General features: G+C 39.9%; 58 protein-coding genes and 1 riboswitch (2 of these 59 running past the window's edge). Of the genes, 44 read left to right on the top strand and 14 right to left on the bottom strand.

All coding sequences use genetic code 11. From position 1 onward, the window contains the following. The 7 genes from BLR53_RS11845 to BLR53_RS11875 form a co-directional block, all read left to right on the top strand. Nucleotides 1-890, top strand: partial view of a RagB/SusD family nutrient uptake outer membrane protein gene (locus tag BLR53_RS11845; RefSeq protein WP_074589933.1) — the 3' portion only. The gene continues 640 nt to the left of window position 1, outside the view; only the last 890 of its 1,530 coding nucleotides appear in the window; the start codon falls outside the window, past its left edge; it ends in the stop codon at nucleotides 888-890. 537 nt (nucleotides 891-1,427) lie between these two features. Further along, nucleotides 1,428-1,524: riboswitch (SAM riboswitch) on the top strand. 140 nt (nucleotides 1,525-1,664) lie between these two features. After that, nucleotides 1,665-2,966: a peroxiredoxin family protein gene (locus BLR53_RS11850; RefSeq protein WP_218122981.1), complete on the top strand. Its 1,302-nt coding sequence runs from the start codon at nucleotides 1,665-1,667 to the stop codon at nucleotides 2,964-2,966. A gap of 54 nt (nucleotides 2,967-3,020) precedes the next feature. Next, entirely contained in the window at nucleotides 3,021-4,340 is a 1,320-nt protein-coding gene (locus tag BLR53_RS11855; protein ID WP_074589935.1) for a peroxiredoxin family protein, read from the top strand. Nucleotides 4,341-4,371: 31 nt separating this feature from the next. Continuing rightward, complete coding sequence (locus BLR53_RS11860) at nucleotides 4,372-5,019, top strand: YceI family protein (RefSeq protein ID WP_074589937.1); 648 nt, start codon at nucleotides 4,372-4,374, stop codon at nucleotides 5,017-5,019. A 99-nt stretch (nucleotides 5,020-5,118) separates the two neighbouring features. Next, a complete protein-coding gene (locus BLR53_RS11865; protein ID WP_074589939.1) occupies nucleotides 5,119-6,072 on the top strand; it encodes a cytochrome-c peroxidase in 954 nt (317 codons plus the stop codon). 84 nt (nucleotides 6,073-6,156) lie between these two features. Beyond that, nucleotides 6,157-8,925 carry a TonB-dependent receptor gene (locus BLR53_RS11870; RefSeq protein WP_074589941.1) on the top strand — a complete coding sequence of 923 codons (2,769 nt, stop codon included), beginning with the start codon at nucleotides 6,157-6,159 and terminating at the stop codon, nucleotides 8,923-8,925. A 54-nt stretch (nucleotides 8,926-8,979) separates the two neighbouring features. Next, nucleotides 8,980-9,843, top strand: a complete 864-nt coding sequence (locus BLR53_RS11875; protein ID WP_037438679.1) for a DUF4397 domain-containing protein — start codon at nucleotides 8,980-8,982, stop codon at nucleotides 9,841-9,843. 73 nt (nucleotides 9,844-9,916) lie between these two features. Here the strand turns inward: BLR53_RS11875 and BLR53_RS11880 are convergent, their stop codons facing one another. Beyond that, a complete protein-coding gene (locus BLR53_RS11880) occupies nucleotides 9,917-10,456 on the bottom strand; it encodes a hypothetical protein (RefSeq protein WP_037438681.1) in 540 nt (179 codons plus the stop codon). A gap of 94 nt (nucleotides 10,457-10,550) precedes the next feature. Then, nucleotides 10,551-11,129, bottom strand: a complete 579-nt coding sequence (locus BLR53_RS11885) for a Crp/Fnr family transcriptional regulator (protein WP_074589943.1) — start codon at nucleotides 11,127-11,129, stop codon at nucleotides 10,551-10,553. 80 nt (nucleotides 11,130-11,209) lie between these two features. On the opposite strand from BLR53_RS11885, the gene BLR53_RS11890 reads away from it, so the two are divergent. Next, entirely contained in the window at nucleotides 11,210-11,893 is a 684-nt protein-coding gene (locus BLR53_RS11890) for a chloramphenicol acetyltransferase (protein ID WP_074589945.1), read from the top strand. On the opposite strand, the gene BLR53_RS11895 is transcribed toward BLR53_RS11890, so the two are convergent. Then, complete coding sequence (locus BLR53_RS11895; protein WP_037438748.1) at nucleotides 11,837-12,178, bottom strand: winged helix-turn-helix transcriptional regulator; 342 nt, start codon at nucleotides 12,176-12,178, stop codon at nucleotides 11,837-11,839. The genes BLR53_RS11890 and BLR53_RS11895 overlap by 57 nt on opposite strands. A gap of 98 nt (nucleotides 12,179-12,276) precedes the next feature. Between BLR53_RS11895 and BLR53_RS11900 the strand changes: the two genes are divergently transcribed. Further along, entirely contained in the window at nucleotides 12,277-13,074 is a 798-nt protein-coding gene (locus BLR53_RS11900) for a DNA alkylation repair protein (protein ID WP_074589947.1), read from the top strand. 182 nt (nucleotides 13,075-13,256) lie between these two features. Here BLR53_RS11900 and BLR53_RS11905 read toward each other — a convergent pair whose 3' ends face one another. Together BLR53_RS11905 and BLR53_RS11910 are read right to left on the bottom strand one after the other, a co-directional pair. Then, complete coding sequence (locus tag BLR53_RS11905) at nucleotides 13,257-14,024, bottom strand: DUF2625 domain-containing protein (protein ID WP_176763537.1); 768 nt, start codon at nucleotides 14,022-14,024, stop codon at nucleotides 13,257-13,259. A gap of 89 nt (nucleotides 14,025-14,113) precedes the next feature. Next, nucleotides 14,114-14,896: an AraC family transcriptional regulator gene (locus BLR53_RS11910; RefSeq protein WP_074589949.1), complete on the bottom strand. Its 783-nt coding sequence runs from the start codon at nucleotides 14,894-14,896 to the stop codon at nucleotides 14,114-14,116. A gap of 94 nt (nucleotides 14,897-14,990) precedes the next feature. On the opposite strand from BLR53_RS11910, the gene wrbA reads away from it, so the two are divergent. Next, entirely contained in the window at nucleotides 14,991-16,193 is a 1,203-nt protein-coding gene (gene wrbA, locus BLR53_RS11915; protein WP_074589952.1) for an NAD(P)H:quinone oxidoreductase, read from the top strand. Here the strand turns inward: wrbA and BLR53_RS11920 are convergent. Further along, entirely contained in the window at nucleotides 16,190-17,443 is a 1,254-nt protein-coding gene (locus BLR53_RS11920) for an MFS transporter (RefSeq protein WP_201771358.1), read from the bottom strand. The two genes, wrbA and BLR53_RS11920, sit on opposite strands and share 4 nt — an antisense overlap. A gap of 106 nt (nucleotides 17,444-17,549) precedes the next feature. Between BLR53_RS11920 and BLR53_RS11925 the strand changes: the two genes are divergently transcribed. From BLR53_RS11925 to BLR53_RS11950, 7 genes are all read left to right on the top strand, one after another. Then, nucleotides 17,550-18,143: a DUF1543 domain-containing protein gene (locus tag BLR53_RS11925; protein WP_074589954.1), complete on the top strand. Its 594-nt coding sequence runs from the start codon at nucleotides 17,550-17,552 to the stop codon at nucleotides 18,141-18,143. Nucleotides 18,144-18,672: 529 nt separating this feature from the next. Continuing rightward, nucleotides 18,673-19,296, top strand: a complete 624-nt coding sequence (locus BLR53_RS11930; RefSeq protein WP_037438708.1) for a DUF6266 family protein — start codon at nucleotides 18,673-18,675, stop codon at nucleotides 19,294-19,296. A 21-nt stretch (nucleotides 19,297-19,317) separates the two neighbouring features. After that, nucleotides 19,318-19,965 (top strand): DUF6266 family protein, encoded by a 648-nt coding sequence (locus tag BLR53_RS11935; RefSeq protein WP_074589956.1) that lies wholly within the window; start codon nucleotides 19,318-19,320, stop codon nucleotides 19,963-19,965. A gap of 71 nt (nucleotides 19,966-20,036) precedes the next feature. Then, nucleotides 20,037-20,525 (top strand): FKBP-type peptidyl-prolyl cis-trans isomerase, encoded by a 489-nt coding sequence (locus BLR53_RS11940; RefSeq protein ID WP_074590201.1) that lies wholly within the window; start codon nucleotides 20,037-20,039, stop codon nucleotides 20,523-20,525. 88 nt (nucleotides 20,526-20,613) lie between these two features. Beyond that, nucleotides 20,614-21,408, top strand: coding sequence for a serine hydrolase domain-containing protein (locus BLR53_RS20230; protein ID WP_280513384.1), 795 nt, complete (start codon nucleotides 20,614-20,616; stop codon nucleotides 21,406-21,408). Continuing rightward, on the top strand, nucleotides 21,405-21,758 hold the full coding sequence (locus tag BLR53_RS20235; protein WP_280513385.1) for a serine hydrolase domain-containing protein: 354 nt from the start codon (nucleotides 21,405-21,407) through the stop codon (nucleotides 21,756-21,758). Before BLR53_RS20230 ends, BLR53_RS20235 begins: the two co-directional genes overlap by 4 nt. A gap of 43 nt (nucleotides 21,759-21,801) precedes the next feature. Beyond that, nucleotides 21,802-22,551 carry a thioredoxin domain-containing protein gene (locus BLR53_RS11950; protein ID WP_083332068.1) on the top strand — a complete coding sequence of 250 codons (750 nt, stop codon included), beginning with the start codon at nucleotides 21,802-21,804 and terminating at the stop codon, nucleotides 22,549-22,551. A 35-nt stretch (nucleotides 22,552-22,586) separates the two neighbouring features. On the opposite strand, the gene BLR53_RS11955 is transcribed toward BLR53_RS11950, so the two are convergent. Then, complete coding sequence (locus BLR53_RS11955) at nucleotides 22,587-23,876, bottom strand: sugar MFS transporter (protein ID WP_074589958.1); 1,290 nt, start codon at nucleotides 23,874-23,876, stop codon at nucleotides 22,587-22,589. Nucleotides 23,877-23,886: 10 nt separating this feature from the next. After that, on the bottom strand, nucleotides 23,887-24,513 hold the full coding sequence (locus tag BLR53_RS11960; protein ID WP_074589961.1) for a carbohydrate-binding family 9-like protein: 627 nt from the start codon (nucleotides 24,511-24,513) through the stop codon (nucleotides 23,887-23,889). 226 nt (nucleotides 24,514-24,739) lie between these two features. On the opposite strand from BLR53_RS11960, the gene BLR53_RS11965 reads away from it, so the two are divergent. The 9 genes from BLR53_RS11965 (at nucleotide 24,740) to BLR53_RS12005 (ending at nucleotide 32,365) form a co-directional block, all read left to right on the top strand. Continuing rightward, entirely contained in the window at nucleotides 24,740-25,864 is a 1,125-nt protein-coding gene (locus BLR53_RS11965; RefSeq protein WP_074589964.1) for a sensor histidine kinase, read from the top strand. A 153-nt stretch (nucleotides 25,865-26,017) separates the two neighbouring features. After that, nucleotides 26,018-28,318, top strand: a complete 2,301-nt coding sequence (gene mbhE, locus BLR53_RS11970) for a hydrogen gas-evolving membrane-bound hydrogenase subunit E (protein WP_074589966.1) — start codon at nucleotides 26,018-26,020, stop codon at nucleotides 28,316-28,318. Between the two features lies 1 nt (nucleotide 28,319). Continuing rightward, nucleotides 28,320-28,730: a Na+/H+ antiporter subunit B gene (locus BLR53_RS11975; RefSeq protein ID WP_074589969.1), complete on the top strand. Its 411-nt coding sequence runs from the start codon at nucleotides 28,320-28,322 to the stop codon at nucleotides 28,728-28,730. 2 nt (nucleotides 28,731-28,732) lie between these two features. Beyond that, on the top strand, nucleotides 28,733-29,086 hold the full coding sequence (locus tag BLR53_RS11980) for a Na+/H+ antiporter subunit C (RefSeq protein WP_037438720.1): 354 nt from the start codon (nucleotides 28,733-28,735) through the stop codon (nucleotides 29,084-29,086). Continuing rightward, nucleotides 29,083-30,594 (top strand): proton-conducting transporter transmembrane domain-containing protein, encoded by a 1,512-nt coding sequence (locus tag BLR53_RS11985; protein WP_037438722.1) that lies wholly within the window; start codon nucleotides 29,083-29,085, stop codon nucleotides 30,592-30,594. The genes BLR53_RS11980 and BLR53_RS11985 overlap by 4 nt, the downstream gene beginning before the upstream one ends. A 19-nt stretch (nucleotides 30,595-30,613) precedes the next feature. After that, nucleotides 30,614-31,096 (top strand): Na+/H+ antiporter subunit E, encoded by a 483-nt coding sequence (locus BLR53_RS11990; protein ID WP_074589971.1) that lies wholly within the window; start codon nucleotides 30,614-30,616, stop codon nucleotides 31,094-31,096. Then, on the top strand, nucleotides 31,093-31,368 hold the full coding sequence (locus tag BLR53_RS11995) for a cation:proton antiporter (protein ID WP_037438726.1): 276 nt from the start codon (nucleotides 31,093-31,095) through the stop codon (nucleotides 31,366-31,368). Before BLR53_RS11990 ends, BLR53_RS11995 begins: the two co-directional genes overlap by 4 nt. Continuing rightward, nucleotides 31,361-31,741: a monovalent cation/H(+) antiporter subunit G gene (mnhG, locus tag BLR53_RS12000; protein ID WP_074589974.1), complete on the top strand. Its 381-nt coding sequence runs from the start codon at nucleotides 31,361-31,363 to the stop codon at nucleotides 31,739-31,741. The genes BLR53_RS11995 and mnhG overlap by 8 nt, the downstream gene beginning before the upstream one ends. A gap of 129 nt (nucleotides 31,742-31,870) precedes the next feature. Next, nucleotides 31,871-32,365 carry a TlpA family protein disulfide reductase gene (locus BLR53_RS12005; protein ID WP_074589976.1) on the top strand — a complete coding sequence of 165 codons (495 nt, stop codon included), beginning with the start codon at nucleotides 31,871-31,873 and terminating at the stop codon, nucleotides 32,363-32,365. Nucleotides 32,366-32,434: 69 nt separating this feature from the next. Here the strand turns inward: BLR53_RS12005 and BLR53_RS12010 are convergent, their stop codons facing one another. From BLR53_RS12010 to BLR53_RS12025, 4 genes are all read right to left on the bottom strand, one after another. Next, entirely contained in the window at nucleotides 32,435-32,725 is a 291-nt protein-coding gene (locus BLR53_RS12010) for a putative quinol monooxygenase (RefSeq protein WP_074589978.1), read from the bottom strand. Beyond that, a complete protein-coding gene (locus BLR53_RS12015) occupies nucleotides 32,697-33,335 on the bottom strand; it encodes an NAD(P)H-dependent oxidoreductase (RefSeq protein ID WP_037443228.1) in 639 nt (212 codons plus the stop codon). The genes BLR53_RS12010 and BLR53_RS12015 overlap by 29 nt, the downstream gene beginning before the upstream one ends. Nucleotides 33,336-33,479: 144 nt before the next feature. Beyond that, nucleotides 33,480-33,872, bottom strand: a complete 393-nt coding sequence (locus BLR53_RS12020; protein ID WP_037443230.1) for a GreA/GreB family elongation factor — start codon at nucleotides 33,870-33,872, stop codon at nucleotides 33,480-33,482. A 486-nt stretch (nucleotides 33,873-34,358) separates the two neighbouring features. After that, nucleotides 34,359-34,655 (bottom strand): Dabb family protein, encoded by a 297-nt coding sequence (locus BLR53_RS12025; RefSeq protein WP_037443231.1) that lies wholly within the window; start codon nucleotides 34,653-34,655, stop codon nucleotides 34,359-34,361. A gap of 80 nt (nucleotides 34,656-34,735) precedes the next feature. On the opposite strand from BLR53_RS12025, the gene BLR53_RS20175 reads away from it, so the two are divergent. The 3 genes from BLR53_RS20175 to BLR53_RS12035 all read left to right on the top strand — a co-directional run bounded on the left by BLR53_RS20175 (nucleotide 34,736) and on the right by BLR53_RS12035 (nucleotide 36,729). Then, on the top strand, nucleotides 34,736-34,873 hold the full coding sequence (locus tag BLR53_RS20175; RefSeq protein WP_244889500.1) for a hypothetical protein: 138 nt from the start codon (nucleotides 34,736-34,738) through the stop codon (nucleotides 34,871-34,873). A gap of 123 nt (nucleotides 34,874-34,996) precedes the next feature. After that, nucleotides 34,997-35,704, top strand: a complete 708-nt coding sequence (locus BLR53_RS12030) for a GlxA family transcriptional regulator (protein ID WP_342342069.1) — start codon at nucleotides 34,997-34,999, stop codon at nucleotides 35,702-35,704. Nucleotides 35,705-35,781: 77 nt separating this feature from the next. After that, entirely contained in the window at nucleotides 35,782-36,729 is a 948-nt protein-coding gene (locus BLR53_RS12035; protein WP_074589981.1) for a hypothetical protein, read from the top strand. 20 nt (nucleotides 36,730-36,749) lie between these two features. On the opposite strand, the gene BLR53_RS12040 is transcribed toward BLR53_RS12035, so the two are convergent. Beyond that, the gene (locus tag BLR53_RS12040) at nucleotides 36,750-37,967 is read right to left on the bottom strand and encodes a glycosyltransferase (RefSeq protein ID WP_074589983.1); all 1,218 of its coding nucleotides are present in this window, start codon (nucleotides 37,965-37,967) and stop codon (nucleotides 36,750-36,752) included. Between the two features lie 479 nt (nucleotides 37,968-38,446). On the opposite strand from BLR53_RS12040, the gene BLR53_RS12045 reads away from it, so the two are divergent. The 12 genes from BLR53_RS12045 (at nucleotide 38,447) to BLR53_RS12100 (ending at nucleotide 52,337) form a co-directional block, all read left to right on the top strand. Next, entirely contained in the window at nucleotides 38,447-38,833 is a 387-nt protein-coding gene (locus BLR53_RS12045; RefSeq protein ID WP_037443336.1) for a response regulator, read from the top strand. A 3-nt stretch (nucleotides 38,834-38,836) separates the two neighbouring features. Then, nucleotides 38,837-39,895, top strand: coding sequence for a sugar transferase (locus BLR53_RS12050; RefSeq protein ID WP_037443335.1), 1,059 nt, complete (start codon nucleotides 38,837-38,839; stop codon nucleotides 39,893-39,895). 30 nt (nucleotides 39,896-39,925) lie between these two features. Continuing rightward, entirely contained in the window at nucleotides 39,926-40,603 is a 678-nt protein-coding gene (locus tag BLR53_RS12055) for a TolC family protein (RefSeq protein WP_037443332.1), read from the top strand. A gap of 23 nt (nucleotides 40,604-40,626) precedes the next feature. Further along, nucleotides 40,627-42,777, top strand: a complete 2,151-nt coding sequence (locus tag BLR53_RS12060; RefSeq protein WP_037443330.1) for an exopolysaccharide transport family protein — start codon at nucleotides 40,627-40,629, stop codon at nucleotides 42,775-42,777. Between the two features lie 14 nt (nucleotides 42,778-42,791). Continuing rightward, on the top strand, nucleotides 42,792-44,249 hold the full coding sequence (locus BLR53_RS12065) for an O-antigen ligase family protein (protein ID WP_037443328.1): 1,458 nt from the start codon (nucleotides 42,792-42,794) through the stop codon (nucleotides 44,247-44,249). A 97-nt stretch (nucleotides 44,250-44,346) separates the two neighbouring features. Further along, nucleotides 44,347-44,961, top strand: a complete 615-nt coding sequence (locus BLR53_RS12070; RefSeq protein ID WP_037443325.1) for an acyltransferase — start codon at nucleotides 44,347-44,349, stop codon at nucleotides 44,959-44,961. A 46-nt stretch (nucleotides 44,962-45,007) separates the two neighbouring features. Beyond that, nucleotides 45,008-46,219 (top strand): glycosyltransferase, encoded by a 1,212-nt coding sequence (locus tag BLR53_RS12075; protein WP_074589985.1) that lies wholly within the window; start codon nucleotides 45,008-45,010, stop codon nucleotides 46,217-46,219. Between the two features lie 9 nt (nucleotides 46,220-46,228). Then, nucleotides 46,229-47,419 carry a glycosyltransferase gene (locus BLR53_RS12080; RefSeq protein WP_074589987.1) on the top strand — a complete coding sequence of 397 codons (1,191 nt, stop codon included), beginning with the start codon at nucleotides 46,229-46,231 and terminating at the stop codon, nucleotides 47,417-47,419. Between the two features lie 21 nt (nucleotides 47,420-47,440). After that, the gene (locus tag BLR53_RS12085) at nucleotides 47,441-48,562 is read left to right on the top strand and encodes a glycosyltransferase family 4 protein (RefSeq protein ID WP_074589990.1); all 1,122 of its coding nucleotides are present in this window, start codon (nucleotides 47,441-47,443) and stop codon (nucleotides 48,560-48,562) included. After that, nucleotides 48,562-49,134, top strand: coding sequence for a gluconate 2-dehydrogenase subunit 3 family protein (locus BLR53_RS12090; protein WP_037443319.1), 573 nt, complete (start codon nucleotides 48,562-48,564; stop codon nucleotides 49,132-49,134). The genes BLR53_RS12085 and BLR53_RS12090 overlap by 1 nt, the downstream gene beginning before the upstream one ends. A gap of 6 nt (nucleotides 49,135-49,140) precedes the next feature. Then, nucleotides 49,141-50,835 carry a GMC oxidoreductase gene (locus BLR53_RS12095; RefSeq protein WP_074589992.1) on the top strand — a complete coding sequence of 565 codons (1,695 nt, stop codon included), beginning with the start codon at nucleotides 49,141-49,143 and terminating at the stop codon, nucleotides 50,833-50,835. Between the two features lie 149 nt (nucleotides 50,836-50,984). Then, nucleotides 50,985-52,337 (top strand): lipopolysaccharide biosynthesis protein, encoded by a 1,353-nt coding sequence (locus BLR53_RS12100; RefSeq protein WP_051760133.1) that lies wholly within the window; start codon nucleotides 50,985-50,987, stop codon nucleotides 52,335-52,337. A gap of 89 nt (nucleotides 52,338-52,426) precedes the next feature. Here the strand turns inward: BLR53_RS12100 and BLR53_RS12105 are convergent, their stop codons facing one another. Next, the gene (locus BLR53_RS12105) at nucleotides 52,427-53,701 is read right to left on the bottom strand and encodes a right-handed parallel beta-helix repeat-containing protein (protein ID WP_037439458.1); all 1,275 of its coding nucleotides are present in this window, start codon (nucleotides 53,699-53,701) and stop codon (nucleotides 52,427-52,429) included. 368 nt (nucleotides 53,702-54,069) lie between these two features. On the opposite strand from BLR53_RS12105, the gene BLR53_RS12110 reads away from it, so the two are divergent. The 3 genes from BLR53_RS12110 to BLR53_RS12120 all read left to right on the top strand — a co-directional run. Beyond that, nucleotides 54,070-55,674, top strand: coding sequence for a hypothetical protein (locus tag BLR53_RS12110; protein ID WP_074589994.1), 1,605 nt, complete (start codon nucleotides 54,070-54,072; stop codon nucleotides 55,672-55,674). 75 nt (nucleotides 55,675-55,749) lie between these two features. Continuing rightward, complete coding sequence (locus tag BLR53_RS12115; protein WP_074589996.1) at nucleotides 55,750-56,661, top strand: glycosyltransferase family 2 protein; 912 nt, start codon at nucleotides 55,750-55,752, stop codon at nucleotides 56,659-56,661. A gap of 3 nt (nucleotides 56,662-56,664) precedes the next feature. Next, on the top strand, nucleotides 56,665-57,513 hold the 5' portion of the coding sequence (locus tag BLR53_RS12120; RefSeq protein WP_074589998.1) for a glycosyltransferase family 2 protein. It continues 318 nt past the right edge of the window; the window shows 849 of its 1,167 coding nt (coding positions 1-849); it begins with the start codon at nucleotides 56,665-56,667; its stop codon lies off the right edge, out of view.

Below are 57,513 nucleotides of genomic sequence, written 5' to 3' on the forward strand. Positions count from 1 at the left end.
AGACATTAAACAAAGCAAACTTTATCAGGCTGGCCAATTCCATGGCGGCACGTATTCTGTCCTCGGAGTCCAGGGATATAGAAGAATCTGAAAAACTCGGAAGCGCGCACTGGACGAAAGTTTTGCAATATGCGGAAAAAGGAATCACTCAGGATTATATGATAAGCACTGTTACGGGCGGTTATTATAATCAGCTGCTCACTAACTTGCTACAGCGTAATTCTGATGGCTCAGGCTGGCTTCCACCGGATCTGAAAGTTGCTTATCTTGCTGATAAGACAGGAAAAACACCTAAGATTTATCCGCAGACTGGTATTTTGCCCGCTATTGAGAGTGAAGATCAGCGGTTCTATAAGTATTTTGGATATTCGACCAGTTTCGGAATTCTGATTGAGTCCCGGGGACGTGGCTTGTTTACCAATTACACCCGTGTAAGATGGTTTAATGTAGCGAATACCTTAAATACCCCGGGTGCAGTAAATCCATACTTCCTTACTGAAGAGCTCAGACTGTTGAAATCTGAAGCTAAATTCTGGTTAAAGGATTATTCGGGAGCAGCGAACCTGTTGAATGAAGCTACGGCATCCAGAAAATCTGCCGGAGGTCTGCCTAATGTTGCTCCAGATGAAGACAGTTTGAGAAAGGCTCTGCATTACGAATATGCGATAGAAATCGATGGGGCAGGGGGGGCATTTATCCCTTTCACTTTTATGCGGCGTAATAACCTGCTGGTAGGCGGAACCCCCACTGAATATCCAATTCCTCAGTTACAGCTGGATCTTGTGAAACAACCGGTTTATACTTTTGGAGGTAAAGATTATTTTAATGAAAAAGGAAAATACGGGGAGACAGCGACTGCAGCGAATGTGGGTTGGAAACCCGCAGAATAAGGTAGCTTAAATGCAAAGTCATCTGCTATATTTAAAGATCAGATATAGCAGATGCCATTTGTCCGGACAACATCGCTAATTAAGCGTTAAGACATTAAGGTGAGCAGGCTGATTCTGGGCCTGAAAAGGATCGTGCAACATAATTTAAGACAGATTTGTAACATGTTTAAAATATTAATAACCTATATATCAGTGTTTTAATAATTAATACTACTATTTTGGTAGATTTAATTGTGTAAGTGATCTATACTCCCTATATTTATAAAAAATAATTAACAAAAACATAAAACTCTCATTATGATATCCAGTAGACCGCTCAAAGAAAATATGCTGAATTTGTGTTCAGAAGATCGTCTGCGCTGTTGTTTCTAATAAATTAAGATTTTGGCCTCCATTTAAAGGTAATTCTTTAATATTCTCATTTAAAATCCTGGTACCCCGGGGCATTTTGATAGAATATTATGGTGGTCATTTATTCTTTTAATAAGCTACCGGGGTATCAGGAAGTACCTAATTAATCACCACCATTAATTAGTTGATTTATACAGAAGAAGGGAGAGGCAGTCTCGTTGAACTTCTAGCAACTTTCCATAGGAAAAAGTGCTCAAACTGATCTAGAAATAGATTATAAATTAACCAATAACAAGTTACTCACCGTTTCATGTTAAGGAAATCCAGTTGAATACCTGCATCTGCAGAGGGTATTTGCGTGGACATGAAGGTCAGTACGATGTTATTAAACACTATGAAACTATAGTATTTAAATTAATAACGATGATGAAAACTACAATTTCAGCTAAAATTGCATGCCTGATGACCTCAGTAGTATTACTGGGGGGAACGGTATCTGCGAACGGTTCAAAGCCACTTCCCAGAGAGGGCATATGGCGTGGCGTATTTAATGTAAGTGAATCAAAAGTCCCGTTTAATTTTGAGTTTAAAGGTAAGGATCCTAAGACAGCCATCTTAACGCTGATTAACGGAGCCAGACGTGACGATTTTCATGTTGAACGCCTCGGAGCGGATTCAATTTATGTAAAGATGAACACTTATGACGCTGCGCTGGTGGCAAAACTCGAAGATAATGGTACGCTGACGGGCGAATATCGCAGCCTGGTTCCTGGATTCCGGGGTAATTCTTTACCCTTTGTGGCAGAATATGGTAAAGCCTACCGTTTTGTAGAACCCGGGAAAGATGTTGCACCGAAACATGACATTTCAGGTAAGTGGGAAATCAAAACCTATACTAAAGACGCAGTTCCTGCATCAATTGCCTTGCTTAAACAGACCGGAAATAAGTTAACCGGTGTAATTATGACTGTGGTTGGTGATACCAGAGAACTCGAAGGTACAGTTCAGGGTGATGAATTTGAATTATCAGGCTTTACCGGGCCGAGTCCGTTTATTGTAAAAGGGAAAATTAATGATGACAATAGTATCTCTGGTGAACAGGGTTTTGGCATCTATAAAAATGTGAAGTTCGATGCGCAGCGTAGTGAAAAAGCAGCGCTGCCGGATCCTTATAAATTAACCTTCCTTAAAGAAGGATATAATAAACTTGAATTTACCTTCCCCGATCTAAATGGTAAACAGGTTTCTTTAAGTGACGAAAAATACAAAGGTAAAGTAGTTATTATTGAGACAATAGGCACATGGTGCCCTAACTGTACAGATCAGACCGTATTTCTTGCACCTTGGTTTAAGAAAAATCAAAGTCGTGGAGTAGAAGCAATCGCTATTGGCTTTGAGCAAAAAGATGATCTGGAGTATGCAAAATATACCTTAGGTACATTGAAAAATAAGTATGGAATTACTTATGACATACTTTTCGGTGGAATTGCCGATAAGAAAGTTGTTGCTGAAAAGTTGCCTGCGCTGAATAAATTTGTGGCATTCCCTACTACAATTATTATTGATAGAAAGGGTAATGTCAGAGAAATATATACCGGTTATACCGGGACGGTTACCGGAAAGTACTTCGAGGAATATGAGCGAAAATTTAATAAAGTTCTGGATGAACTCATTGCTGAGCCTGTACCCGAATCCCTAACCGTAGCCTATAATAAAGGAAAATAGAGTCCCTGGCTATCCAAATAACCTCAGTTTAATATAAACCAAAAATTTTTTATTATGAAATATCATGTGTATAAAATACAGGTGCTAGCCCTTGCTACGCTTATTTCTTCCTCTTCTCTGGCATTCACAAAGACTGTAGAAGACCCTAAAACAGCCAGGAAATTTATTAAAGAAGGCATCTGGCGCGGCGTTTTCAAAGTAAGTGAAAGTGAAGTGCCTTTTAATTTTGAACTTAAGGGTAAAGATGTCGAAACGGCAACTTTTACCTTACTAAACGGGAGCAGAAGGGACGATTTCCATATCCAGTATCTAGGTAAAGACTCGCTTTTTATTAAGATGAATACCTACGACGCTGCCCTGGTAGCTAAAATAGAGAGTGACGGAAAAATAAGCGGCGAATATAGAAGTCTGGTTCCGGGCCTTCGTGGTAATGCACTTCCTTTCACTGCAGAGCAAGGGAAGGACTATCGATTCGTGGAGCCAGGTAAAGACGTTGCGCCAGCAGCCGATCTGACAGGTAAGTGGGAGTTTAAAGGCTTCTCAAAAGAAGCTGTACCAAATAAAGTTGCCGTTCTTAAACAGGTCGGTAACAAACTGACCGGTGTGGTTATGCAGGTTACAGGGGACAGCAGGGAACTGGAAGGAACAGTACAAGGTAACCAGTTCGTATTATCTGGATTTAGTGGGCCCAGCCCCAGAATCTACAGAGGTACGATCAATGAAGATGGAACCTTATCCGGTGAAATAAGTCAGGGGATTTATGACAACCTGAAATTTACAGGTGTAAAAGATAGCAAAGCCGAATTACCGGATCCTTACACATTAACGTCCTTAAAACCGGGGTTAAAAAAGCTTGCATTTACATTTCCGGATTTGACTGGTAAGCCGGTTTCCTTAACTGATGCTAAATACCAAGGAAAGGTCGTGATCGTAGAACTCGTGGGTACATGGTGTCCGAATTGTACCGACCAGACAGTTTTCTTGTCACCCTGGTTCAATAAAAATAAAGAACGCGGTGTTGAAGCGATTGCCATTGGATTTGAACAGAAAGATGATTTGGAGTATGGTAAATATACCCTGGGTAAACTGCGTGATAAATATGAAATCAAATATGATATTTTATTTGGCGGGTTAGCAGACAAACGCCTGGTTGCCGACAAATTACCAGCACTTAATAAATTCGTCGCCTATCCTACAACCATTATCATCGACCGTAAAGGTGAAGTGAGAGAAATTTATACCGGCTATACCGGAACAGTTACCGGACAGTATTATTCAGAATACGAGAAGAAATTCAACAAAGTACTTGATGAGCTACTTGCTGAGCCTGTACCACCGGCAACTTATTTTGCTACGCAGACTGCCAGCAGATAATAACAGAATATTAAAACTAAAAATCTCAGATATGAAACAAATTACCACCCTGACTGCAGTTGCAGTAACAACTGTCTTTGTGCTTTCTTCTTTTACAATTGCGCCCAGGTATGCTTCTGCGGGTTCAGTTACCAAGCTGGAACTAAGTAAAAAAGCTATATCCTTTAAAGTGGATCCTGGCCAGAGTAAGCTGACATGGCTTGCAAAGAAAGTTACTGGTGAACACGCCGGCACTATTCAGGTACGTTCAGGATCACTGGAAGTAGATAACAACGTACTTAAAGGAGGAAGTTTTGAACTAGACACCAAGACAATCACAGTTACCGATATCCAAGACAAGGAGGGCAATGCAAAACTCCTGGGACATCTTAAAAGTGATGACTTCTTTGCGGTAGAAAAGTTTGGTACGGCGAAATTTGTAATCACTTCTGCACAAAGTAAAGGTTCAGGACTATATCAGATCAAAGGGAATCTAACCATTAAAGGCATTACTAATGAGGTGACCTTTCCGGCAAATGTAACCGTAGATAATAATAAACTGGTTGCTAAAGCAAAGATCAAAGTAGACAGGACCAAATATGATATCAAATTCAGGTCTAAAAGTTTTTTTGAAAATCTGGGAGATAAGACCATCTATGACGATTTTGAACTCGACATACAGCTTGTGGCCAATAAATAAAATTGGTGATCATTCAGATACCGGGCAGGGTTTTCCTGTCCGGTTCCTACAGCAGCCTTAACGATTTGGATTTTTTGATTTGACAGCTAAAAAAATAAAATGAGAAGACCTAAAATACTTATTTCCGTAGTGCTCACCACACTGGTGTTTATCATTGCAGGCTTTGGTGCCGATGATCCAGATGTGATTAACAGTAAAGAACGCCTTGGAGAAAAACTGTTTTTTGATCCGATCCTTTCTAAAGATAAATCTATCAGCTGTGCGTCCTGCCATAAACCTGAATTTGCTTTTGCTGATACAGCGACCTTCAGCGTGGGAGTTGGAGGAACAATAGGCTCGCGGAATTCTCCTTCAGTTACCAATCTGTCTGGTCGGCCGAACCTGTTCTGGGATGGGCGGGTGTCTTCATTGGAAGAGCAGGCTTTGCAGCCCATCATTAATCCGGTCGAGATGAATCTTCCAATTGCTGAAGCGTTGGAGAGGTTGCAGAAAGACCAGACCTATGCGAAGCTATTTCAGAATATATTTAATGCTGCACCAAACCAGAAGAACCTGTTAGCAGCAATTGCAGCCTATGAACGTACGCTGGAAACCTCAAACAGCCCTTATGACCGTTATATCGACGGGGATGATAATGCTGTTTCCGAATCGGCAAAACGGGGCCGGCTGTTGTTCATTGGAAAAGCAAATTGTAATAATTGCCATTCAGGAGAAGATTTTACCGCAGACCGTTTTAAAGGTATAGGTTTATTTAATGGCGCCGATTTAAAAGATGCCGGTAGATTTGAGGTGACCAAAAACCCTGAGCACGAAGGGCACTTTAAAATCCCTGGGTTAAGGAACGTGGCTTTAACGGCCCCTTATATGCATAATGGGATGTTTAAAACACTAAAAGACGTCATTAAATACTATAATAACCCTGACGAGTTTATTAAAAACGGGAAGAACCGGGACCTTTCGCTGAGCAGGCCTCTTGGACTGACAGACGTTGAAATCAACGATCTGGAAGCCTTTTTGGTCACTTTGACAGACGACAGGTTTAATAAAAAATAACCCTTATTTTTTTCTATTACCAATCTGATTTGCTGTGTTTTTAGGCGGATTAGCCACAGGTATGTCTATTTTAAATACGAATAAATGAAAAGAAAACTACTCTTGATACTAATTTTGGGCACATTAATATCCACCCATATTTTTGCTCAGCAAAGAACACTTACCGGAGTGGTTGTCTCTGCCGACGATAAACTGCCGTTGCCCGGCGTTTCTGTAAAAGTGAAAGGACTGGATGGGGCCGCTGTTACCAAACAGGACGGCACATTTAGTATAGTTGTCAGAAACGGCCGGTATCTCCTGGTTTCTTATATCGGTTATAAGTCGGCGGAAGTAGAAATTGGTACAGCTACAAAACTCAGTATTGCTCTGGAGGCCGCAGACAATAACCTTAATGAACTTCAGATTGTGGGCTCACGTAGCGCCAACCGTACTAAACTCAATTCTCCCGTTCCGGTAGATGTGATTGACCTTAAAACCTTGCAGCAATACTCACCGCAAGCGAGCGTCACCCAGTTGCTGCAATATGTGTCGCCCTCATTTCACTCCTCTGTTTCTGGTGGAGGTGATGCGGCCTCGGCAACTTCCACAGTACAGCTTAAAGGTCTTGGAGTCGATCAGGTTTTGGTGCTGGTCAATGGAAAAAGACGCCACAAAAGCTCAAATATTAGTTGGGGAGGTCTAGGAAATGGAGCAACAGGATATGACTTAAATGCTATTCCTGTAGGGTCGATAGACCGCATTGAAATTCTCCGGGATGGTGCTGCTGCACAATATGGGTCAGACGCCATTGCCGGAGTTATCAATATCGTATTGAAAAGTAATGTTAATGAGCTTACAGTAAGTACTTTGGGTAGCATAAGAAGAAGGGGGGACGGGCTAACGACACGTACCAGTGCCAATTTAGGTACGAAATTAGGTTCCCGTGGCTTTCTGAACCTTACGGGTGAATATGCAACACAGGCTGTCTCTTTACCTTCAGGTAAAGACGGAGACGGGCTTTATATCGGGCCGGCTTATGGCGGCGGAGCCAATACCCGCGGATTTGATCAAATATACACCCGGGAAATAGATGACGCGATCATTTCAGGCAGGGGGATAGACCGAAATCATTTTGATACCCGGGGATCTACCAATAAATCGAAAGACGGTTTGTTATCCTTTAATGCAGCCGTACCGCTCGATGATAACTTTGAGCTGTACTCTTTTGGCGGGATTAGCCACCGAAATTCTCAGTTTACTGCTGTTTACAGATTACCAGGCTGGACAGAGCGCAATAACACATTTGTTTATCCCGACGGTTTCCTGCCGGCAATGGATAATATCATCACTGACCTTTCTTTCGCTGTAGGTGTGAAGGGAAAGATCAGGGAATGGAACGTTGATATTTCCAATGTATATGGAAGAAATGCCTTCGATAACCTGATCAGTAATTCACTAAATGCAAGTTTAGGCCAGAAAACCCCGAGAACCTTTAATGCAGGTAGTTACAACGCGTCCCAGAATAGCGGTAGCATAGATTTTTCAAGGAAGTTTGACAAAATATTGAGCGGATTAAATGTAGCTTTCGGTGGTCAGTACCGGGTAGAGACTTATCAGATTAAAGCCGGAGAAGAAAGCTCTTACTCCAAGGCCGATCTGAGTCCAATTTATAAGGTGGAATATACTACAGGCGGAATTCCTTACTTTTCTGCTGCGGGTAGCACTCCTTTAAACGGGCTTTCTCCCGGATCGCAGATACATGCAGGTTTTCGGCCTTCCAATGAAGTAGATGTCAAACGCTCTATCTCAGCAGCCTATGCAGATCTTGAGTTAAACGTCACGAAGAATTGGCTGGTTTCCGGTGCTTTCAGAATAGAAAACTATGCAGATTTTGGCAGCGTAAGTACCTATAAAGCCGCGACAAGATACAGTTTTGCCAAATGGCTGGCTTTAAGAGGGGCGTTCAATACCGGATTCAGGGCACCAGATCTGGCGCAATACTATTATACGGAAACTTCTACTACCTTCCAGAACGGTGTAGCCATCGATCAGGTCACAGCAAATAATGTTAATCCGGCGACTAAAGCTTTGGGAATTCCATCCTTAAAGCCCGAAAAATCTAAAGGTTATTCTGCTGGAATTACTTCCCAGCCATTGCAGAATATAGAATTAACACTGGATGCATACAAGATAGATATTGAAGACAGGGTCGGCAATACCGGTCGTTTTTCGGCCACAGATACTAATTTACCGGAAGACGTAAGAGCACTTTTCGTACAAACAGGTACAGTGCAGGCCAAATTCTTCTATAATTCATTCAGCACCAGTACGAAGGGTATCGAATTTACAGGCAGTTATAAATTCCTGTTACCGAATGGCGCAAATGCAGCCTTTTTAGCAGGAGGTAATTTCCAGAAAACAAAATTGACCAAAGTAAATACACCAAAAGGGCTGGAAGCTTACCGCTACATCATTTTTGACGAGAGTGAAGAAGTGCGGGTTACTTCAGCTATTCCGGCTACAAAGATCACTTTGCAGGGGACATATAATTTCAAAAAGCTAAGTCTGCTGGCAAGAGCAGTTTATTTCGGATCTGTAAAATCGGTTAGCCAGCTGAATGCCAATTTTCCCAGACCCGATTATTATTATCAGGTATACAGGCCTATTTGGGTTACAGACATATCTGCCGGATATAGAATTACGCCTGTTTTGCAGGCAACCATTGGCGTAAATAATCTATTCAATGAGTTAGGAGACTATACCATACCTGCACCAGGAAGCAATATTACCAGAAACCCTTCACCCGGTTCAGTTCAGTCTGGATCCAGTGCCGGTGTCCAACCATTTATCAGGTTAGCCGCCAGTTTTAAATAATAGCTGTAATGCGATAACATTGAGCTTCATCAACCTTAAAAAATAAATATACCGATGAGATTTTTAAAAAAATACAAATGGATCCTGGCCTTTCCAGTGCTGGCTTTGACATCCTGCAATAAGGCAGATTATCTGGATATAGATGCGGGTGACAGAACGCCTTTAAGTGCTAAAGTCAAATTCGTTAATGCGCGCCTTTCCTATGTTGCTGTAAACTTTTGGGATTTTACCAGGAAAGTCACACCAGGTCTGTTGCAGAGAAATACAGCATCCGGTTATCTTGATACCCAGTTCGGGAAGGTGCAGTATAACCTGACAGAGGGTTCCAGTGCATCCTATAAAGCTTCCTATGTTTTTGGTGGGAGCGCTAATTTCATACAGGAAACCAATACTGCTTCTTTTGCCGGACCGAACGGACCCATTGCAGATTTTGCGCATAGCCTGTTCGCAGTAAAAAAGCGTTTAACGAGCACACTGAATCCAAATAATACAGACAGTCTGATTTTGGTTTATGATGATCTTGAAAGGCCTGCAGCGGGTAAAGTAAAAATAAGGTTTGCTAATTTCTCACCCGACGCACCAAAGATTGACTTTAGTTATGCTGCCGGTACGACAATATTTTCCGGAGTAGGGTATGGTAATTTCGGGGATCAGGTGGTTATACCATATACGGCTGGTAAAGCTCCGGCAATAGTGGAGGGATTAACATGGAAAACATTGGGGCCCTTTAAAGAAGTAGACGCAGGTACAAACCTGAATTTCCAGATTAAAAATGGAACCGATCAAACTGTTATTCCGGTCAGTAAGAATGCTTTGTCCGGCATTACCCTGGAAGATGGTAAGATATATACCATCTTTATCAACGGACTACGCAGCGGCTCTCCGGAACTTAGTGCAACTATTATCTTGCATAATTAATTAAAAAGCGGGTGTATCATCTTTTTTAAAATGATACACCCGCTTTATTCATGTTTTTATCTTGAAATATCGTTTAAGTTTTTGCGGGAGTAAGCCTTTCAATAACAGCGATGCTGGTTCCGTTGAAACAATCGTCCTGACAGTTGTCTGCTGAAAAACCAAAGACAGAAATCATACCATTGTTTTTCGCTTCGAATGTAGTAGATCCATCTTTTTTTCTGCCTTGTAACAGCACTTTTGCCCGGTCATAGATCACATCGAGTGTAAGACTTTCAGCGGCCTCTGTATGTGTATTTAAAGTGCTTTTATCTTCTGTCCATTGCTTATGTATGGTTACCTCGTGTGACGCAGCACCACCTGAATAGGTCTTGGCAGTATAAGAACGTCCTGTTACTTCGCCATTAACCACAGTTATCTTTGTTTCTGTACGGTACCCCGTCCAGGAAACGGTGCTTACGGTATAGTAATAGCTATTTTCAGAGGTAGCTTTGAAGTCTGTCCAGGCTCTGAAACTTTTATCGTAGTCGTTTTCATATTCGAAATCATTTTTCTTACAGGAGGTAAATAAGGCAGCTGTAATAAACAAGATTAGTAAGTAGTGGTTTCTTTTCATATTTGGTTGGTTTTAAAAGATAAACGACGCCAAAATCGTTTGCGCTACATCAACTGAAATATTTTTCGAATTGCGTAAAAATCAGGGGATTTTTTTATTCAGGACATTCTGTATTTATATTTTTAAGCGCCCGGTTCAGGCTGCGGATCGTTACGCCCATGTAGGCTGCCAGGTCATCTTTTGATAGCGTAAGACCTTGTCTGGCTTGTAATTCAAGTATTTTCTTTAGTCCGAATTCTATCGTATATAATTGTTGTGTAGATGCCCGCGTACTGGTGTAAATAATTCTTTGTGCCATTTCTTCCAGTAACAGCCGGTTCAGACAAAGATTAGTTTCCATCAGATGTTTAAAGAAAGGATACTTTATTGTGTAAGCTGCCAGCGGAGTAATCGCTTCGACACTACACAGACAATTGTTGTTTTTAATCACTTCTATTTCTCCGATGATTTCACCCTCACTAAGAAATTCAACAATATATTCTTTTGCATTCTCTTCAGTGAAAAAGCATTTGGCGATTCCTTCTTTTACGATAAAAACCTGCGTAGACCGTCCGTCCTGTTTGAGCAGCAAGTCTCCCTTAGCATAATGTTTCAGGCTAATAGCTTCCTTGTGGGCTGGGTTATTGTAGAGTTCTTCAGTAAAAGAGAGAAAAGAATGATTGGTGCGTAACATATTTTCAGGGTTAGGACAAATGTCCTTTTCTAGACTAAGCTGATTGGCGAATATTGCATTTAATAATTGTAAAGATAACCATGAAACGAGAAATTAATATAGCCACCTGGAAACGTAAAGATCATTTTGAATTCTTTTCCCGTTTTGAGGAGCCATTTTACGGCGTAACGGTAAATATAGATTGTACCAATGCGCACCGATATGCAAAAGAAAGCCAGCAGTCGTTCTTTTTAACTTATTTGTACCTGGCACTAAAAGCTGCAAATCAAATCGAAGAATTTCGCTGCAGAATTGTTGCAGACAAAGTATTTATTTATGATCAGGTGAATGTCGCCTCAACTGTAGACCGGCCGGATGGGACATTTGGATTTTCTTATGTAAATTATCAGCAGGATCAGGCACTGTTTATCGCCGATGCCATACAGATTATGGAACAGGTCCGTCAGGGAAGCGGTTTAAAAATGGCAGACGCTGATGACCATGTAATTCACTTTTCTGCCTTACCCTGGATTAATTTCAGCTCCCTTTCTCATGCCCGGAGTTTCTCGGTTTCGGACAGCAGCCCGAAGATCTCTTTTGGTAAGTATACAGATGAAAATGGTGTTAAGACTATGCCGGTATCCATTCACGTAAATCATGCGCTGGTTGACGGTTATCACGTCGGACAGTTTGTAGCCGGATTTCAGAAACTCATGAATCAGGTCGGTTTAGCGGACGATTTTCTCCTGCAGCAAAACCTCACCCCAATTGTTCAGACTCCATAGTGATTGTACCAGCTGATCTCCAACTGATGTCAGCTGGTATTCTACTTCCAGCGGTTTAAGACGGGTAATTGTTTTATTAATAATGCCGCTTTCTTCCATTTCCTTTAACTGACGTGTTAAAACCCTTCTATTGATACCAGCTATTTTACTATAAAAGTCTGTCGGTTTTTTTATTCCGTGGTGCAGGTGCCAGACGATGGGTATTTTCCATTTGCCGCTTATGGTATTTACTGCATGCTCCAGCGGACATATTTTGTTCTCAGAAACACGTATTTTACTTTTCATGTATGCATATTTTATAAGAAGGGTTAGGACAAATTTGTCCAGTATTGATTGTTTCAAGTAAGCGTCCGAATTTAGCATTTCTTAATTTACCCTTATCAATGAAAACAATTCAAACCACAAGAAAAGGTGCAATTCGGTCCAAAGACGTTCCCGTAGAGATACTTCAGTTGCTCAATAACGGAACAATTGAATCGGTTAATTTGACGGAATGGCTCGCTGTTAATCACTTTGAATTACTGGAACACGTGCTATCTGGTTATCCGGAACAGCTCCGGGTTTGCCGGCATAACACGGCGCAGCTAAATTCACCCAGTGTTCGCCAGCTGATCATAGAAATCGGAAGAACGCTATCGAAAGAAATGTTCTCAAACCCCAATCCTGAATTGTTCAATTATCTGGTGGGGCATCCATCTGATAGTGTCCGTTGCTGGGCGGCCTATATTGTTGGTTTTAATCCCTTAAAAAGTTTGGGAGAAAAGTTATCGGATATATACGTTTTGGCAGCTGATAAACATTTTGGTGTTCGGGAAATTGCATGGATGGCTTTGCGGGATGACGTGAATAATGCACTCCCGGCGGCTGTGAACCTGCTCAAGGAATGGGCTATCTCTGATAATGAAAACATCCGGCGTTTCGCTGTAGAAATCCTGCGTCCTAGAGGAGTCTGGTGCAAGCATATTGAGCTTGTAAAAACTAATCCTGAAATCGCTCTGCCTGTATTAGAAAGTGTTAAAGCTGACCCTTCCGAATATGTAAGATTATCAGTAGGGAACTGGTTAAATGACGCTGGCAAAACTAATCTGGATTGGGTGTTTCAACTCTGTAACAGATGGGCAAAAGAAAATCAGTCAATTGAAACTTCTAAAATTTTAAAAAGAGCAAGAAGAAATCTGTAATCTGAGTAGGTAAATGGCTCGATGTTCTCCGGTGGACATAAAAACGGTATGTTCATTTATTTCAATTAAATGAACATATGGCTTACGATAGAACAAAACCCTTCAATGACCTTCCACTTTTGCCACCTTCGTCTATTGTATCAACGAAGACCTGATCCAAATTCTTAAGGGATAATCTTTAATTACGGCATTTCGATAATACTCTGCGGATTGAGTTCCTTTTGTTTGACGATATTAAACTTATACAGCTCCTCTGTAGTCACCAGTTTACGGGTAGATTTTTCAATGTCTGTACCTTCCTCAGACCACAGGTAAGGACGGAAGTTATAGGATTTACTGCCATCCAGATTTGCGATAAACTGATCCCAGCTCGACCATCTCAGACCTTTATAGAATTTAGAAAGATCGCCTTCAAAACAAAACAGGATAAATTCACTGTATCCTAAATGCAGAGGCTCCCATTTCAGGCTGTTTGGAGCGAGGTAATAGATGTTTTTAAGATCATCACCAAAAGCACCATAATTAATGGCGAAGAAACCACCTACTGCATCATCGGCAACTAAAAGGTAACTCGGGTTGTCGCCATAGGCCTTAATCGTTTTTCCTTTATTCCATTCCGCAACTGAGCGGTTCAGCCTGATACTCCCGGAGCCGAGAATCCTCAGCCAGCCCTGATCGATCATGATCCCACCGGTATTGTAAATAACTGCACCTAATGTTGAGTATGTAGAAACCTGCGCATTAAATAGAGCCGTTTTAGCCAGGCCGGGGGTAACTTCCAGAATTTCCACTTTATTCTTCGCTGTTGCCAGCCATTCCTGAACAAGAGGCCAGGCAGGATCAGCGGAACTAGTTAGTTCTTCGATACTCTGCAGTTTCTGCTGAGCGAATGAAGGGAAGGTAAACAAGATTATAAATAATATAGAGAGAGATTGGATAATGCTTTTCATCGGGTCGGAATAGGATGACTAATTTATAAAGCCCAAATATATAATGATATTCTATAGAAAATGTGTTTTCGTTTTGATTAGCGGATATGTTAGGTCGGAATCAGTTCCTGGGGTCTGATTCCCAGTACTTTGAAAAAGGTATTGCTAAAAGTTGAGACACTATCATAACCCACCTGAATAGCGACGCTTTTGACATTTTCACCTGGATTAGACAGCAATTCGGCAGCTTTTATAATCTTAAACAGCTTGATATAACCGGCAACCGTGATTCCCAGATCCTGCTTGAATAACCTTTCCATGGTTCGTGCCGACAAGTTAAAACGGGCGGCCACTTCCGGAATCTTTATTTCCTGGAAATAATGTTCCGTCAGATAATCGATCATGGTCCTGATCCTCGGATTTTGCGGGACAGGTAACACTAATGGGAGGGAAGACTGAAAAGTAAATGGTAAAATTCCGGACAGTGCTTTTAGAAAATCAGCCTCCAGTGGGTCAAAATCCTGTAGCCTGGACCATTGCTGTGTAAATAAGATCATTTCCCGGAGTACTGGGGAGGTGTGAAAGATTTTCAGATCCTGAAAAAAAGGATCAGTTCCGGATTTGCTAAAAAAGATGCACCGCAGATATACGGGGTTTACCGGTGCGGAAGTCCGGTGTAATAAACCCGGCGGAACCCAGGCACAATGATGAGTCGGTAATAAATAGATCCTGTCGGCTGTGTGGAGGTATTGAACGCCCTTTTCAACATAAATCAGCTGGCCCATTTCATGCGCATGCCACTCGTCGGAAAACTGCCAGTCGGCCTCATGCCACACATAAGCTTCTTTTTCTATACTATCTACTGTCAGGTGGCAGAATCTCGCGCGCTCCATATGTCGTATTATAACATGCTATTGGCAAATATAGATATTAATTGACAAATCATTAGTGCGAGCTTTGTCCTGTTAAATTTTTTAATCCAATACTATGAAATCAAGTCATTTTATAAAGTTCGTTTTTACTGTACTAGGCTGTCTAAGCTTAGTTTTAACTGGTAATTTCACTCAAGCAGCCAACTATATGAAACCAAATAACACACAAATCAAGATTCTGGTACTGTTCAATTCAGAAAATGGAAGCACCTACCGGATGGCACAGGCCATAGCAAGGGGTATAAATTCCTATCCCGGAGCAAAAGCTATTCTCAAACAAGTGCCAAGAATTATGGCCTTGAAAGATGAGCAGACAAAGTCATTTGCTGCTGTGCCCTATGCGACAATTAATGAATTGCCGCTGTACGATGGCATCGCCTTTGGTTCTGCAGTACACTTTGGTAATATGACTGCAGATATGCGCTATTTTCTGGATCAGTCAGTTACGATCTGGACGCAGCGAAAACTAGAAGGTGTCCCTGCAACAGTATTTATGTCGGCAGGCAGCGGAGCAGGCAGGGAAGGCGCAATTCTCTCTTTCTGGAATACGCTGGCTGTACATGGAATGCTGATCGTACCGGTAGGAATTAACGGCACTTCGGAAATTGACCAGTCTGTACCTCAGGGGAACACTGTTTTCGGAGCCTCTTCCCTTACCGGAAATAAAATGAGTCCCAGACCTTCAGAAGGAGAATTGCAAATTGCCAAATTGCAGGGTTATGCCTTAGCAAAAGCTGCGAAAGGACATCGGCTAACTTCAGAAGCAACAGCTGAAATTGTTCCGGCTTTGCAGGAAAATCAAATAGAAGCAAAGTTGAAAGCATTAAATATTGAACTGCCGGAGGCACCAGCACCTGTGGGAAATTATAAACCCTACCGGATCAGCGGAAATCAGGTATTTATTAATCAGGTAGCCTTGATCAATGGAAAAATAGCCCATCCCGGTATTATCGGAACCGACGTTTCGCAGGAGCAGGCCAAAGAAGCGACCCGGCAAACCATGCTGAACGTGCTCAGCGTCTTAAAGCAGGCAACAGGTGGAGACCTTAACCGCGTCAGACAGGCAGTTCAGCTAACCGGCTTTTTTAATACAGCCGCCGGATATGATAATCATGCAGTGTTAATGAATGAAGCGTCAAATCTCCTTGTTGAAATTATGGGAGAATCCGGTATGCATACCAGAGGAACTGTAGGAGCCTCCTCTTTGCCTTTAAATTCAGCGGTTGAAATACAGGCAATATTCGAATTAAAGGATTAGTCCTGTCCTTTTCCTGTTTCTTTTAACAGTAAACTTAAAATGATGGCAATACTAATGCCTGCTATCCAGAAAAATGCAGAGTACTGAAAATGCAATGATTTTTCCATTTCCAGTACAGGGGTTTTTCCGAAAAGCTTTCCAAAAACAGGACTGATCAGTGTGGTTACTCCAAAAGTGATAAAATTTATCGCACCAGTTGCGCTGCCTTTTACTTCGTCAGGATTAGACTCTTTGATTACCGAGTAGGGTATCATCGCAGCTCCCGATGCCACACCGAATATAAAGTTTGATACATATATACTGCATAAGTCTGGCAGAAACAGAATCTGAAGTATCGCTAAAATCATGAGACAGGCACCGCCAATTAGCACCGGTTTGCGTTTGCCTATTCTGTCGGTTATGAAGCCCAGAAGCGGACAACCCAGCACCCATCCCAATGGAATCATAGAGCTGGCAATGGCTGCCTGATGAAAAGTGAAAGCTTTATCCTGCTGGAAGAAGGCAACACCCCAGGTCATTGCAAAGATAGTTGTAGGTGCAAAAAGCAATCCTGAAATCAGACCGCATAACCAGGATTGAGGGTTAGAAAAGACGACTTTATAGGGGTCGAGTAAGCCGACAAGACGTTTAGACTTTTGTGGCGGCTGTTCCTGTGCAGTAGGTTTTGGGATAGTCAGCAGCAATCCAAAAGCCACCAGAATGGTTACTACTCCAGATCCGATCCAGAAGGTTTGCTGACTGAGTCCGGCTGTGAGCCAAGGGCCAACTACAAACTGTCCCGCAGATCCACCCAGCATGCCAACACACTGGGTAAAGCCAATGGCGGTGGCGAGTGATCGCGGGGAGAATCCTTTTGATGCAAGATATACACAGCCCGGAAACGCGAAAGCACAGCCGGCGCCCTGAAGTAAACGTCCTGTAATTCCTGCATACTGGCTGGAAATTACAAAAAGCAGACAGCCGACTCCCAGGATGAGCGTGCCGGTGAACAACGAATATTTAGCGCCGAATTTGTCTAATGCTATTCCGGCGATAAGGCTGACAGTAGAATAAGTAATATAATAAGTTCCTATAATGGAGATCAGGCCACCGGTGTCTACACCAAAAACCTGTGAGAGTTCCGGGATCATTACAGCGGGGGCAGAACGTATCACGTAGTCCAGAAAATAGAAAAGTAAGCCAAAACACCAGGCAATAATATAGATGTTAGGGGTAGAAGACAGCGGGGTAGTTTTGGATGTATTCATCATTAGGATGCTCAGTAAATCGCAGTAAAATTAATCAATTCATCCCATTACCAGATTAAACTATTTACTAAATTGCCCTGTTTTAAAGACTCAAAAAACAATTTAAAAAATGGAAAATCAGACTTCGAGAGATACAGAACTTAAATTATTTATGATTTTATTAGGCTCAAAAGCTCCGGGGAGACATGTAGAACAGCATGATTACTTTTTCGGGATTGCTCCGCATTTGAAAGATCTGGTACCTGAAATTAAAGCCTTTTGGTTGGAAGCAGGTGAGAAAATCCATATAGATGCATGGCGTGAAGTAAATACCGTGGAAGGTTTTAAAGTCACAATACAAATAAACTCAGGGCAGCCGGCCGAAGAACAGCATTCCAGATTATTCTTTATAAATCTTGGCGGTTATCAGCGGAATAAATTTGAAGAACAGCATTACCCCATTCTAACTGTTAGGGATAGTATGGCTGAGGCCTCCAGAACTGCGAAGGATACGTTGTTTTTTAAAGAGAATCATTTTGAAGGGGCTACCTCTCATATCGATGATAAATATGGCGTTGATGTAGACGATCTCTATCAAATTGAAGATATCCTCGCCCCGGGGCAGAAAGCTAAGTACCGGATTGTGCTACAACCGGCTGAGGGCTTAAAAGAGGATGAAATTCATTTGGGATATTTGAAACTGGGCAGTCTGGTTAAACTTTGACCGGAGCTGACGGCATCCGCACCGACCTATGATAAACTTCCTGATGCCGCATCCAGAGCTGAGCATTTCAGAGATACTTTTAAGCAGGGCGCAGATATTCTGGAATCTGATTTGCCTGTTGAGGTTGCAGAAGCGATAGGTAAAATGATTCCTGAATCCAGTCATCAAGAGCGGTATATTACGCGGAAAAAATAGAAAATATCTATTTGTATTTAATTTTTGGGGAGCAATGTTTAAAAAACTTTGCTCCTTTTCTTTTATAATTAAAGGTTAATTTTGAGTTTTTTTCAATTTGTAACTGTTTTGCATTCCTTCGGGGTTGCGATACCCTTGGTATACCCTTCCTTTACCCTTGCGATACCCTTGGTATACCCTTTGGGTAAAGGAAGGGTATACCAAGGGTATCGCAAGGGTATATCAACCCTGTCTAATAAAGAAATAAATTCCGTTTTATTATGAACTTTAAATAAATAATAATTATATTGGGTTAATAATTATCTTCAAAATTTAACCTTCTTATGGAGTTGACATGTCAAAACAAAATAAAACAATAACTGAATCTGCAAGAACAGTTAGTTATATGCTAAACAATAAAAGAGTAACCCGGGGTGTCGGTTTATTTAAAGATAGACAAAGTATAGGGCAGCTGGCGGTACGTGAGGCTACCCGGATCAGTACAGCGTTTCTGAAAACAGTAAAGGATTTCATAGAAATTACTTTTGAACCTGCTGCGGCCCTAAAGAAGGACAATGCCTGGAATATTGCAAGTTCCCGGATCAGAAAAGAAGCGATAAGAGGTTTATACCCCGAACAGCAGATAGATTTCAGCTCACTCTGCCTCAGTCAGGGAGATTTGCCGCCGGTAGATAACCTGGAATTGAAGGTCGAAAAAGATCGTCTGGAATACAGCTGGAATCCTGGGAATACGCGGAATGGGATGTTATGGAATGATAAAGTAATGTTGTTGGTGTACTTCCCGGAAATCAAGAAAGCTGAATTTATTTTAAGCGGGGCAAACCGCAATGAGGGCAAGCAGATCTTTATACCGCTTAAATTTGCAATACCAAGGGTAATTGAAACCTATTTAACATTTATATCTTCTAATCATAAGACTGTTTCTGACAGTGTTTATACAGGGCGTCTGATCTGGTAAAATAATTTTAAAGGAATCACAATGGCAAAATATATACCTGGTCAGCTTGGCCGCATTGAAGGTAAATTAGGCGAGCTGGTACTTTACCAGAGGCGTGGCATTCCTGTTGTAAAACGCAGGCCTGGGAAAAGGAAATTAAAAGCCTCTGCCAGTCAAATGCTTCAACAAGAGAAATTTATTCTGGCTACGAGGTTTCTCAGTCAGGTCAGAGCGGTAATATCCCTGGGTTACAGGGATAGAAAAACCAGTATGACGGTACAAAACCGGGCAATAGGAAATTTTCTCCGCAATATCTTTCAGCATGCCGAAGGAGGTGTTCTCATGGATTATACAAAGGTGCTGATAGCTGACGGAGAGCTGGATTGTCTGTATGAGACACAAGTAACTGCATTAAAAGGGAATTTTATGCAGCTCACCTGGCTTGAGCAAAGATATCTGCAATCGGGTGTTTCCGGGGAAGATCAGGTTTGTCTGCTCTTTTATAATCAGGAAAAAGAGATTTCATACCTGCAGGAATCTGCGGGTAAACGATCGGATTGTGAACTCAGTTTACAGCTGCCTGAATTTATGTCAGATCTGAATTTTCATATCTGGGTGTTTGTAATTTCGGAAAGTGGAAAAGAAGTCTCGTCGTCTTTTTATACAGGTAATTACACTGTCATTCGCTAATGCATCTTGCTTTTTTGGTTAATCAGGTTCTTCCCGGAAAGCAATTTGATAAAATTGCTATATTTGGAACAATGAATAAGATTAAATACTTGTTGCTGTTTGTGGTTATAACAGCAGCTTTCGCATCCTGTAAAAAGTTCGGTGCTGTCGATAATTTCGATCATGCCGGACAGTTTATCACCGACACGACGTTAATTCGTAAGTTTATTACGGAGAATGAGATTCCGGCAATAAAACATGAATCCGGAGTTTTCTACCAGATTATTGATCCAGGTGAAGGTGATGTAAAGTATACCATTGATACCAAAGTCTCCGCTGAATACGAAGGACGTTTATTAAACGGAACTGTTTTCGATAAATCAAAAGGCACGCCGATATCATTTACGCTTGGAAGAGTAATTGCAGGCTGGCAGATAGGCATTCCCCTGATTCAAAAAGGTGGTAAGATCCGTTTGTTAATACCGTCTCAATATGGTTATAGTAACTCTTCAGCGGGATCCATTCCACCTAGCTCTGTGCTGGATTTTACCGTTCACCTGGATGATGTAATTAATAACTAGAATTAAAAAATAACAAAGCCGGCTGCCTCGTTCAGCCGGCTTTGTAAACTGCATTAAATCCGGTACCTTCAATAACAATTGTTTTGATATGAACCGTATTTCTATTTGCACCCTTGCCAGCATCATTCTGTTTTCTATCGCTGCGCAGAAGTTGGCTGCACAATCTAAGCCGGTAGAAAAAGAGCTGCAGGAACTAATGCTAAAGTTTCAGGCAATAGGACTTAACGTCGCTGTTGTGAAAAGTGGTAAAATTATCTATCAGCATGCTTTTGGTCTGAAAAGCAGAGAGGCCGGAACCAGTCTGGCAATGAATAACCTTTTCAGAATCGCATCAATTTCCAAATCTTTCTCTGCTACAGCAATTATGCAGCTTGTTGAATCGGGCAAGGTTTCACTGGATGCCGATTTTGGCGAGCTCATAGGGTTCCGCCTGAGAAACCCGAAATTTCCGCAAACCCCAATTACACTGCGGATGGTTTTATCCCATACCTCCAGTATTAATGATAGTCAGGGATATTTCAACTTTGATATTATCAACCCGGAAAAGAATCCGGATTGGGAGAAATGTTACGATGCGTATGAACCCGGCAAAGGTTATGCTTATTGCAATCTCAATTTTAATATGGCTGGTGCCGTTATAGAAAAGCTTTCGGGCGAACGTTTTGACCGGTATATCCAGAATCATATTCTTCGCCCACTTCAAATTAAGGGAGGTTACAACATTGACTCCCTGGATAAGAACTTGTTTACTACGCTATACGAGTTCGATAGTGTTTCCCGGAAATTTTTAGCAGCCCCGCCGCATATAGCCCGCGTACAGAAGAGATCAGCACCTACATTCAGGGGTATAACACACCAGTATTTTCTCCAACCGGAGGAATGAAGATTTCGGTTCCGGATCTTGCGGCGTATATGGCTATGCACATGAACAAAGGGAAATATCCCGGAGGGATTATCATCTCGCCGGAAAGTGAAAAAATTATGCAGACTGAAGTTCCCTTCTCAGATCATTATGGACTGGCTTTAATGACCAGAAGGGATGTGATACCAGGTAAGGTACTTAAAGGGCACACCGGATCGGCTTACGGTCTTTATAGTATGATGATGTTTCAACCTGAGGAACAGTTCGGTATCGTGGCGGTAACTAATGGCTGTAATGTAGACGAGGTAGATGGTTTGAATCCATTTTTGCAACAAGTAGCGTGGAGTCTTTACAGAAACCTCTTGGAATAATGTTTAAATTTGTTAATAGTTTAAACCCGAAGAATATAATTACATGAAAATATCCCCGTTCCAGAAAGATAAAAGTGGTAGGTTATGGTTTGTTTTTCAACTGCTGATACTTTGTTTTATTACGCTGACGTCTTCTGCCCAAACCGGTATTAATGTTGTCTCTGCAGAAGAATTTCAACTTCAGCTTAACACTAGCTCAAAGCCTCAGCTTATTGATGTTCGTACGCCTGATGAGTTTAAAACTTCACACCTGAAGAATGCTGTGAATTATAATTTTAATGCTGAACAGTTCAAAGATCAGCTGGCAAAGCTAGATAAAAATGCACCGGTCTACATCTATTGCAAAGGAGGAGGCAGAAGTGCAGCGGCTGTAAAACAGATGGAGAAATTGGGTTTTACCCAGGTAACTGAACTGAAAGGCGGTATCATGTCTTGGGAACAAAATGACTTACCTGTGGAAACTGGTAATGTAAAAAAAGGGGATTCTTATCTGGCAGCAGATTTCAATGAACTGCTTGCCGCGCATCAATATTTACTGGTAGATTTTTATGCAGAATGGTGTCTTCCCTGTAAGAAAATGGAGCCTGCACTGGCTAAATTGAAAACACAGTACCAGGGAGATGTTGCCATAGAAAGGGTAGATGTAGATAAAGCTAAGGACCTGGCTAAAACACTTAAAATAGAAGGACTTCCAGCAGTTGCCGTCTATCGTGATGGTGTTGAAATAAAAAGGGTTACAGGGTATCAGTCTGAAAAAGAGCTGATCGGGCTGATCGAACTGCTGAAAAAATAAAAAGAGGGCCCTTCCCAGAAGCCCTCTTTTGTAGATTATGATGTTATTTTTCTTCTGATCTTATGTCCGACGGTCGCATAAAATAAGATGAAGGCATAACATGGCACCAGTATCCAATAGGCTTCCTGAGCACTAAATTTGTCTACAAGACTACCATAAATCAATGGTACAATTGCACCCCCTGCTATACCCATAATCAGAAGGGAAGAACCTACCTTGGTAAACCTGCCCAAGCCTGCTAATGCCAGCGGCCAGATTGCAGGCCACATCAACGAATTTGAGAATCCTAAGAATGCAATACATAATACAGAAACATATCCATGGGTAAATATCGCTGCCAGTGCAAACACAATTCCTAAAATAGCCGAAACAACCAATGCTTTATCTTGTGAGAAGTATTTTGGAATACATAATATCCCGACAATATATCCGGCAATCATAGCGAAGAGCGTGCAGGTAGTAAAGAATTTTGCGGTGGACAGTGAAATATGCTGTGAAACGCCATAACTGATAATCGAATCTCCGGCCAGAACTTCTACACCGACATAAAGGAATAAAGTGATTACACCCAGAATTAAGTGTGGAAACTGTAATACAGAAGTTTTCCCTACGTTGGCTGTCGCCACACTTTCATCTTCCTTATCGGTATCAATCTCAGGAAGGGTCGAGAAATAGATCCAGGTTGCCAGAATAAGAAGAACAATAACAATAATAATATAAGGCATAATTACTCTTGTAGCCAGTTCATTCAGCTGTTCAGCTTTTACGGCTTCAGTTAAGGTATGCAGTCTCGCCGTTAGTGCATCGGCATCTTTTAGCGCTACCGCGCCCAGCGCAATTGGTGCGATACCTCCCGCAACTTTATTACAGATACCCATAATACTGATTCGTTTGGCTGCGCTTTCCAATGGCCCCAGAATAGTAATATATGGGTTAGATGCGGTTTGCAGTAAGGCAAGTCCCGTACCCTGGACAAACAGGCCAAGCAGGAATAGTCCATAAGTTCTCGTTAGCGCTGCGGGTATGAAGATTAAGGCACCCAGTGCAATTACAACCAACCCGAAAGACATTCCTTTTTTAAAGCCGGTTGCCTTGAGCACCATAGCTGACGGAACTGCCATAACCAGATAAGCAATATAAAATGCGAATGCCACCAGGTAAGATTCGAAATTATTTAATTCGCATGCAATTTTCAAGTATGGAATTAATACTGAATTCAGCCAGGTGATAAAGCCGAATATAAAGAACAAGATACCGATAATTGCAATTGGCGGTATGCCTGCTTTGGGGGACGGCTGTGTCAAAGTAGTAGAGTGTTGGTTCATGTTTCAGATTTTATATTTGGTTAAATGTTAGCTGTCCGAAATATTCGGGCAGGTGGAAATCAGGTTCTTCTGTCTGGATGTTATTCCAGGCAAGGTAATGAGGTTCAGTTAGCTCATCGCCGCATTTGTAAAAATTAGCTTTGCAAGTCAGTCCTGCGAAAGTTGGTATGTCATGTTTGCAGAATACAGTTGTTGGAATTTCAGCGATAAGTTCCCAGCTAATGCCGGTCAGTTCAGCTCCCCGGGTAATTTTTACCGTTCGCCTGATCTGGGAGGCAACTTCTTCGGGAAGTAATTCCCGCGTTCTGCCTGGGCCGTAACCAGCCAGAACGGTACCTGTACAATTGAATTCAAAGTTATAGTAACTATTTTCTCCGGGCAGCTGCAGAAAGAATTCTACGCAGGAGTCTTCATAGACGGGTGTATTAACAGCCGTGTTGACGGCTCTGATCTCTTTTTCGCTAATCTGGAAAAGCACAAAAATAGATGAGTTATGGTAAGCGATACTGAAAACGGCCTGAGGAACGGAAGACCCGGATGGCCAGGGTTGCTGATCAATAAAGCTGCTGGCCGAGTCATAGAGGAATTGTTCCAATGGCTTGCCGGCAGGGATACAGGGCACGGTTAGTGTCTTCATTTATCAAATATATACATCTATTATATAGAATGATTTACACAAACGCTTGCGTAATTTTCATTTTACCAATTTAATTAAATGACTGAAATTATACACTATGTCAGCGAAAAAAATAGAATTGCCTCTCAAAACTGCTTTAAAGGGGCAATTGAATGAAATGAATATCTTGAAAATCAGTTAATTGCTTATCTTTAAGATGTTGGTTTATACACTAAAACTCAAATGAATGGCATTATTCGAATTAAACTCAGATCGCAGGTTCAGCTATCAAAACCAATTTTTGGCAGCAAAGCAACATGCAGAGGCGGAAAAAAAACATTTCCATTTTCTGGCGAACCTGTTACCTGGTTTAATCTGGACTGCCGATTCAGATGGTAAAATTGACTATGTTAATCAGCGGTTTGCTTCTTATTTTAACCTGGGCACCCATTCTGTGGATTTCCGGATCATTTTGTCCAGGGTACACCAGCAGGACAAAGCAACATTGATTAAAGCGTGGCTTAAAAGTATAGAAAACGAAGTGCCATTACAGGTGCAGGCACGTTTGGAAAATGATCAGCAGGTATTTGTCTGGTATCAGATCAGCGCAACTCCTTATCAAGAACAAAATGGGAAAGTGCAGAAATGGTTTGGATTATGTGCAGATATTGACACGCATATTGCAGCGTTGCAGCAAAAAGAAGAGTTTATAAGCATAGCTAGTCATGAATTGAAAACCCCGGTTACCAGCCTTAAGGCCAGTTTGCAGATTCTAGACAAAATGTTAAGTGTCTCCTGCGATAAGAAAGTAACGGCTCTTTTAAATACAGCGATTAAAAGTGCCGATAAGGTATCATTCCTGATCAATGATCTTTTAAATGCCAGTCAGTACAATGCCGCGCAGCTGCAGCTCAGAAAATCATGGTTTTCAGTTAGCTTACTTACAGAAGATTGTAAGATCGTGGCAAAACATGCCGGATGCGAACTGGTAATACAGGATAGGAGTTCATTGAGTATCTATGCAGATTCATTGAGAATCGAGCAGGTGCTGGTTAATCTGGTCAACAATGCAATTAAATATGCGCCTGACAGTGGTGTTATTCTACTTGAGGTAGAAGAGGTCCGGGGATATGCTGTGATTTCGGTAACTGATAAGGGTCCTGGTATTTCTGCAGCAAAAGTCAGTCAGGTTTTTCAGCGTTACTACCAGGTCGACAGTAAAGGCGGCCAGTACACCGGCCTTGGATTAGGTCTTTATATCTGCTCGGAAATTATCAAAAAGCATGGCGGGGAAATCGGCGTGCGTAGTGTTGAGGGAGAAGGTAGTACTTTTTGGTTCAGCCTGCCGATGGGACAGCCACGGTACATTTAACTACTATAGAGCTTTCGTCACGTAAGTGACAGATAATCTTAAAAACTTCTGTTTATTCGTGTAAATCGGCCTCTAATGCCTGATTTTTCAATGGAAATTCATATATTGAAAACGACACACGAAATATTAAAACTGAAATCTATTGATTAAACTATGCTCATAGCCGTACTCTCAGGTATATTATTTGCTTTATTATTCCTGTTTTTCAGGCTTCAAAATGGCTGGTTAAGATTCATTCCTGCATTTCTTCCACTTTCATTGCTGATCTACTTTTCTACCTGGTTACCTGAGGTAACAGGAGGACAAGAAATTCTGTTTAAATATAGTTGGATTCCCGCAATGGGCGTAAACCTGGACTTTAAACTGGATGGGCTCGCCATGCTCTTCAGTCTGATGATTACAGGAATCGGAACGCTGGTATATATCTATGCCGCTGCCTATCTTTCTGACCGAAGCCAGATACATAAATTCTTTAGCTGTCTAAGTCTGTTTATGGCTGCCATGCTTGGGCTGGTATTGTCTGACAACCTCCTGGTACTGTTTATTTTCTGGGAACTGACCAGTATCAGCTCTTTCTTTCTAATCGGCTGGAATACAAAAGAAGAAGCGTCACGTAAGAGCGCTGTGCTTGCGCTGGCCATCACAGGCGGGGGAGGGTTTTTACTGCTCGCCGGTGTTCTACTGATGGGTAATGTGGGTAGTTCTTACTCTATTCAAGCATTAACAGCTGCATCAGCTACACTGAAACAGCATAGTTCATACGTATTGATGCTGTGTTTTGTTTTCGCAGGGGCATTTACAAAATCTGCTATGTTCCCGTTCCATTTCTGGTTGCCAGGGGCCATGAAAGCGCCAACACCAGTATCCGCTTATCTGCATTCCGCAACCATGGTTAAAGCTGGTATATACCTGCTGTTCAGATTGAGTCCGGTGCTTGGCGGAGAGCCTTTATGGAACTACACGCTAATGATAGTAGGTGGGTTTACATTATTATATGCTTCTTTTCAATCATTGTTCCGTACAGATCTGAAAGGCGTACTTGCTTATTCAACAATTGCTGCACTCGGCCTTATTGTATTGCTAATTGGCATAGGTACAACGGAGTCTTTCCTGGCTGCTGCGGTATTTATTCTGGTTCATGCGCTTTATAAAGCAGCATTGTTCCTATGTACCGGTATTATTGATCATGCCGTGCATTCCCGTGATCTGACTAAACTCAGTGGTCTTCGTAAAATAATGATGCCGGTAGCAATCGCTGCTGGTATTGCTGCATTATCAAGTGCTGGAATTCCGTTTACCTTCGGGTTTATCGGGAAGGATCTTATTTATGAGGCGACCATGCATACAGGAATGCTTGCTATACAGCTCACAGGACTGGTTCTTGTTGCGAATATTCTTTTGTCTTATGCTGGTTATATCGCTGGATTCAGGCCGTTTGCAGGGGCATTACCGGAAGCTTACGCCGATACTGCTAAACCTGGTTTCCTTTTATGGGGGCCGCCAGCACTGCTGGCTGTGCTTAGTCTGTTCTTTGGGTTTTTTCCTGCATTAAGTAGTCCGCTGGTCAATGCAGTTGTTTCGGCTGCCGGTGGGAATCCGGCTTTACCCGATCTTAAATTGTGGCATGGGTTCAACCTGATACTCCTGCTTAGCGGAGTAACCGTGGTGGGAGGTTTCTTGCTTTATCTGCTGCGGAAGCCTGCCGATTCTCAATTGCAGTTTATGGATAGGTTTGAGCCATTTTCAGCCAGGAGTTTCTTCCTCGGCTTAGCTGAAGGCATCAAAAAGATTTCACATTATTTTACCTGCAAACTGCAAAATGGCTATCTGCGGAACTATATGATCACGATCATTTCTTTCCTGCTTATATTACTGTGCTGGAAGCTGGTTAAGCTTATTCCGAATTCGATAGATTTCAGTACTATGACACCGGTAAGTATGTACGATGTAGTGATTCTTGTTATGATGGTCTCTGCAATTTTTGTACTGATGTTTACTTCTTCCAGATTAACGTCTATCATTTCATTAAGTATTGTTGGATACAGTATCTGTCTGCTTTTTGTTTTTTATGGAGCACCAGACCTGGCTATGACTCAGTTTACTATAGATACGCTGACAGCCGTATTATTCATGCTTATACTATTGAAATTACCGCCATTTCTAACACTGACTAATAAAGCGATCAAGATAAGAGACGCAATTATCTCCGCCATTTTTGGTGGAGTAATCTCTATGATTGCTTTCCTGGTACTACAGGAACCTACACATAAAACAATCAGCCGGTTTTACGCCGATAATGCCTATTCGCTGGCTAAAGGTAAAAATGTCGTAAATGTTATTCTTGTAGATTTCAGGGGTTCGGATACACTAATTGAAATTACAGTTTTAACAATAGCTGCCCTGGGTGTTTACAGTATGCTTAAATTAAAAATAAGTTCATCAGAAAAGGAATAATATGAATTCAATCATTTTAAGAACTGCTTCCAATTACCTCCTGCCTATGCTGATACTTTTTTCGGTATTTGTACTCTTACGTGGTCATTATGAACCAGGTGGTGGATTTGTTGGCGGTCTTGTAGCAGCAATCGCTTTTGTTTTACATTCCTTCGCCCATGGGTTAAAAGAAACCAGGAGATTCCTGCGTATTCATCCGGGTGTGTTTATTCCGATTGGTCTGTCGCTGTCTCTAATTAGTGCTGTAGTACCTATGTTTGCCGGACAATCTCTAATGACAGGTCTCTGGTTTAATGAACCTGTCCCGGTGATCGGACTGATCGGCTCGGCACTGTTTTTTGAACTTGGTGTTTACTTCGTGGTTTTTGGAGTGACCCTGACGATGTTATTCACCATAACTGAAAGTGTTTAATTATGGAGTTTCTACTTGTTTTACTAATCGGTTTATTATACGCATCAGGTACGTATATGATGTTTAGAAGGAGTATGGTAAAGTTACTGCTTGGGTTAATCCTAATCGGTAATGGTGCTAATCTGCTTATTTTTCTAGTGGGGGATATTAATAAAGGTAACCCTCCGGTAATCCCACGGGATTTCAGTTCTCTGCAAGGGGTTTATTCTGACCCCATTCCGCAGGCATTGATTTTAACAGCAATTGTCATCAGTTTTGGACTGCAGGCTTTCGCTATTGTATTATTAAAAAGAGTATATCTGGTTACAGGTACTGATGACCTGGACCAACTTAATTCAGACGATCAGGACATATGACAGATCCATTTATTATTCTTCCGGTACTGCTGCATTTGCTGACTGCCATTTTATTGATCTTTTGCTGGAAAAAAGTAAGGGCGCAGAAAATAATCAGTGTTGCCGGTAATCTTGTAATTGTATTATTAGCTTTCGGTCTTTGGATGAAAGTCTGGAACCTTGGTATTTTAACTATGCAGGGCGGGGGATGGGAAGCACCTTTTGGAATTACCTTTGCAGCAGATACCTTATCGGCGACCCTAATGCTGCTGACTGGAATTGCTGGTTTGGCTGTAGCTATATATTCCTGCGCCGGAATTACTAAAAACAGGATACAATTTGGGTATTTTCCGATTGTACATTTTTTACTCATGGGACTAAACGGCGCGTTCCTGGCCGGAGATATCTTTAACTTGTACGTTTGGTTTGAGGTTATCATTATCTCTTCTTTTGTACTAATGACCCTGGGGGGGAGAAAACCGCAGCTGGAGGGTGCAATCAATTACGTAACCATGAACCTGCTGGCATCGGTTATCTTTTTAACCGCGATAGGCATACTTTACGGCCTTACGGGAAGTCTGAATATGGCAGATCTTTCGATCAAGATTGCAGATATAGAAAACCGCGAGCTGGTGCATGTAACTGCTATACTTTTCTTTGTCGGATTTGGTATTAAATCTGCAGTTTTTCCGCTGTATTTTTGGTTGCCATCGTCTTATAATACACCACCTTCTGCCATTGCAGCCATTTTTGGTGGTTTGTTAACTAAAGTTGGAATTTATGCGCTAATGCGTGTATTTACACTGATTTATATTCCGGATTCATTTTTAAAAGGTGTGTTCTTGTTTGTTGCCGGTGCAACACTGGTTACAGGGGCTCTCGGTGCCCTGGGTAAAACGGATATTCGTAGATTGCTGTCTTATCTTATTATCTGTCATATCGGCTATATGCTGGCCGGGCTGGCCTTATATACGGAGCAAGCAATGACTGGAGCTTTGTTTTATCTCTTCCATGACATCGTTATTAAAACAAACTTGTTTCTAATAGCCGGACTGATTTATAAAATAGCCGGTACTTATAAAATGTCGGAACTTGGGGGCATCTACAGGCGTTATCCAAAGCTTTCCCTGGTTATGGCAGCTGTCTTCTTTTCCCTGGTGGGAATTCCTCCGCTTTCTGGTTTCTGGCCAAAGCTGTACCTGATTAGCGAAAGTTTGAATTCCGGTTCCTATATACTGCTTGCCTCTATTTTAATTGCAAGTTTCATTACAATGTATGTAATAGCGAAATTATGGGCTGAAGTTTTCTGGAAAGAACCAATGGTTGTAACAGATCTGAAAGCTGCGGGATTTGATGCTTTAAGTAATTTTAAAAAGCAATTACTGGTTATTCCTGTTATTGCACTTACAGCGCTTACTTTATATATGGGGTTCGGTGCACAACATATTGCAGTATTGGCGGAGCGAATTTCTACGGAGCTCTTCCACCACCAGCCTTATATTGATGCGGTATTTGAACCAAAAAATTAACCTTTAAACTCTTTACATTATGATTAAGCAGTTTTTAATGAATGTGATGCTCAGTTTTATCTGGGTAGGGCTAACCGGGAGTTTTCTGTTCGTCAATTTCTTCTTTGGTTTTATTCTCAGCTATTTTATACTGATGCTGATGTCCAGAGACAATACTTCGGCATCTAAACAATATTTTGACAGGATACCGAGGATCATAAGTTTCATATTTTATTTTATTTATGAATTGATCAAAGCCAACCTTCAGGTGGCTTATGACGTGGTTACACCTAAGTTTTTTATGAAGCCCGCTATTGTCAGGTTTCCGTTAACTGCCACCTCTGAATTTGAGATCAATCTGCTTGCAAATATTATATCACTTACACCGGGCACTTTAATTCTGGACGTCAGCAATGATAAAAAAGTGCTTTATATACATGTAATGTATATGACAGATAAAGAGAGTTTTATCAAATATCTGCAAAATGGATTTGAGAAAAAGTTATTAGCTATTTTACGATGAGTTTATACACATTTTTATATTATATTATTTTACCCGTCCTGTGTATTTCGGTCTTACTGGTGTTTATTCGCTTTTTGAAAGGACCACATACTGCGGACAGGGTAGTCGCACTGGATCTGCTGCTGACTATCGGAATTGCTATTATCACAATTTATAGCCTGGTTACCGACCAGCCGACTTTTCTGGACGTTGCAATTATTATGGCGCTCATCGGTTTTCTGGGAACCGTAGCGTTTTCGTTTTACCTTGAAAAAAGAGAAAAAAATGAGTGATATTCTGATAATGGCGGGAAGTACGCTGGGTACTTTATTCATACTAATCGCTTCGATTGGCATCTTGCGGATGCCAGATTTCTATCTTCGTCTTTCAGTAACCATTAAAGCTGCCACGCTAGGCGTTGGGCTTGTTCTGGGGAGTGCTGCAGTTTATTTTTCGGAAACTGCCGTAACAACAAAATTATTAGCAATTATTCTATTTCTGCTGCTAACAGCGCCTGTCGCCGCCCATATGATCGGCCGGGCAGCTCATTTTACGGGAAACAAACGTTGGAAGCACACATTATTTGATGATCTTGAGGGCAAATACAATGACGTTACGCATGAACTGAGTAGTGAAGCAACCGAAGAAAAGGACAAAAACGTATAGAAGAGATACATTCAATCATTGTTGTGTCAAAGTGTGTGCAGCTATATCAGATCAGATCTAGAAAAAATATATTTGTTCTCGCGCGGCTGACGGTATTATAGATCCGTTTTCTGTTTAAATAATATCGTTATGAAAAATTTGAAATATCCATTTGTGCTTTTAGTAGTCTTGTTCCTGTCTGTGGCTGCATTTGCCCAGGAGCCCATGCCGGGCTCTGCTATTCCTACTGCGATTTTCTATAACAGGGATAACGGGGTTTTTTCGACCCAACAGATTCCTGGAGGCAAAAAAAGTCTGATTATGTTTTTTGACGCTACCTGCGGACATTGTCAGCAAGTTGCATCTAAGATGAATAAACAGCTGAAGGAATTAGCAAATGTTAATATTTATCTGGTTTCACAGGATGAGTACAGATCTATTGACTATTTCACAAATACATTTGCCAAAGAATTGGTGAAACAGAAAAATGTGAAGGTGGTACAAGATCGTGACCGCGTTTTTATAATGGCATTTCATCCGAAGCAGTACCCTGCTTTATACCTTTATGGACCTGATAAAAAGCTTATTTTTACATCAAGTAAAGACACGGATGTTCCTAAGTTTTTTAAATTGATTAATCCTTAAGTTTATTTTATAGCAAAAGCCTCAGTTTTTTATGAAAAACTGAGGCTTTTTTATTTCAACAGGCTGTGTTTAGCCAATTTTTTCTGTGTGATGAATGGCTACTTTACCATCTAGAAGTTCTGCAGCTTCCTCTGCAAATTTCTGGTGATGTTCTGCACGCTGGTGTAATTCAAATCCTTCCTGATCTGCCCACTCTTCATGAAAGATGAATAAATTAGGTTCGTCTTTGGCCTGGTGCAAATCGTATTGTCTGCAGGCAGCTTCTGCCTGAGATCCTTTGACTAGTTGAAGCAGCAGTTCTTTTAATGCTGCAGATTTTCCTGGCTTTGCCCTAAGAATGGCTGTAAGCAATATGCTCATTTTCAATTATTTTTTTAATGAATAATTCAGTTAAATGTTGTTTGTAACGATTGAGATCTGCATGAATATCAGCATTTTTTTCTACATCATGAAAGTGAATACTTTCTAGGGGTTTCATACCTGTAAATGCATTCATACGGTGGAATCCAAACATAGGCCCTTCGTCGACACTGTGTTCATTAAAAAATTCACCAGGTAATGTAAATGCGGTAGAAGGTGCATTCCATGAGGTAGTAAGCATATATTTTTTGCCCTGCAGCTGTCCGCCTGTTCCGTAATTGATCTGTGGATTCGCTGAAGAACGGCCATCACTGTGGTAAATTCCTTTTTGATGTCCTGCAGTAAATACAACGTCCAGATATTCCTTGAACTTATGTGGCAGTGAGAACCACCACACTGGTGTATGATAAATGATCACGTCCGCCCATACGAAATTTAATACTTCCTGTTCCGGATTATAGGGTTGATTAATATCAGTTGTGCGGATTTCGAATTCTGCAAGGGGCTGGAAGAAGTCTGCAGTTGCTTTACTGATGGTCTGATTAAACCGGCCGCCTGAATGTCCGAAAACCTGACCGCCATTGATGATAAATATTTTTTGAGTTTCCATTTATTTCTTTTTGATACTCAAAGGTATGGACTTCATCTATCTCATTAAAATTATATAAATCATATGTATCTATCATAATTATGATATCAAAAAAGAAAAAACAGGCGGATATATCCGCCCTATCTTTTTCGCATGGTATAGTGTCTATTCTTGTTCTGCTTTGATATGCATAACCTGAAGAATGTTGAATGTTTTTAGTCCGTCAGGCATTTCCCACTGTACCTTCGCGCCTACACGGTAACCTAGTAACGCAATTCCTATAGGTGCAAATACAGACATTTTATTTTTGCGCATATCTGCTTCGGCAGGCAGAACTATTTGAAATGTATACTTCTTACCGCTTACTTCTTCCTGTATTTCAACTTTAGCGTCAATACATACAGCATCTTCAGGTAATTCATTTTCTTTCATTACCTGGGCTGATTCGAGCTCTTGTAATAACTGTTTTTTATTGTAATCAGATAAATTACAGTCCTTAAGGTGTTTTTTTAGCAGATCGAGTTCTTTCTGCAGAATCATTAATTTTTCTGTTTTCATATTTGTTGGTATTTATATTATTTGGAATTTCCGGTATGCGTGTTTACATCCGTAGAAATACAGATGAAAAAACCGGAAAGAATTTGAATAGGAATATAGTCTGATGCTGCTGACAGAAATTACTGTACCCAGAAAAAGCTATGGGGTTGGCCCCAAACCAAGGATGGATTGAGGCTTATATAATAAAGGCCTTGCTGCTTTGCAGAGAGAAATATCTGGAATCAGCATTATAATTATTGGGTACACAGCAAAGCCTGCTGGCGGTCTGCACTTGTGATGCAAAGGTCAGCTCAGGATATAAATAGCTATGTGCAATTGGACTCATTATTACGAAATTGTAAAAATTTAAACTAAGAACCAAGCTTAATTTATTTTTTGCATCAATTCTGAGAATACTTACATGAATATGATGAGCAGAAGAGTTTAACTCAAGCGCTCAATTTTACCTGCATGCCAGATGGATGGCATACAGGTAAATTCTGCTGATTAATCTGCATCGTATATAATAACCTTCTCAAATAATTCTCTGAAGTTATTGAGGAAGGTTTGATGTACCGGGTGAACCTGATAAGCGTCATGTCCTTCCATATTCTCAAAAAAGGCGACCAATGAGAATGTATAAGTGGTGTCTACCACGCTGCGTGAAATATCAGCTGGTGTGCCGATGTGAATATTGGTAATGCTTTGAATCGCTGAGAGAGACTCTAATCCGGCTCTGAAATCGCTTTTCTGTGCTGTCGTGGTTTCTGGTTTTAACCAGAATAATACGTGGTGTGCAATCATAATTTTTCTTGTAAATGTAGGAAATGACTGCGATTTAGGTTTCTGATTTTTAACTATATTTATAAATAATCTAATAGAAAATGGTCAGAATTGGTTTACTACTGGTGCATCATTATCGTTTATTAAGTGTTGCAGCTATACTGGATGTCTTTGAAACTGTAAATCAGCTGGCAGGCTCGGCTCAGGAGAATCTACCTTTCGAAATTTGCTTCTATTAGCAATCTGCCGATTTTAAAAATGACTTTTTTGAAAATTATGCTATTCGCAGTACTGCAGATACGGGCGATCTTCCTGATCTGATCTTAATTCCCTCCTTTAAGCATGAAAATATCAGCACCGCAATTCAGGATAATCTGGAATCTGTAGGCTGGCTAAACAAAATGGCTGCTCAGGGATCTGAAATTGCGACTTTCTGCACCGGTGCTTTTCTTCTGGGTGCGTCTGGATTATTGTCCGGCAAAATAGCAACTACACATGTTGATGCCTGTACCGCATTCCGGACTGCATTTCCCGATGTAAATTTACGTGCTGATTTGACCGTCACCCACGATGGTGGTTTATACACCAGCGGGGGAGCAACGTCAAGTTTTCATTTAATGCTGCACCTGATCCGAAAATTCTGCGGGAGCAAACAGGCAATTGCGGTAGCCAAAATATTCGCGATTGATATGGACCGGAAACAACAGTCTTACTTTAGTACATTTAATATCGAACGCACTCACCTTGATCCTTTGGTTAAACTAGCACAGGAGAAAATAGAGGAGGGGTACCAGCAAACAGTCACTATCGAAGAACTGATCAAAGATATCCCCTCCAGCAGGCGTAATATGCTTCGCCGGTTTAAACTGGTAACCGGCATCACACCAATTGAATACCTGCAGCAAACCCGCATAGCAGCCGCTAAAAAATTACTCGAGCAAACTGCAGAACAAATGAACGAAGTGATCTACAAATCAGGCTATTCTGATCCAAAGGCTTTCCGTAAGGTTTTTAAAAAAAATGTAGGTATGACTCCCAAGGCATACCGGGATAAGTTTTATTATGGGTGATTGATTAATTATAAATAACTTTGAGCATATTTATATCATTCTTCCCTAAAATATCCAACATCTTTAAATGCGTCTTTATGCCTAGTACGGTAACTAATAAAATTTTCAGTTTGTATGTCAAATTAAGGTATCCTAAGGTACCAGCTAATTTAAAATATTTTTATCGCGATACATTTAGCTGTGAATTGGTTCAGCTTAAATATCTGGCTAAAGATTATATCACCAAGACGCCGTATAAAGAAATTGCATTTGATGGTGAGTTCGCACCAGAGCTGCAGTTTGTTTTACCTTTTGCCTACTGGCATCATAAAAACGGGACATTGAAGAAAACTATTTCTTCGAAATTCACTAAGGAGTTCTACTTTTTTTCACCTGATCATCACGAAGAGTTCTCAACCAGGACTAACCAGGGTAACTATAACTTTGAGATGCCAAGAATTTTGTACAGTCATGACTATAAAATGAGTAAATGGCTGCCGGTTCCGTTAAAGGACCATTACAAGAATGATATATATAAATACGATAAACCAACACTGATCATCGCAAACCGTTATAATATGGAATGGGATGGGCCGCCTATAAGTTTCTATAGTTTATTGCAGCTTGATTATATTATAAGTAAGCTGAAAGATAAGTTTACTATTATCTATAATCGCCCGAGGCCGGAAAATATTACAGGAGATAATAGTGAAATATATGATTTGAAGGAATTTGAATGGCTGGAGAAAGAACATCCTGAGGTTCTGTTAATGGAAGATCTTTATAAAGCGAACAAAGATAAAGTGAACAACTTTAATCATCTTCAGCTTATGGTATATGCCAACTCAGATCATTTTATTTCTGTTCATGGAGGAACCGCTGCGTTAGCTAGTTATTTTGGTGGTGTAAACCTGATTATATCTAAACAGGGGCCTGAACATCATTTTAATTGCTACCAGAAATTGTACCCTCAGTTATCTGGAGCAAGAATTTTTCATGCTAAGACCGACCAGGATGTAATAGATTTAGTTGATCTGCACTTTTAAAGTACAGATCAACCGACTTATTATGCGTTTTTTTTCTCTAGGTGTGCGGCAATAATACTGGCTATCTGAGCCGTTCTGTTTTCCCAGGTATTCTTAGCTGCCAGCTCTTTTCTTTTCTGTATTAATTCTTCTGAATTCGTCATTAACGCCGTCCGGATTGACAGACTGAAAGATTCTGCATCCGAGCAGTAGGAAACCTGATCTTCTGTAAATTCCCTCAGATCATCATTAAAATCTGTCGCTATAACCGGCTTTCCAGCACCAAGATATTCAAATAGCTTAATAGGAAAGATGGTATTACTTACTTCATCTTTTTTAAACGGGATAATTGCAATATCAAAGCTTTTGATTAACTGGGGAACTTGATCATAAGGGATAGCACCTAGCAAATGTACATTTTCCAGTTCCGCCAAAGATTGCGGCAGATATGTAGCTGTTACCGGACCTGCCAGCACAAATGAATAATCGGGATTGGCTTTCGCTACTTGTTGCAGTAACTGGTAGTTTATTCGTCGCTCTATAGTTCCCAGATAACCGACTATCGGAGATTTAATTCCTCTGACCTGAGCATGCACTGATAAATTTTTGTCCTGAACTTTTTCCAGCAGATCAGAATCCGTTGCATTTGGAACAAAATAGGTATTCTTATTCTCCTTCGATTTTTCCCGGTATAAAGCCATGCTCGTACAGATAACAAGATCACTTTTGCTAACGAGTGCTGCTTCAGATTGTATGCCGTGCTTCATGTCATACGGAACGATCATGGGATCAACGCAATGATATACAGTCAAAAGCGGATGGAGCCCCTTAGCAATATCCGGATAGTGGAAATTGAATGAATTTATAAAGATGAATTCTTTTATTTTTTCCGCTTTAATTATTTTTTTTAAACGTTTTCTGATCAGACATTCATTGAAATAGAGTATATTCCTGTAAGTTTTTCCTTCAGGTAAGAAATTAACAGGAATAACAGGTGGAGTAATCACGATCTTCAAACCCGGCAATTCAGTCTCCAGCAGCCCATCTGAGAAGATAGAATACTTCTTTAGTCGTTCGGCAGACAGGCCGTTCTTTTTTAGTAAATGAGAAAAAAAATCTTTAATTGTAAATGGATAGTCGATAAAAAAGACCTTATTATGCAGGGCAAGGTTTTGAGCTATAAATACCGATGTCGCCTGTATTGGTCCATCGTATCGGGTATTTCCCAGTATAATGATCACCTTGTCTTTTAAAACCATAAAATCATCAAGTTAATTTTTTCACGCATAGTATAAATTTAGATAAATATTCTTCACTGGTGTATTCAGGTACTTGGAGTATTGATATTGTATTAGTAAATTGGATGGATGAATTAACGACTTTATTATTAAATTGCAAAGTAGTTAATAGAAGGCCAAAAGTGTGCCGAACCATTTAACTTTAAATCTTTGTGGTTAATATACTTTACAGCAGTTAATTTTTGTTATTTCTCGAGTACGTACTTTCTCATTTGAGAAAGTAATTACCCAGTTTTAATACCCAAAAAACCGATTATGATAAGAAAATAACCTCATTACTATAGTTATCGCAATATTTTTGATCTGTTTCTGGCTAAAGCGTACTTCTGGGTGGTTTTTTGCATACATATCTGTAGATTTGATAAATCGGGACCTTTTAAGCTGTTGACTAATTCAATAAAACTTTTTAAAAAATAATACTAAATATAAGTCTGCAGAAGATGAAGAAGCAAATATTACTCGTTGATGATGAGCCTAGCATTTTAAAGTTATTGAACTTTATTCTGAACAAACAGTATAATATATATGCTGTTGAAAGCGGATACAAGGCTCATTTATGGTTTGAAGATGGCAATCTGCCAGATCTTATTATTCTTGATCTTCATATGCCATATTTTGATGGCTCATCGTTTTTAAAGAGTATAAAAATAAGTGGGTTTTATAGGGATATACCTGTAATTATTCTTTCTGCGGCTGAAGACCTGGATAATATTGTTTCTAATTTGCCATTTAAAGTGGAGGCATATTTTCCAAAACCATTCAACCCTGAATTCTTAAAAGAGGAGATAGCCAAAGTTTTAAATTCAAATCAAATTATTGCCAATTAATAAATGGAGAACAACAAAAGAGTTAGTTTAGTTTATTCGGGGTCTAAACATTTCTCCGAATCGGCCGAAGCATTAAATAATATGTTTAATGTCGTTGCAGTCGCGGATAATGTATTACTTGAGGATCATTTAAATAAAATGTCTCTATTTTCTACGCCTGATGTTATCATGATTGAAGCGGACGACGAAGAACTGGTTTTTTCACTAGTTGAAAAAATTAAAAGTAATCCTTTAACAAGTGGTCTCATCATAATCCTGATAGGGGATAGACAGGATTTGAAGCTCAAATTGAGAGCAATTAAAGCTAAAGTGCACGACTTGTATGTTCATCCATACGAAGTTGATGTGCTGAATGAAAGACTTAATTTTTTGATTAAATTCAAGCTGATCAAACCTAATATCGAGCAACTGTCTGTTATCAAAAAAAGAAATGAATACCATGTTCCATATCCAAAAAGAATTTTTGATATGATTGCTTCTGGCGCGGTATTATTAGTGCTCTCTCCGATTCTTCTTCTGGTCGCAATTTTGATTAAGCTTGATTCAAAAGGCCCGGTTATTTATAAAAGTAAGAGAGTCGGTACCGGGTATAGAATATTTGATTTCTATAAATTCAGGTCAATGAAGGTTGGGGCTGATGCAGAATTAAAGAATTTATCAAACCTGAACCAGTACGCTGATGACGGAAGTGGTTCTAATGCATTTGTTAAAATTAAGAATGACCCACGTGTTACCAAGCTTGGTAACTTTTTAAGGAATTCCAGTCTGGATGAAATTCCCCAGTTATTCAATGTAATTAAGGGGGATATGTCTTTGGTTGGTAATCGTCCATTGCCACTCTATGAAGCTGAAATGCTAACCAGCAATGAATGGTCTCTACGTTTTCTAGGACCTTCCGGGTTAACAGGATTATGGCAAATCAGTAAACGGGGAAAAAGTGAGATGTCAGACACTGAGAGAAAGCAACTAGATAATTTTTATGCTAAAAATTATTCAGTCTGGTTTGATCTCAACATTATGTTACGCACAGTTCCCGCTTTATTCCAGAAAGAAAAAGTTTAAAATCTAAAATCTATATTTAACTTAAAAAAAATGAAAAAGCTTTACATTTTTCTTCTATGCTCTTTATTTACCCTTAGCGCTTCTGCACAGGAATCTATCATAGGTGATATCAATTACTCGTTACTTCAAAAATATATTGAATTGGCGCGGCTTAATTTTCCCCGCACTAAGATATTTGAAGCCCGGGCTGAAAGTGCAAAGACTGCTATTCCAATAAATGCAGTTTCTTATCTTGATATATTCAATGTGTCATACTTTTACAGACCTGATAAAAAATCTGATGTGTTAAATCCAATCAATCCCTATACGGTGAACGGTTTCCAGTTTGGAGTATCTTTGAACCTCGGGAATTTTCTTCAAAAACCTTACATTGGAAAAAAAGCTAGGGCAGATTATAAAATAGCCCAGTTAGAAGCCCAGGAGTATGATATGTCACTCGGTACTGAGGTTAAAAGGAGATATTATGCTTATATTGAGCAACTCGGACAACTTAAAGTTAATACTCAAAGTGTTCAGGATAATAAAAATGTAGCCGAGAATTTAAAATATAAATTTGAAAAAGGTGAAATCTCACTTGAAGTGTATAATCAGTCGAGAATAAATCTTGCTGCTGCCAATACCGCTAAAATCACCTCTGAAGTTAGCTACCTGACAGCAAAAGATGCGCTGGAAGAAATTGTAGGAAAACCTCTTGCTGAAGTTAAATAAAAAAAAATATATCATCATAAATAATGGATTTTAAGGCTTTTAATTCTCATCTCAAACGATATAAGTGGCTTATTATACTTGTGCCGCTCGTTACTGTTGTGGTGGCCTATCTTTTGGTTAAAAATTTACCTGATCAGTATAAGTCACAGGCTCAGATATCGACAGGTCTGATTGACCAGTCTAAGCAAGTTGCTACGACCGAGCAAAACCTTGACTACTTTAAACTCAGTCAGCAATTTTCCAATATCATTGAGAAAATTAAGATGAAGAAGATTTCGAGTATTCTTTCCTATCATCTGATTTTACATGACCTCGAAAATCCAGGCCAGTCTTATAAAAAGTACAGCCCAAAGTTGGATTCTTTATCAGATCCGCAACGGAATGAACTAATTGCTTTATATAAGGAAAAGCTTCAGAAAAAGACCGTACTTACTCCGGTAGATAATAAAGGTAAATATCCGCTTTATGATATTGTCGTCTCTATGGGTTACGATGAGAAGGGAATAGATAAAAACCTTGAGATTAACAGAAATGACGGGAGTGATTTCATTAACGTAACTTATACATCTAATAATCCCGAACTTTCTGCTTTTGTCGTTAATACGTTGACAACAGAGTTTATTAGGAATTATACGCTGGATGTCGGCTATAATCAGAATAATTCTATGGTTCTCCTGGATTCGCTTTTGAAAACGAAAGAAGCCACAATGAATGCAAAGAATGCTGATTTAAAGCAGTTTAAGATGCAGAATGGGGTAATTAATTTAGACAAGCAGTCTGAAGCGGTTTACTCTCAGATTTCTCTCAATGAAGAACGTAAGGCTCAGGCTATTAGTGCTATTCAGGCTAATTCGGGAGCAATTAGAGCAATTGAAGCGAGGCTGAGGGGTAAAGATCCACTTGCTGGCGGGAACGTCATTTCCCAAAACAGGGAAATAGTAAATCTTAAAAATCAGCTTAAAGTTGCAAATGACAGGTATATAGATGGTGGTTTTAAAGTAGCAGATAAAAAAAGGGTTGACTCGTTAACCAATTTGATGTCAGAAAAAACGGCGGCTAACTCTGATCAGAATATTACAGATCCAACTGTAAATAAACAGAATTTAATTCAACAGAGATCGACGCTGGAGATTGCTATGAATCAAGCAAAAAGCAGTATTTCTGCAATTAACAGGGAACTTGCGGTTTTGAAAGGTAAATACAATAGTATGGTTCCTTTTGATGCTGGTATCCAGAATTATGAAAGAGACGCCGATTTAGCTACAAAAGATTACATGGATGCCTTAAATAGGTATAATCAAACGAGAACGGAGCAGAATATTGGTCTGAAGCTTAATATTGCCCAGGTTGGTCTTATCGGAACGCCGGAACCGTCGAAAAAAATGGTTCTTACAGCTGCCGCCGGAATTGGTAGCTTTGCGCTTTGTTTTATGACTGTTGTACTGTTGTTCTTCCTTGACAGGTCTATTATCAACGCGAAGCAATTAACGGCACTTACTTCCCTACCGGTAATCGGACATCTTCACTACGTAAATATTATTAAATCTTTCAAGGAAATATGGGGAGATGGTGACGCTCCTGAATACAAGGTTTTTAAAAATCAGCTTAGAACCTTACGCCTGGACATATCCAGTGAAATGGATAGGGATAGCAGCAGGATTCTGGGAATAACAAGTCTTGGTAATGGAGAGGGTAAATCTTTTATTTCATCCAGTCTTGCTTATGCATTTGCTAAAACAGGAAAGAAAGTTCTGTTGATCGGTGGTGAGTCGCAGGCAATCGAAAATGAAAAAACTAAGGAATTAACGGCAAGAGGCAATTTTGAAACTTTTCTGATAAAAAGGGAGATTAATGCGAATGACTTAATTACTGTCCTGAATAAAAATGAGGATAACACCTCCTTGCTTGAAATTCAGAGTTTGCGGAATCTGCGGGCCGGATTTGACATTCTTAGAAACGAGTTCGATTTGATTATTATAGATATACATAGTATAAATGAGGTAAATCTGGCCAAAGAATGGCTTTTGTTCGCAGAGAAAACTATTGCGGTATTTGAATATGGCAAAGTCTTGTCAGATGAAGAGAAGGAACTTCTTCCATATCTAAAAGAACAAAAAGGATTTATTGGGTGGGTCTTAAATAAAATGAAGGCGGATTATAAGGGTAAATCTTAATTGTTGAATCTTTGATGGTGAAATCATCCGGGCGGGAGCGCTATAATAAATTAAAGATTATACTAATTTCAATTGCTATTGCATTAAGCATCGGAATTGGTGTGTTTGTAGGTGATGCCGGAATTATTTTACCGGTTGGTGCAATTGCGCTAGCTATACTGGTCGGTATTGAACTTTATTTCATCAAAAAACCTAATGCGATCATTTGGGTTTTATTATGCTTCATCTTCACTTTCATGATCCTCACCAGGGAAATTGGAGGAGGTCCATTCGGGATTATGCAGGAAGGAATTATGATTCTGGGCTGCCTCACTTTAATTTTTAGTCCTGATGAGCAGAACTGGAAAACACTTAATAATGATTTGTGTCTGCTAATGCTTACATGGCTTATTATCAGCGTTCTGGAGATAGCCAATCCTGCAGGAGCAAGTGTGCAAGGTTGGCTTCAGGAAATCCGGGCTGCAGCTCTTTACCCTTTTCTAGTCGTCGTTATTGGTTTCCTGGTGTTGAAACGAAACCGCGATCTTAATGTATTTCTCGGTTTAATCATCGGGTTTTCTCTTCTCGCAGCTTTCAACGGAATGAAACAGTTGTATATCGGTCTATCTCCAGGAGAACAGCGGTTTATTGACGAGGGCGGCTACGTTACACATATTCTTTTTGGCAGGTTGAGGGTCTTCTCTTTTTATAGCGATGCAGGTCAGTTTGGTGCTTCGCAGGCGCACATAGGATTGATAGCTCTTGTGCTGTCATTGGGCCCTTTTAAAATGTGGAAAAGAGTCCTGCTGTTTATCGCATCTTTGATCTTATTATATGGGATGCTTATTTCCGGTACAAGAGGCGCCATCTTTGCGCTGATTGTCGGGGTGTTTGTTGCGCTTGTCCTTAGTAAAAAATTTAAGGTGATGATTATCGGAGGTTTAATTGCGTGCTCTTTCTTGTTCGTATTAAAGTATACTTATATCGGTAACAGTAACTACGAAATTTACCGGCTAAGAACCGCTTTTGATCCCAAGGAGGCTTCCTTCAATGTCAGAATTACCAATCAGCAAATTTTACGGGAATATTTGAGTACCCGGCCGCTGGGCGGCGGCCTTGGTGTTATCGGGGTATGGGGACTAGAGTATAATAAAGATAAATTCCTTTCTACAATTGCACCGGACAGTTATTGGGTCAAGGTTTGGGCTATGTATGGAATTGTGGGGTTTGTCATCTGGTTTGGTATAATGATGTATATCTTAGGGAAGTGTTGCGGAATAGTTTGGAACATCAAGGACGAGCGGCTCAAAATCAAAATGATTGCTTTAACGTCTGGTTTCGCAGGTATCTTGATTTGTAGCTATGGAAACGAAGTCATCAATACAGCGCCGTCATCATATATAGTTTACATTTCATGGGTTCTGGTGTTTTTAGGACCGAAAATTGATGAAGAGTTAAGAAAAAAAGTAAATATACCCTTAGTCCAGGATTAATATGCCATTTGAAATTTTCGTTGTTCCAGCTGCTATCTGTTTTGTGTATGGTTTCTTAAAGGGATTTGAAGTATTTAAGAATAAATAATTTTATACGATGTCATTAACAGATAGAATAAAAAACAACCCGGTCTTGAAATCATTAGCCCTCAAGTTAATGATTCCCGCGAATGAACATAAACCAAGATTGTGGGTAAGTCTTTTTGTGAATCCTTTTATACATAAAAGGGGACGTAGTTCTATTATAAGACGGAGGACAAGACTCGACGTGTTTCCGTATAATAAATTTGATTTAGGTAATTATTCTGTTATTGAGGATTTTGCAACAATTAACAATGGGGTTGGGGATGTAATTATCGGTGAGCACACCATTGTCGGAATCGGTAATGTAATTATAGGACCTGTGACGATAGGATCGGATGTAATGCTAGCTCAGAATATTGTTATATCTGGTTTAAATCACGGGTATGAGAATGTAGATATTTCGCCTCGTAAACAAAAGGAGATCTGTAAACAGGTGCTTATAGCTGACGATGTATGGATAGGGGCAAACTGTGTGATAACTCCAGGTGTCAGCATTGGAAAACACGCTATTGTCGGTGCTGGAAGTGTAGTTACCAAAGATGTAGTAGCTTATACTGTTGTTGTAGGCAATCCTGCTAAAATGATAAAAAAATATAATCACCTTACCAGGGTCTGGGACAAGGTATAATCGGGGGATTCCATTTTGACTATATACATAATAAAGGTGTTTAGATATGATTAACTTCGGGGGGCATTCAGAATTTGAAGTTGTCATTATTGGGCAGCAGCCATGGGATGTCGAGATTGGTAGCAACAGTAAGGACCTTGCTTTAGAACTCTCTAAAAAGCATAGGGTTCTTTATGTGAATTCTCCATTGGATCGCATCACACTTTACAGAGAGTGGAAAAACCCCAGAGTTAAGAAGCGAAGGGCAATCATAAAAAACAAAAAGATTGAGATTGTAAAGATCCAGGAAAATCTCTGGAATCTTTATCCGGATTGTATGCTGGAATCTATCAATTGGATTGGCAGTAATTTTATATTTGACTGGGCCAATAAATACAATAATTACAAGTTCGCCCAGTCGATTAAAAAAGCCTTAAAATTACTTGGGTTTAGTAAATTTATGCTGCTTAATGATAACGAGATGTTCAAGGGTTTTCATCTTAAAGAATTTCTTGACCCGGTTTTGAGCATTTATTACTCCAGAGATAATATGGTGGCAGTTCCATACTGGCGAAGACACGGGCTACGGTTGGAGCCGGCTATTATTGCTAAGTATGATTTGTGCATTACCAACTCAACCTATCTCACGGATTATTGCCGGCAGTTTAATACCAATTCATTTTATGTCGGACAGGGTTGCGATTTTAAATTTTTTACTGGAATACCTGGACCTTACCCATTCGCAGAAAAGTTTTCCGGGCCCGTTATTGGCTATGTCGGGGCTTTAGAAAGTGCACGTTTGGACCAGGATATTATTGCTTATCTTGCAAAGAACAAACCTGATTGGACGATAATTATGGTCGGTCCGGAGGACAATGCATTCAAAGCTGGAAAACTGCATAGTTTTAAAAATATTATTTTCGCGGGTATCAAGCCTATGGAAATGCTGGCTGATTATATCAGAATATTTGACGTGTGTATTAACCCCCAGCTTATTAATGAAGTCACAATTGGCAATTATCCGCGTAAAATAGATGAGTATCTGGTAATGGGTAAGCCTGTGGTGGTAAGCGCTACAGCAACTATGGAATCATTTAAAGATTTCGTGAGTCTGGCTAAATCTAAAGAAGATTATCTGGAACTTATAGAGTCTGTTCTCCGGGATGATAATGCAGAACTTCAGAAAGCCAGAACTGAATATGCATTAACTCATACTTGGGAAAATAGCGTGGATAAGATTTATCGCGCAATTGAAAAAACTATTTCGGCACATAAATAGCCGCTGCTTATGGAAATTTTAAAAACTGTCTGGATTATATTCCATTTTTTTATGGCTTTTTATTTTATTCTCCCTGTCCTGCTTTTATTAATAAAGCTGGTCCGGAGAGCAGATAAACCGAGTAATCCCATTATCCGGGAATTTGATTATGCAGTAATAATTACTGCCTATCAGCAGACTAACTTATTGCCCGCACTAGTTGATTCCGCATTAAAGCTAAATTATTCAAATTATCTGATTTACATCGTAGCTGATAATTGCGATATCTCCAATTTAAATTTTAATAGTGATAAGGTTGTTCTTCTAAGGCCTGAGCACACTTTAGCTAGTAATACTAAATCACATTTTCATGCAATACACAATTTTAAAAGGCCACATGAAATTTTAACGATTATAGATAGCGATAACCTGGTTTCCCCTGAGTATCTTAATGAACTCAATCATTTTTTTGCAGATGGATATGTTGCAGTTCAGGGTGTCAGACAGGCTAAAAACCTGAATACAAGTTATGCATGTCTGGATGAAGCAGGAGATATATATTATCGTTTTATTGACCGGAAATTGCTGTTTGAATGCGGTTCTTCTGCCTCACTTGCCGGTTCGGGTATGGCTTTTACAACTCAGTTGTACCGGGACTGCCTGGAAACGATTGAGATTGAAGGGGCTGGTTTTGACAAAGTACTCCAGATGCAGATCTTGAAAAGAGGCTATAGGATAGCTTTTGCAGAGAAAGCTATCGTGTTTGATGAAAAAACTGCGAAGTCAAACCAATTGGTAAATCAACGCGCGAGATGGATTAATACATGGTTTAAATATTCTGGTGAAGGCGTTAAATTAATTGGGAGAGGACTTGTTAATTTGAATCGTAATCAATTTTTCTGTGGACTGGTTTTTTCCAGGCCGCCTTTGTTCATGCTTGCTTTAGTGACCGTCATTGGCGTTTTTGTCGACGTGGTCCTTCTACCGGAAATGTTGTACTTCTGGGGCATTGCAATCATCTGCTTTCTGGCAGTTTTTTTTGCTGCACTTTCTTATTTTAAAGCACCTGGTATAATTTATAAGGCACTGGTTAATATCCCTAAGTTTATTTTTTTACAGATACTGTCTCTACTGAAAGCTAAACGCGCAAATGAGATTTCAGTTGCAACTGTGCATTACAGCGATCAGCATATCGACGAGGTCGAAAACTCTATCAAATAATTAGTCTTTAATACATCGGAAATGACAGCGACAAAAAAAACTAGGATTCTCCATGCTATCAGGCAAGGTAAAATAGGTGGTGGGGAAACTCATGTACTCGATCTTGTACACCAGCTGAACCGGGATAAATTTGAATCTGTAATCCTAGCTTTCACACCTGGTCCGATGGTAGATCAGCTTAAATCTGAGGGTTTTACTGTGTATGTTGTACCAACTGAACGTCCTTTTAACTGGAAGGCCTGGCCAGCTGTTACACAGATATTAACTGACGAAAATATAGATTTGGTTCATGCACATGGAACCAGGGCTAATTCGAATACTTTTTATAGTGCGAAAAAGCTGAACATACCTTTGGTATATACGGTTCATGGGTGGTCATTTCATCCTGACCAGTCTATGCCCGTAAAGTTTATCAGGGCTCAAAGTGAGCGTCTGTTAGTCAGCAAGGCAGATCATACAATTTGTGTTTCCCAAAGTAATCTTGCAGACGGCAAAAAGAAATTTCCTATCTCAAGAGGTTCGGTAATTGTTAATGGAATCAACCAGAATAAATTTAATCCTGACCAGACTTTTCCGGATTTTAGAAAAGAAATAAATATCGACAACAGCGTTGTACTAGTCGGTTATATTGCAAGGATAACTGTGCAGAAAGATCCTTTCACCTTTTTACGTGCTATTGCACTCACGCCGGAGGTAATCAAATTTGTAATTATAGGAGATGGAGAGCTTAAGCCTGAGATGCTCAGGCTTGCGGGTGAACTGGGATTGACCGACAGAATAGTTTTTCTGGATTTTCGTAGTGATATTCCTTCTATTCTTAATGCTATAGATATATTTTGTCTACCTTCTTTATGGGAGGGGCTGCCCATTGCATTGCTCGAAGCAATGGCCATGAGAAAGGCAATTGTGGCTACAGCAATTGATGGCACCCGGGACCTGGTTAGACAAATGGAAAATGGAGTATTGGTACCTGTGTCTGAATCTTCAAAACTAGCCGACGCGATTACGACGCTGGCATCGGACAGGAATTTGAGAGAAAGACTTGGGGAACAGGCATACAGAACAATTAAGGACAATTTTGGTGTTGAGGAAATGGCCTTAAAAATTGAGAACGTTTATGATAAGGTTTTAGGACTAAAGTAATGAACAGGCGAACTTCTTTAAAGTATTTACTCGGTGCAGGTCTTTCAGGCTCTGCAATTGTTGCCGTATATAAGTTCACCGGTTGGGAGAGCCCGGATATCGAATATCTCGCAGGTAAACAACCGACAATTGCTGAACTTGCGGAAATGATAATACCAAGAACGGATACACCCGGTGCTAAAGACGCCAGGGTGGATCAGTTTATAATCCGTATGATAACCGAGGGCTCTGATAAGAAAACGCAGCGTAATTTTATAAAAGGTTTAAAGCAACTGGAACAATATGCTTTAAACTATTATGAAAACGAGTTTATAAATTGTAGCTATAAATCCAGGTATCAGATTTTGAGTTATTATGAAAAATCTTCTGGATATTCGTCGGCAATACTAAATAAGATCAGCAATAGATTGTTGGGTAAGCCATTTTTTATAAAACTAAAGGAGTTAACGGTTGAGGGATATTGTACATCTGAAGTTGGTGCCATGCAGGGTCTTGCTTTTGATTATGTGCCAGGCGATTATCTTGCTTGTACACCTCTGCAGTTAAATCAGAAATCCTGGGCAACAAAATAGTATGTAATGTATATATCAGGGAAATCTAAAATTGAGGCGACTTTTGATGCCATTGTTGTTGGCTCTGGAATAAGTGGCGGCTGGGCGGCAATGGAACTTTGTAAAAAGGGAATGAAGACTCTTTTGCTGGAAAGAGGGAGAGATGTTAAGCATATTCAGGATTACCCGACTGCAAATCTAAAACCCTGGGATTTTGGCCTGCGCCTTAATTTTAGTGAGCAGGAGAAGCAGAATAATCCTAAAAAAACACAATACGCCGATGCTGGTAGCCAGTCATTCTTCGCTAATGATGTTGATCATCCATATCTGGAAGAGAAGCCTTTTAATTGGATCAGGGGATACCAGGTCGGTGGGAGGTCACTTACTTGGGGCCGTCAATGTTATAGGCTCAGTGATCTTGATTTTGCGGCAAATAAGAAGGATGGTCATGGGGTTGACTGGCCAATAAGGTACCGTGATATTGCTCCCTGGTACAGCTATGTTGAAAATTTTATAGGCGTAAGTGGTCAAAACGAAAATCTGGGTCATCTTCCGGACGGTTCTTTTCTACCCCCGATGGAATTAAATTGCATAGAAAATCATCTTAATAATTCCATTAAAAAACATAACGGCGACAGGTTGCTTACTATCGCCCGGGTGGCGAACCTGACTAAAGGATGGGATGGAAGGGGGCCCTGCCAAAATAGAAACCTATGTACGAGAGGGTGTCCTTATGGTGGTTATTTTAGCAGTAACAGTTCTACGATTCCTGCCGCTTTCCAAACAGGGAATCTGACACTGCGGCCATATTCAATTGTTTCAGAAATAATCTATGATAATAAATCCGGTAAAGCATCTGGAGTAAGGGTGATAGACACATTAACAATGGAAACCTTTGAGTATTCAGCAAAGGTTATCTTTTTAAATGCCTCCACAATTGCTACAGCGGGTATTATGCTTAACTCAAAATCGTCCAGATTCCCCGATGGATTTGGAAATGACAGTGGCGAGTTGGGGCATAATCTAATGGATCATCATTCCTCAGCGGGTGCACAAGGCACACATTCTTCGTTTCAGGACTCTTATTATAAGGGAAGACGGCCCTGTGGTTTTCTTATACCCAGATTTAGAAACCTGGTTCCAGACACGAATGCTGCTTTTCTCAGAGGGTACAACATTCAGGGTGACGGAGAGCGCTACGGATGGCAGGAAATGGGGCGGAATGCAGGATTTGGCGCTGATTTTAAAAAGCAGTTGACGCAGCCTGGCGAATGGTCAGTTTGGATGGCCGGCTGGGGCGAGTGTCTTCCTTATCATGATAACCGCGTATCCCTTGATAATGATAAAAAAGATAAATGGGGATTACCGCTTATCAAAATAGATTTTGAATTTAAAGAGAATGAGAAGAAGATGATGGCGGATATTCAGCATACCTCACAACAGATGCTTGCGGACGCGGGTTTTAACAATATTGACAGTTTTAATTATAAAACTGTTGGAGGCGGCACTGTTCATGAGATGGGAACGGCAAGGATGGGTGAAGATCCAAAGACTTCTGTATTAAATGGTAATAATCAAATCCATGCTGTAAAGAATGTTTTTATAACAGATGGAAGTTGTATGACTTCATCTGCTTGTCAGAATCCTTCTTTAACTTATATGGCATTAACTGCGCGGGCATGTAATTATGCCGTGGAGGAACTTAAGAAAAATAATCTTTGATAGTCATATCATCTTAAACTAAAGAAAATTTGATATCGGGACTCTTTCTTATATCTTAGACGAAAAGAAATATTTATAGTTTCTCCATAGCTGTAAATTGAGATTTTCATACACTTCCAAAAAATATTGTATTAATTTACTATCTAAAAATGCTTTCATTAAAAAAGATACTGTCTCCTCTTAATAATATACATTTTCAATCTCTAGCAGGAAACGGTGTAATGGCAGTTTTTGGAATGCTGATCATTGCCATTCTTTATCGTGCACTTTCTGTTCAGGATATAGGTGTCTACGTCTTTTTTATGACAGTACTTGGGTTGATTGATACCCTCAGATCGGGATTTATCACAACCGCTTTTATTAAATTTTATTCCGGTACTACTGGTGCCGTTGCTAAGGAAATAGCTGGATCAGCCTGGTGCCTTGCTTTGATAATCACGGGGTCATTAATTGTACTAAACGTACTTTTTTACTTGCTGCCGCCTTTTAGTGAAAATGAAGGTGTTGTACTTTTTATTAAGTACTTCTCGATAATCACACTGGCAACTTTACCTTCTTTTATGGCTACTCTCATAGTGCAGGGAGATAAGAGATTTGACAGGCTTTTATGGTTGAGGCTGATTAATCAGACGTTATTTACAGGAACAGTGGGGGTATTAACTTTTATGGGTACTGTAACGCTGACCTCTATAATCTATACTTACATAATTACTAATCTGATAGCAGGTATTGCCGCTATCTGCTTTGGCTGGACCATGATAAAGTCAATAACCAATGCAACACGTAAATCTTTTTTGGATCTTTTCCATTTTGGGAAATACAGCGTTGGAACAATGGTTAGCTCGAATCTTTTTAAGGTAACTGATATCATGTTTATCAACTTCTTTTTAGGACCTGCAGCATTGGCGGTATACAATCTTGGTGGAAGGCTGATGCAATTAATTGAAATTCCTTTATTAAGTTTTGTTGCATCGGGTATGCCGAGCTTATCTGCCTATTACAATAACAATCAGAAAGCTGAAATGATATTTGTGATGAAAAAGATGATTGGAATGATAACTATCTTCATTTTTCTGATTGCTTTGGTTTCAATCATTTTTGCGGAACCGATTATTGCTTTGATAGGTGGTGGGAAATATGTAAATACCGAAGCTCCGCATTTATTCCGGATGTTTATGAGCATCGCTATTTTCGCACCCGCAGACAGGTTTTTCGCACTCACACTCGATGTTATTCATAAACCGAAGATTAACTTCTTTAAAATCTTAATTATGCTCGCTGCAAATGTCGCAGCAGATTTCATCGGAATGATGTTCTTCAAATCAGTTTATACGATTGCTATAGCTAATGTGATCCCGGTACTGCTCGCTATAATTATAGCTTATCCTCCTTTAAACAGATTTCATAAATTCAGTTTCTGGAATATATATGTGATTGGTTTTCAGGAAACGGTTTTATTCGTTAAACAAATCTTTGCTACTATTTTTGCCAGAACGAGATAAGTAAGATTATTTAATAATAAAGGGATAACAAAAAAGCAGCAAGTCTATCGCTGCTTTTTTGTTATCCCTTTATTTCAGATCAGTGTTTTCTAATTCTGGATTTTTAATGCATTGATATCGGGAATCCCGGCTTCAGCTGCAGTTGCAAAGTATTTATTATTAGTTTGTACTGGCACTGTGTTCGCCTGCTGACTAACAATGTAGCTTTTAGGGTTTGGCGCAGGAAAATCAAATCCGGTATTATTATATACTTCACATTTCCCACCCTCTAAACTATAAACATCTACTACAACACCGACCCAGTCTTTGCTGGTATTCAGTTTACCACAGATATTGTTATAGACTTTAACATTTGAATAGGTTGTTTTGCCGCCGATAATCATGCTTGCAAATGACTGGACTTCAAAGCCGGAATATTTTCTGGAATTCACTACAGTATTATTATAAATTAATACTTCTTTCGGAGTGGTACCAAAACTTCTTGTCCAGGCCCGAATCGCATTTCCCTGATGATTGCGTATGAGGTTGTGATGAAAGGATCCACTACCCTTCATTGTGAAAATACCATTGTGATTGTTGTTTGCACTGTTTACATCAATAACAGTATTGTGGTGGATATTATAGTCATCGGCATTTTCCGCAAGAACAGCGTCTCCACTATTTGAGTTCCGGAAGTCCAGATAGGCAACTTCCAGTTTCTTAATAAGGCCACGTATCACACCATTCTCAACGCCTCCTTCCAGATGAAGAAAAGAGCCGGTATTAGAACAACTATTGTTCAGGAACCTGACATTATTGGAATATGATGATGCGCTGCCGTCATATACAATCTGGCCGGAATTAAAATAGACTACATAATCTCCAATATTTTTGAATGCGAAATTTTGTACTGTGAGGTTTTGCACTGTACCTGTCACTGAAATCGATCGGTGCTGGGGACTGTCTCTTGATACAAATCCGTAAGTAATACCAGCAGTTCCTTTACCTGAAATTGTCAGGTTGCTCACCTTACTGAGGAAAATATGATCACTATTTCCCGCAATCTCTACCAAGCCATCATTTTGAATGGTGACATTACAGCCGGTATTAATATTTTTGATATCGATACTTTTATAAGTACCACCTTTAATTTTGATGACATCATCACAGGCAAGTCCTAGCTTGGTACCATCAATTATCAAGTTTCCGGAACCTGTGCCTAATGGGATAGTCCGGCCTTTACTTCCCTGAGCCGGAGGCTTTACCTGCGTTGTGTCCCGAGGGGTTTCGGGTTTAGTAATTTCTTGTGCTATCTGACCCTTCTTGCAGGACATTAACAGAAAAGCGAGGAGGAGAACAGGTAATAGTTTATGAATTTTATTCATTTTGAGTTTTTAATAATAATTTTTTCTTTAAAAGTTTTTTATTTTATGTTTTTAAATTGGTAATCTGCTACTATTCAAAATGTTCCGTCGCTATGTAAAATTTTAGTGTTATAAAAACAAGTTGGGGAATATAGAGTAAAAAAATCGTAAAGTGTGTAAAATTGGGGAATTTTATCCCCTAAATATTTATATTTTCTTGCCGGGCCGATTTATGGTTTTTTGAATTAAAATTCCGGATCCGCAAATGACCGGTGCCAGTATTCCAGGCCCATTCAATTAAAGACAGAATTTTATGTATTTTAGATCAGTTTTATCAGGTTACAGCAAATTGATCGTGATTAATAAATTAATCTCTCAGTAAATAATATATGAATAGTCAGAAAATCTTCAAATCCATTTTAGCACTCTTATTTGTTTGCACATTATTATCATGTAAGTCAGAGGAAGAGGACATCAAAGAAAATAAGTTAGCCTATAGACAGATTAGAATGAAAGACCTGTTTGGTATCAATGCATTTGAATGGGACTTTCTACAGAATCCTCATGGAAATAATGACGGCAATTTTATTTACGAACCTAAAATGGACTTAATGAAGTCTTTCTCCGGTGTGAGGCATTATATGGATTGGGATAAAATTGAAGATAAAGAGGGCGTTTATTCCTTCGATCCGACGACAAAAGGAGGTTGGAATTACGATCTGGTTTACGAGCGTTGTAAGATGGAAGGTATATTTGTTTTAAGTTGTCTTAAAAATGTACCTGACTGGTTATATAAAACGTATCCTCCTGGTCAGCAGGAAGTGGATGTGGTGCCACTAAAGTATGGCGCCAACAGAGAAGATCCAAAGTCCTATAAAGAGGTAGCGAGGGCAATCTTCCAATTCTCAGCCAGATACGGTAGTAATAAGAATATCGATACAAACCTGATTACGTTATTTAAAAAACCAAGATGGACAAATGACCGGGTAAACCATATGAAGGTTGGACTCAATCTGATCAAATATGTCGAATGTAATAATGAGCCTGACAAATGGTGGAAAGGAAAAAAAGCGCAACAGACCGGACGGGAATATGCTGCTAACCTTTCAGCCTTTTATGACGGACATAAAGGAACAATGGGAAAAAATGCAGGAGCTAAAACTGCAGATCCAAATATGAAAGTTGTTATTGGCGGACTTGCCAGGGCAGACGTAAAGTATATCAGGGAAATTGTAGAATGGTGCAAAGAAAATCGTGGCTATAAGCCGGATGGAAGTGTTGATTTATGTTTTGACGTGATTAACTTCCATATGTATTCAAATGATAATACAACATGGTTCGCCAAATTCAAACCCAACAATAAGGGTGTTGCCCCAGAAACTAATGAAAATATGGGGAAAATTGCAGATACGATGGTTTCTTTAGGGGAAGAACTTGGCAATTTAGAAGTCTGGACAACTGAAACCGGGTACGATCTGAATGAGGAAAGTGTACAAAGTGCAAGACCCATTGGTTCGAAATCTATTCTATTAACGCAGGCTGACTGGATCTTGAGAACTTCCTTAATGTACGCCAGACATGGATTGAATCGTGTTTTCTTTTATCAGGCATATGATGCGCATTCTCCTGGTTTCGCAGCTAAAACACCTTTTGAAACATCTGGATTGCTTAATGAAGAGAAAAGACGACCGGCTGCAGATTATATTCTTCAAACTACTAAATTAATGGGAGAGTACATTTACAGCAACACCATAAACAATGACCCCATTGTAGACGTTTATACTTATAAAGGTAAAAATATGTACATACTTGTTGTTCCGGATCAGAATGATAGAAAGGAAAAATACAAGCTAAATCTTAAAGAAGCAAAAACTGCCAGGGTACATTATTTAAAGCCCGGTGCCGATCAGATGGATTATAAGGATTTTCCAACGTCAAATGGCAAGATTGAACTGGAGGTAACAGAAACACCAATTTTTGTAGAAGCTATATAAATATCTAAATTGAAAATAATTGAGGTTTTCCTATTTTCTAATAGCCGAAACCCTCAATTTTATCATTTTTAATGAATGAAGTCAATCTCTGTTATAACCGTCAACTTCCGCCAGCCTGATGTTACTATTGCTTTGCTAGAATCCATTAAGAAGTATTCTTCAGGGTATCCTATTGAGTTAATTGTTGTAGACAATGGTAGTGAACAGGATATCCAGGAAATATTGCAGTCCGCGTATCCCGGAGTCAAGTACATCAGATCGAAGGAAAATATCGGATTCGCAGGCGGAAATAATCTCGGAATAGGAGAGGCAACCGGAGATTACCTTTTATTCTTAAATAACGACACCGAAATTACCGAAAACCTATTTGATGTATTAAGCGCAACTCTGGATGATAATCCGCAGGTCGGAATGGTCTCTCCGCTGATTTTGTATTTTGATCAGCCTGAATTAATTCAATACGCCGGATTCACAGAGATGAACTATAAAACATGCCGTAACCGTGGTATTGGTAGTATGGAGAAAAATGAGGGGCAGTTTGACCAGACAAACAGGGAAACAGCTTATTGTCATGGTGCAGCAATGATGTGCAGAAGAACAGACCTTAATAGTGTAGGATTGATGGAGGAAAACTTTTTCTTGTATTATGAGGAACTCGACTGGTGCGAAAAGTTTAGACGTGCGGGAAAAAGTATCTGGTTTACCGGGCAAACGAAAATATATCATAAAGAATCGGTTAGTGTAGGGAGGGAAAGCAGTATTAAGACTTATTTTATGACCAGAAATCGCTTATTGTTCATCCGTCGTAACACAAGTTTGTTTAATACTGTTATATTCAGTTTTTATTATGTCTTGCTCGCTTGTCCGAAACAAATATTGAAATATACGTTCTCTGGCCGGAAAGATTTGGTCAAATGGGTACTAAAAGGCCTGGCGTGGAACCTGGTTAATGGCAAAAAGAGCAGGAAATTAGGTTATAAATTATAATTCATGGTTTTATTATTCTGGATCAGCATATTCCTGATCGTCTATACTTATGTCGGTTATGGGTTTGTACTATACCTGCTTGTCAAAATAAAGAAGATTTTTAGTAAGCCTTTTTTATTTAGCTCTGATAGTGCTCTCCCCACGGTTACGCTTATTGTGGCGGCTTATAACGAAGAAGATATTATTGAAGAAAAAATTAAGAATACCCTGGAGTTGGATTACCCTGAAGGTTTGATACAACTTGTTTTTATTACAGATGGATCCTCTGATTCTACTGCAGCTAAGGTATCTGGCTATTCTTCAATTGAGCTTTTGCATCAAGACAGCCGTGCTGGCAAGATGGCTGCTATTAAAAGGGCAATTCCTTTTATAAAGGGAGAAATTACGGTATTCACTGATGCAAATACATTTTTAAACAAGGCCGCCATTCTTGAATTGGTTAAGCATTATCAGAATCCTAAAGTCGGGGCTGTTGCCGGGGAAAAAAGAATTCTGGTAGATGATACCGCAGATGCAAGTTCTGCGGGAGAGGGTTTTTATTGGAAGTATGAATCCAAGTTGAAGCAATGGGATTATGAGCTGTATTCTAATGTCGGTGCTGCAGGAGAGTTATTTAGTATTAGAACTGCATTATACGAACCAGTTGAAAGTGATACCATTATTGATGATCATATGATTGCAATGAGAATAGCCGAAAAAGGTTATATTATTGCATACGAACCTTTAGCTTATGCGATGGAGACAGCTTCAGCAGATGTCGCTGAAGAGTTAAAACGGAAGATCCGGATAGCTGCGGGTGGAATACAATCTATTTTCAGGTTAAGGAAATCTGCCAACCCCTTTAATCAGCCC

Source organism: Pedobacter antarcticus (genome assembly GCF_900103515.1).
Lineage (GTDB): Bacteria > Bacteroidota > Bacteroidia > Sphingobacteriales > Sphingobacteriaceae > Pedobacter > Pedobacter antarcticus.

Bases quoted from the DNA above. Each gene is read 5' to 3' on its own strand.
- BLR53_RS12085 (WP_074589990.1), top strand. From the start codon at position 47,441: ATGACAGCGACAAAAAAAACTAGGATTCTCCATGCTATCAGGCAAGGT.
- BLR53_RS11925 (WP_074589954.1), top strand. From the start codon at position 17,550: ATGGAAAATCAGACTTCGAGAGATACAGAACTTAAATTATTTATGATT.
- BLR53_RS12010 (WP_074589978.1), bottom strand. From the start codon at position 32,725: ATGAGCATATTGCTTACAGCCATTCTTAGGGCAAAGCCAGGAAAATCT.
- BLR53_RS12080 (WP_074589987.1), top strand. From the start codon at position 46,229: ATGGAAATTTTAAAAACTGTCTGGATTATATTCCATTTTTTTATGGCT.
- BLR53_RS11965 (WP_074589964.1), top strand. From the start codon at position 24,740: ATGGCATTATTCGAATTAAACTCAGATCGCAGGTTCAGCTATCAAAAC.
- BLR53_RS11995 (WP_037438726.1), top strand. From the start codon at position 31,093: ATGAGTTTATACACATTTTTATATTATATTATTTTACCCGTCCTGTGT.
- BLR53_RS11960 (WP_074589961.1), bottom strand. From the start codon at position 24,513: ATGAAGACACTAACCGTGCCCTGTATCCCTGCCGGCAAGCCATTGGAA.
- BLR53_RS11910 (WP_074589949.1), bottom strand. From the start codon at position 14,896: ATGGAGCGCGCGAGATTCTGCCACCTGACAGTAGATAGTATAGAAAAA.
- BLR53_RS11980 (WP_037438720.1), top strand. From the start codon at position 28,733: ATGGAGTTTCTACTTGTTTTACTAATCGGTTTATTATACGCATCAGGT.
- BLR53_RS11920 (WP_201771358.1), bottom strand. From the start codon at position 17,443: ATGATGAATACATCCAAAACTACCCCGCTGTCTTCTACCCCTAACATC.
- BLR53_RS11955 (WP_074589958.1), bottom strand. From the start codon at position 23,876: ATGAACCAACACTCTACTACTTTGACACAGCCGTCCCCCAAAGCAGGC.
- BLR53_RS12060 (WP_037443330.1), top strand. From the start codon at position 40,627: ATGGATTTTAAGGCTTTTAATTCTCATCTCAAACGATATAAGTGGCTT.
- BLR53_RS12105 (WP_037439458.1), bottom strand. From the start codon at position 53,701: ATGAATAAAATTCATAAACTATTACCTGTTCTCCTCCTCGCTTTTCTG.
- BLR53_RS12055 (WP_037443332.1), top strand. From the start codon at position 39,926: ATGAAAAAGCTTTACATTTTTCTTCTATGCTCTTTATTTACCCTTAGC.
- BLR53_RS20235 (WP_280513385.1), top strand. From the start codon at position 21,405: ATGAAGATTTCGGTTCCGGATCTTGCGGCGTATATGGCTATGCACATG.
- BLR53_RS12095 (WP_074589992.1), top strand. From the start codon at position 49,141: ATGTATATATCAGGGAAATCTAAAATTGAGGCGACTTTTGATGCCATT.
- mnhG (WP_074589974.1), top strand. From the start codon at position 31,361: ATGAGTGATATTCTGATAATGGCGGGAAGTACGCTGGGTACTTTATTC.
- BLR53_RS11880 (WP_037438681.1), bottom strand. From the start codon at position 10,456: ATGAAAAGAAACCACTACTTACTAATCTTGTTTATTACAGCTGCCTTA.
- BLR53_RS12070 (WP_037443325.1), top strand. From the start codon at position 44,347: ATGTCATTAACAGATAGAATAAAAAACAACCCGGTCTTGAAATCATTA.
- BLR53_RS11930 (WP_037438708.1), top strand. From the start codon at position 18,673: ATGTCAAAACAAAATAAAACAATAACTGAATCTGCAAGAACAGTTAGT.
- BLR53_RS12035 (WP_074589981.1), top strand. From the start codon at position 35,782: ATGCCTAGTACGGTAACTAATAAAATTTTCAGTTTGTATGTCAAATTA.
- BLR53_RS12065 (WP_037443328.1), top strand. From the start codon at position 42,792: ATGGTGAAATCATCCGGGCGGGAGCGCTATAATAAATTAAAGATTATA.
- BLR53_RS12005 (WP_074589976.1), top strand. From the start codon at position 31,871: ATGAAAAATTTGAAATATCCATTTGTGCTTTTAGTAGTCTTGTTCCTG.
- BLR53_RS11875 (WP_037438679.1), top strand. From the start codon at position 8,980: ATGAGATTTTTAAAAAAATACAAATGGATCCTGGCCTTTCCAGTGCTG.
- BLR53_RS12025 (WP_037443231.1), bottom strand. From the start codon at position 34,655: ATGATTGCACACCACGTATTATTCTGGTTAAAACCAGAAACCACGACA.
- BLR53_RS12100 (WP_051760133.1), top strand. From the start codon at position 50,985: ATGCTTTCATTAAAAAAGATACTGTCTCCTCTTAATAATATACATTTT.
- BLR53_RS11870 (WP_074589941.1), top strand. From the start codon at position 6,157: ATGAAAAGAAAACTACTCTTGATACTAATTTTGGGCACATTAATATCC.
- wrbA (WP_074589952.1), top strand. From the start codon at position 14,991: ATGAAATCAAGTCATTTTATAAAGTTCGTTTTTACTGTACTAGGCTGT.
- BLR53_RS12015 (WP_037443228.1), bottom strand. From the start codon at position 33,335: ATGGAAACTCAAAAAATATTTATCATCAATGGCGGTCAGGTTTTCGGA.
- BLR53_RS12110 (WP_074589994.1), top strand. From the start codon at position 54,070: ATGAATAGTCAGAAAATCTTCAAATCCATTTTAGCACTCTTATTTGTT.
- BLR53_RS11865 (WP_074589939.1), top strand. From the start codon at position 5,119: ATGAGAAGACCTAAAATACTTATTTCCGTAGTGCTCACCACACTGGTG.
- BLR53_RS11860 (WP_074589937.1), top strand. From the start codon at position 4,372: ATGAAACAAATTACCACCCTGACTGCAGTTGCAGTAACAACTGTCTTT.
- BLR53_RS11895 (WP_037438748.1), bottom strand. From the start codon at position 12,178: ATGAAAAGTAAAATACGTGTTTCTGAGAACAAAATATGTCCGCTGGAG.
- BLR53_RS11990 (WP_074589971.1), top strand. From the start codon at position 30,614: ATGATTAAGCAGTTTTTAATGAATGTGATGCTCAGTTTTATCTGGGTA.
- BLR53_RS11935 (WP_074589956.1), top strand. From the start codon at position 19,318: ATGGCAAAATATATACCTGGTCAGCTTGGCCGCATTGAAGGTAAATTA.
- BLR53_RS11850 (WP_218122981.1), top strand. From the start codon at position 1,665: ATGATGAAAACTACAATTTCAGCTAAAATTGCATGCCTGATGACCTCA.
- BLR53_RS12090 (WP_037443319.1), top strand. From the start codon at position 48,562: ATGAACAGGCGAACTTCTTTAAAGTATTTACTCGGTGCAGGTCTTTCA.
- BLR53_RS12040 (WP_074589983.1), bottom strand. From the start codon at position 37,967: ATGGTTTTAAAAGACAAGGTGATCATTATACTGGGAAATACCCGATAC.
- BLR53_RS12020 (WP_037443230.1), bottom strand. From the start codon at position 33,872: ATGAAAACAGAAAAATTAATGATTCTGCAGAAAGAACTCGATCTGCTA.
- BLR53_RS12075 (WP_074589985.1), top strand. From the start codon at position 45,008: ATGATTAACTTCGGGGGGCATTCAGAATTTGAAGTTGTCATTATTGGG.
- BLR53_RS20175 (WP_244889500.1), top strand. From the start codon at position 34,736: ATGGTCAGAATTGGTTTACTACTGGTGCATCATTATCGTTTATTAAGT.
- BLR53_RS11855 (WP_074589935.1), top strand. From the start codon at position 3,021: ATGAAATATCATGTGTATAAAATACAGGTGCTAGCCCTTGCTACGCTT.
- BLR53_RS12115 (WP_074589996.1), top strand. From the start codon at position 55,750: ATGAAGTCAATCTCTGTTATAACCGTCAACTTCCGCCAGCCTGATGTT.
- BLR53_RS12045 (WP_037443336.1), top strand. From the start codon at position 38,447: ATGAAGAAGCAAATATTACTCGTTGATGATGAGCCTAGCATTTTAAAG.
- BLR53_RS11900 (WP_074589947.1), top strand. From the start codon at position 12,277: ATGAAAACAATTCAAACCACAAGAAAAGGTGCAATTCGGTCCAAAGAC.
- BLR53_RS11950 (WP_083332068.1), top strand. From the start codon at position 21,802: ATGAAAATATCCCCGTTCCAGAAAGATAAAAGTGGTAGGTTATGGTTT.
- BLR53_RS11985 (WP_037438722.1), top strand. From the start codon at position 29,083: ATGACAGATCCATTTATTATTCTTCCGGTACTGCTGCATTTGCTGACT.
- BLR53_RS11890 (WP_074589945.1), top strand. From the start codon at position 11,210: ATGAAACGAGAAATTAATATAGCCACCTGGAAACGTAAAGATCATTTT.
- BLR53_RS11940 (WP_074590201.1), top strand. From the start codon at position 20,037: ATGAATAAGATTAAATACTTGTTGCTGTTTGTGGTTATAACAGCAGCT.
- mbhE (WP_074589966.1), top strand. From the start codon at position 26,018: ATGCTCATAGCCGTACTCTCAGGTATATTATTTGCTTTATTATTCCTG.
- BLR53_RS11885 (WP_074589943.1), bottom strand. From the start codon at position 11,129: ATGTTACGCACCAATCATTCTTTTCTCTCTTTTACTGAAGAACTCTAC.
- BLR53_RS12050 (WP_037443335.1), top strand. From the start codon at position 38,837: ATGGAGAACAACAAAAGAGTTAGTTTAGTTTATTCGGGGTCTAAACAT.
- BLR53_RS11975 (WP_074589969.1), top strand. From the start codon at position 28,320: ATGAATTCAATCATTTTAAGAACTGCTTCCAATTACCTCCTGCCTATG.
- BLR53_RS11905 (WP_176763537.1), bottom strand. From the start codon at position 14,024: ATGAAAAGCATTATCCAATCTCTCTCTATATTATTTATAATCTTGTTT.
- BLR53_RS20230 (WP_280513384.1), top strand. From the start codon at position 20,614: ATGAACCGTATTTCTATTTGCACCCTTGCCAGCATCATTCTGTTTTCT.